This window comes from Pseudomonas sp. AS2.8 (assembly GCF_014190935.1).
Classification (GTDB): domain Bacteria; phylum Pseudomonadota; class Gammaproteobacteria; order Pseudomonadales; family Pseudomonadaceae; genus Chryseomonas.
Genome location: NZ_JACHVV010000002.1, coordinates 1,126,931 through 1,182,216 on the forward strand (window position 1 = coordinate 1,126,931; position 55,286 = coordinate 1,182,216).

The window sequence follows — 55,286 nt, forward strand, 5'->3', positions numbered from 1 at the left end:
GACCGGCGTGCCTAGCGCCTAATGCCTAGTGCCGGGGATCGAGGCGCTGCCCGGAGGCGGCGTCGAACAGGTGCAGGTGCTCCGCTGGCGCGCGCAGCTGCAGGACATGACCCGGCGCCGGCCGCTGCTGATGGGGCAGGCGCACCACCAGCGCCTGCTCGCCCCAGCGCCCATGGGCCAGGTTGTCGGCGCCGAGGATCTCCAGGGTGCGGACCACCAGCGGCAGGCCCTGCTCCGAAATACCGCAGGGTTGCAGGTGCTCGGGCCGGATGCCCAGGCAGACCGGGCGTCCGGCCAGGTGGCGATAGCCCGGCCCCAGCGGCAGGCGCAGACCGCCCGGCACGTCGCAGTGGCTGCCCGCGGCGTCGACCTGGCCATCCAGCAGGTTCATCGCCGGACTGCCGATGAAGCTGGCGACGAAACGCGTCGCCGGACGTTCGTAGACCTCCACCGGGGTGCCGAGCTGCTCGACCACCCCCGCCTGCATCACCACCACACGCTGGGCCAGGGTCATGGCCTCCACCTGGTCATGGGTGACATAGAGGCTGGTGGTCGCGAGTCGCTGGTGCAGCTGCTGCAACTCCAGACGCATCTGCACCCGCAGCTTGGCGTCCAGGTTGGAGAGCGGCTCGTCGAACAGGAACACCGCCGGATCGCGCACCAGGGCGCGCCCCATGGCCACCCGCTGGCGCTGGCCGCCGGACAGCTCTCGCGGCCGCCGTTCGAGCAGGCCCTCCAGTTCCAGGATGCGCACCGCCTCCTTGACCCGGGTGGCGATCTCGGCGCGGCCGAGACCGGCGATCTTGAGGCCCCAGGCCAGACTCTCGGCCACGCTCATGTGCGGATAGAGGGCGTAGTTCTGGAATACCATGGCGATGCCGCGCGCCTTGGGTTCCAGCGCGGTGACGTCCCGGCCGCCGATGTGGATGCTGCCGGCGCTGACCCGCTCCAGCCCCGCCACCAGTCGCAGTAGGGTGGACTTGCCGCAGCCCGAAGGGCCCACCAGCACGATGAATTCGCCATCCGCCACCTGAAGATCGAGGGGCTGGATGACCTGGGTCTTGCCGCCGCTCCAGCTCTTGGAGACGGCCCTGAGTTCGAGGTTTGCCATGGTTACTTTTCGCTATCCACCAGACCGCGCACGAAGGCGCGTTGCATGACCATCACCACCGCCACCGGCGGGATCAGGGTGAGCAGCATGGCCGCCATCACCTGGTTCCATTGCGGCGCCCGCTCGCCGAGCGAGAGCATGCCGCGAATGCCCGCCACGGCCGTGCCGAGGTCGGGGTTGCTGACGATCAGCAGCGGCCAGAGGTACTGGTTCCAGCCGTAGATGAAGGTGATGACGAACAGCGCCGCCAGGTTGGTCCGCGACAGCGGCAGGACGATGTCGCGAAAGAAGCGCAGCGGCGAGGCGCCATCGATGCGCGCCGCTTCCAGCAATTCTTCGGGCAGCGTCAGAAAGAACTGGCGGAACAGGAAGGTGGCGGTGGCCGAGGCCATCAGCGGCAGCGTGAGGCCGGCGTAGCTGTCCAGCATGCCCAGGTGGCCGATGGTGTCCACGGTGGGAAAGATGCGCACCTCCACCGGCAGCATCAGGGTGATGAAGATCAGCCAGAAGGCCAGGGTGCGCAGCGGAAAGCGGAACCAGACGACGGCGAAGGCCGAGAGGATGGACACCGACAGCTTGCCCAGGGTGATGCCCAGCGCCACCAGGAAGCTGTTGAGCAGCAGCCGCCAGAACGGCGCGGTGCTGTTGCCCACGCCCTCGGTCCAGATCAGGCCGAGGTTGTCCCAGAGATGGCGCCCAGGGACCAGGGTCATGGGCGTGGCGAACACCGCCCGGTCGTCGAGGGTGGCGGCCACGAAGGCCACATAGAGCGGAAAGAGGATGACGCCGATGCCCAGCACCAGCATCAGGTGGCACAGCAGGGTCAGCCCGCGGCGATTCTCGATCATTGATAGCGCACCCGGCGTTCGACGTAGCGGAACTGCACCACCGTGAGCACGATGACCAGCAGCATCAGCACCACCGACTGGGCGGCGGAGGCGGCGGAGGCGGCGAGATCGAGTCCGGTGAAGCCCTCGCGGTAGATCTTGTAGATCAGGGTGGTGGTGGCCTGCACCGGCCCGCCGCCGGTGGCCGCGTCGATCACCGGAAAGGTGTCGAAGAAGGCGTAGACCAGGTTGACCACCAGCAGGAAGAAGCTGATCGGCGCGATCAGCGGCAGCGACAGCTGCAGGAAGCGGCGCAGCGGCCCGGCGCCGTCGATGGCGGCGGCCTCCAGCAGCGAGCGCGGGATGGATTGCAGCGCCGCGAAGAAGAACAGGAAATTGTAGCTGATCTGCTTCCACACCGAGGCGAGCACCACCAGGAACATAGCCTGGCCGGCGTTCTGGGCGTGGTTCCAGTGATAGCCGTAGCGTTCCAGCACCAGGGTGAGCAGACCGAGACCGGGGTTGAACAGGAAGATCCACAGCACCGCGGCGATGGCCGGTGCCACCGCATAGGGCAGCAGCAGCAGGGTCTGGTAGATCCGGCTGCCGCGCACCACCAGATCGACCAGGGCCGCCAGCACCAGGGACACCAGCAGGCCGCAGCCGGTCACCAGGGCGCTGAAGGTCAGGGTGGTCCAGAAGGAGGCCAGATACAGCGGGTCCTGGAACAGCTGACGGAAGTTGTCGAGACCGACGAACTGGCTGGACAGGCCGAAGGGATCGACGCTCTGCAGCGAATACCAGAGCGTCTTGCCGGCGGGCCAGAGAAAGAACACGGCGGTGATCGCCAGCTGCGGCGCGAGCAGCGCATAGGGCAGCCAGCCGGAAGGAAAGACCTGACGGGATGTAGACATGGGCACGCATCGTCGCGAAAAGAGGAACGGCGCCTGCAGTCGTCGGCAGGCGCCGCCAGGGCGGACCCCGGGCTTACTGGGTGGATTTTTCGAAGCGACGCAACAGCACGTTGCCGCGCTGCACGGCGGCATCCAGCGCCTGCTGCGGGGCCTGCTTGCCGGTCCAGACGCTTTCCAGCTCTTCATCGATCACCGCACGGATCTGCGGCATGTTGCCCAGGCGCAGGCCCTTGGTGAAGGCCAGCGGCGGCTTGTTCAGCATCTGCCGGGTGGCGATGTCGGCCCCTGGGTTCTTGGTATAGAAGCCCTGCTCGCGGGTCAGGTCGTAGGCCGCCTTGGTGATTGGCAGGTAGCCGGTCAGCTGGTGCCATTCGGCGGCGATCGCCGGCTGCGCCAGGAAGGCGAGGAATTCGGCCACGCCACGCTTCACCGTCGCATCCTGGCCCTTGAACACCCAGAGGCTGGCGCCGCCGATGATGGCGTTCTGGGGGGCGCTCTTGAGATCGCCGTCGTAGGGCATCATGGCCACGCCGAAGTCGAACTTGGCGTAGTGGCGGATGTTGGCCAGCGAGCCGGACGAGGTGGTCAGCATGGCGCAGTCGCCGTTGTAGAACTTCTCCGTGGATTCGTCCTTGCGGCCGACGTAGGTGAAGTCACCGCGCTTGCCCATCTCCTGCAACAGGGCGATGTGCCTGACCTGCGGCGCCTGGTTGAATTCCAGCACGGCATCGCTGCCCAGGTAGCCGTTGTCCTGGCTGGCGAAGGGCAGGCCGTTCCAGGCGCTGAAGTTTTCCAGTTGCACCCAGCTCTGCCAGCCGCTGGTATAGCCGCACTTCAGGCCGGCGGCGCGCAACTTGGCGCTGTCCTCGGCCAGCTCCTTCCAGGTCTTGGGTGGCGCTTCCGGATCGAGGCCGGCCTGCTTGAAGGCCGCCTTGTTGTAGTAGAGCACCGGGGTGGAACTGTTGAACGGCATGGACAGCAGCTGACCGGTCTTGGCGTCGCTGTAGTAGCTGGCGACGGTGGGTACGAAGCCCGCTTCATCCAGCTTCACGCCCGCATCCTTGAACACCTGGTAGACCGGCTCGATGGCCCTGGACGCCATCATGGTCGCGGTGCCCACTTCGTAGACCTGCAGGATGGCCGGCGGCTTGCCGGTCCGGAAGGCCGCGATGCCGGCCGCCAGATTCTGCTCGTAGTTGCCCTTGTACACCGGCTGCACCTGGAATTCCGGATGCGCCTGGTTGAAGCGCTGGGCCAGGGAATCGACCTCCTTGCCAAGCTCCGCATCCATCGAATGCCAGAAGGGAATGGGCGTCGCCGCCCACACCGGGCCGCCACTCACCAGCCCGAGCACCAATCCCAACGTCAAACCGCGAAGCGAAGCCTGCATGTCTGTGCCGCCCTTATCGATAGCCTGAGGAGCGAAGGCGCGAAATCGCGCCTTGCTGTTCGAAAGGCAACATGCCAGGCAGAGATGACAGTCAGGCTACAGCGAAGGCGGCATACAACCCCCCCTGAAAGCTGCTTCGTAGAGCCGTTCAGCGACGAAATTCCTGGCGAGCGCGGCGGCAGTCCGGTAAGGCCAGGTCGCCACAGCTGCCAGGCGCTAGCAGCGACTCGCGGGCGGCGCCGCCAGGGTCAGCCGCCGCACCAGGCTGGGCACCAGGCTCAGCACGCCCAGCAGCGCCATCCCCAGGCCGACCCACAGGGGCGCGCGCAGGCCCTGGCCGGCATCGATGGCCGCGCCACCGGCCCAGGCACCCACCGCCAGGCCCGCGGTGATCACCGAGGTATGCAGGGTGTTGACCAGGGGCCCCGGGGTGGCGGCGGCCATGACCCGGGCGACCATGGCCGGGTTGAGCGCCACCCCGGTCAGGCCGATCAGCGCCAGCGCCAGCAGGCTGGCCGCGGCACTCTCGGCGCAGCTGACGAAGAGGGCGAAGCCCAGCGCCAGCACGACCAGCCCGATACCCTGCACCTTCAGGGTGTAGCGATCGGCCAGGCGACCCACCAGCAGATTGCCCAACACGTTGGCGAGGCCGTAACCCATCAGCAACCAGGGAATGGTGGTGGCCGCGAAACCCGTCACCTGGATCAGGATGGGCGAGAAATAGCTGAAGCCGGCGAAGGTCGCGCCGATGATCAGGCCGCTGGTGAGGTAGGCCGCCCAGAGCCTGGCGCTGACCAGGGTCCGCAGCTCGCCACCCAGTTGCCCGGCCGCGCGCGCCGGCGCCCGGGGCACGCACAGGCCGACCAGCAGGGTGCAGCAGGCCGCCAGCAGGGCGACCGCCCAGAAGCTGGCACGCCAGCCGGCCAGTTGCTCGATCAGCACCGTACCCGGCACCCCGAACACGGGCGCCAGCATGAGTCCGGACAGGATCAGCGAGGCCGCCCGGCCGCGGCGATCCGGCGTGACCAGGTTGGCGCCCAGGGTCAGACAGAGGCCGATGCTGGCGGAGCTGGCGATGCCCATGAGCACCCTCCCCGCCGCCATCACCGGATAGCTGGCCGCCAGCGCGGCGATCACGGCGCCCACCAGATAGAACGCCAGCAGCCACAGCAGCGCCGACTTCTCCGCCAGCCGCAGGGCCAGCAGCAACAGGGTCAGCGGCGGGCCGCCCAGAGCCATGCCCAGGGCATACCAGGAGATCAGATAGCCGATCTGGCCGATGGAGACGCCGAGATCGGCGGCCAGCGCCGGCATCATGCCGGCCACCATGAATTCGGCGGTGGTCAGCGCGAAGATGGTCAGGGCCAGCAGATAGATGAGACGGGGGATGGCGGGTGGGGCAGTCATGACGGCGGAATATTCCAGAACAGCGGACAGGAGCAACGGTAGCGGCCGGACGTGCGTATCGATCCGGCGCGTCTCGAAGGGCGGGACTGAGCTTGATGGGCATCAGGAGTCGAGCGGCAAGCCGGGCACCTTAGTGGCTGCGCGGCCGACCGGTCAAACCTCGCGCCGCCTGGCTAGAGGCGGAAATCCTCGGCGATCAGGCCGGCCAGCGAGGCGCAGGCGGGGCTGCGCTCGCCCGGTGGCGAGGCCAGCCGCAACTCGTGCACCGGCAGTTGCGCAAAGCCCTCTTCCGGCGTCAGTTCGCGCATCGGCGGGGTCATGCGCGTCCGGTCGGTGATGGCCACCGCCTGGCCCAGTTCGACCGCCGCCTCCAGCGCCGAAGAGGCGGCGCTGGTCACCACCGCATGCCAGCGCCGGCCCTGGCGGATGAGCAGGTCGATGCCCAGTTCGCGATAGCTGCAGCCCTCGCCGTGCAGCGCCAGGGGCACGCTGGCGTCCGCGCTCAGTTGCAGCCCGGGACCGGCGACCCACACCGGCTGGGTATGGCCGAACCGCTGGCCGTCCGCCCGGTCGGTGCGGGGCGGCCCCACCAGCAGCGCCAGGTCCAGCAGGCCCTGGCCGAGCCAGCGCCGGAGTTGGCTGCTGTTCCCGGTCATGACCTCCAGGACGATCCCGGGATGCTCGCCCTGCAAGCGCGGCAGCACGGCCTTGAGCAGGCGCGCGGCATAGTCCTCGGCCACGCCCAGGCGCACCTCGCCCACCACCGGCTGGCCGGTGAGACCGGCGAGGATGCGGTCGTGAGCCTGCAGCAGGTCGGCGGTCTCCAACAGCACGCGGCGCCCGAGCGGCGTCAGGGTCACGGCCTGGTTGTCGCGCTCGAACAGCCGGCCACCGGTCTGCTCTTCCAGTCGGCGGATCTGGCTGCTCACCGCCGAGGGACTGCGATTGAGCTGCAGCGAGGCGGCGCGAAACTGCCCCAGCCGCACGATGGTGTGGAAGGTACGCAGGACATCGATATCGAGAGGTGCGGGCATGATGCGTTTTTATCGAACCATAGCTACCGATAATGTCGTTTGAGTGTATTACCACCCTGGGCCAGGCTCAAGGCATTCCGTCATCTGGAGTCTGGCCATGCCTGCCATCCTGTTTTCCCCGCTGCTGCGCCAACTTGCCTTGGTGCTGTGCTGGAGCGCCGGTTTCGTCGGTTATCGCTACGCCGCGGACCAGGCCCCTACCCTGCTGGTGACCTTTTGGCGCCTGCTGCTGGCCGCCCTGCTGCTGCTGCCTTTCGCCTGGGCCGAGGTGCGGCGATTGCCGCTGAAGATCGTCGGCCAGCAGGCGGGCATTGGCGTGCTGGCCTTTGCCGGCGCGGTAGGACCGGCGGCCAAGGCCATCGAACTGGGCGTCTCACCCGGGCTGGCGGCGCTGCTGTCGGATCTGTCGCCGCTGCTGGTGGCGCTGGGCTGCTGCCTGCTGCCGGGCCAGCGCACCAACGGACGCCAGTGGCTCGGCCTGGGCCTGGGCCTGACGGGCGTCCTGCTGGCCACCGGCGCGGGATTGGGCCTGGGCGTGGCTCCCGGCTGGGCCTACGTCCTGCCCCTGGGCAGCGCCCTGGCCCTGGCCCTGGCGACCCTGGTGCAGAGTCGCCTGCCGCCGAGTCGACTGGCGCTGCGGACCCAGCTGTTCATCCAGCTCGCGGCCAGCAGTCTGGTGATGCTGGGGGTAGCCGGGGTGGAAGGTCCTCTGACCCCACCGCTGACCCTCGGCTTCGCCCTGGCGGTGCTCTGGCTGCTGATCCCGACCCTGCTCGGCTTCGGCCTCTACTGGCTGTGCCTGCGTCAGGGCAGTCCCCAGGCGGTAAGTGGCGCGCTCTACCTGAGTCCGCCGGTGGCGCTGCTCTGGGCCTGGGCCTGTTTCGACGAACCCCTGGCGCCGGGCATGCTGCTCGGCCTGCTGTTCGCCCTGGCGGGATTGCTGTGCCTGAATGCGGCGGAGCGGACCCGGCAACCGGAGCCGGCGCTGGGCGGGTGACTCTCTGGGGAGGGTGCGATGCCGACGGCCGTCAGCATCGGCGAAGGCCTCGCGCGTGGCGAGGCCGGCAGGCGGTCAGGCCTTGTCGTCGGCCTGCTCGTCGTGGTCCTTGAGCGCAGGTTTCTTGCCCGGTTGCGGCGCGTGCTCGGCATCGGGTGCGATGTCCTCGCCCTGATGCTTCTTTTCCTGCTGCACTTTCTTGTCGTGGGCGACGTTACGTGGGTCAGTCATGGGACATCCTCGCTCGGTAGATCATCGGGGTACCCGTCGCCGCGTCACGCACGCCGTGTCGCGGCGGGATAAGGCTTCGAGCGAGCCGGCGTGCAGCCGTTCCGGTGCGCCGACGAAACGCTCTGGGGCGCGCCCTCTGCCCCTTCACCCCGAGCGCAATAGCCGGCGGCTCAATACTTCAATCGCCGCTCCTTGGACGGTGGATAGCCAAAGTAGGCCGAGTATCTCTTGCTGAAGTGGGTGACCGAGGTGAAGCCGCAGGCCACCGCCACCTCCAGCACCGACAGGGTGGAATGCTGCAGCAGGCGGCGCCCCTCGGTGATGCGCAACTCGAGGTAATAGCGCATGGGCGCGGTGTCGAGCTGCTCGCGAAACAGCCGCTCGACCTGGCGCCGCGAGCGGCCGGCGTAGTCGCACAGCTGCTCGATGGTCAGGGGCTCCTCGATGTTGGCCTCCATCAGGGTCACCACCTCGCGCAGCGGCGGGGTCATCTGCACCTTGAGCGTCGGATTGACCTGGCGAAAGCGCGATTCCTCGAAAGCCAGGATGTTGACCAGGCCATCGGCCAGGGCGCTGCCGCACTGGGCACCGATCCATTCGAGAAAGAGGTGGAAGGCGCCGCTGGGACTGGCCGCGGTGAGCCGATCGCGATCCAGCACATGACTTTCCGCCGAGGTCTTGCAACCGCGCACCCGTTCGCTGAAGGCGCTGCGCTGCTCGGGATGGATGGCGCAGCGATAGCCGTCCAGCATCCCGGCCTGGCCCAGTTGCCAGGCGCCGTTCCACAGGCCGCAGAGGGTCACCTGCTGCTTGGCCGCGCGCAGCAGTAGCGCCTTGAGCCGCGGATCCAGCTCCAGCGGCGTCCGCAGGCCGCCACAGACCACCAGCAGGTCGAAGCGGGCCTGCTCCGCGGCGCGGTAGTCGCCATCCGGGCGGATGACGATGCCGAGGTCGCTGAGCACCTCGGCGCCGGTCGGGCTGTAGGTCCGGGTGGCGAAGGTCCCGGCGGCCAGCAGATTGGCGGTGACCAGGGTATCCAGCGCCTGGGTGAAGGACGGCAGGGAAAAGTGATCGAGCAGGATGAAGCCGACCAGCCGGGAAAACTCCGGCCGCGGTCGCGTCGACTGCAACTGCAGGTAGTTCTTGCCCTGGATACCGCTGCCAAAGGTTCTTGAATCGATCACGCTGCGTTGCCTTCTCCGACCTTGGGCTCATGCTAGCCGAAGCGCGGCCCGCCAATGATCGGACTGCGACAGTCGCGCACCGACGACCGCCATCCCACCTGGCGCCCTTAGCCTGCTAAGCTTCGCCGCTTTTTTGCCGCTGCCCGCGCAGGTGGCGGCAGGCGGTGCGTACATCGCCCTGCGCCCCATGACCGCGAATGGCCGCCAGAGCCAACGTCCGGCCCCTTCAACTGCCAGCTGGAAACCCCATGTCCACCGCCTCTCCGAGTCTGCAGCGTCGGCTCAAGCCCCGTCACCTCAACATGATCGCCATCGGCGGCTCCATCGGCACCGGGCTGTTCGTCGCCTCCGGCGCCACCGTGGCCACCGCCGGCCCGGGCGGTGCCCTGGCGGCCTATGCGCTGATCGGCCTGATGGTCTATTTCCTCATGACCAGCCTCGGCGAGATGGCCGCCTACCAGCCGGTGTCGGGTTCCTTCTCCATCTATGGCAGTCGCTTCGTCGAAGACGGCTTCGGCTTCGCCCTCGGCTGGAACTACTGGTACAACTGGGCGGTGACCATCGCCGCCGAACTGGTGGCGGCGCAGCTGGTGATGGGCTTCTGGTTTCCCGAGGTGCCGGGGCTGCTCTGGAGCGCGCTGTTCCTTGGCCTGATGTTCCTGCTCAATGCGGTGTCGGTGCGCGGCTTCGGCGAGAGCGAATTCTGGTTCGCGCTGATCAAGGTAACCACCGTGGTGGTCTTCATCGGCCTGGGCCTGGCCGCCATCCTCGGCATCTTCAGCGGCATCGAGCCGCCGGGGCTTTCCGTCTTCACCCAGGGCGAGGCGCCCTTCGTCGGCGGCCTGCAGGCCATGGTCGGGGTGGCCATGATCGCCGGCTTCTCCTTCCAGGGCACCGAGCTGATCGGCATCGCCGCCGGCGAATCGGAAAATCCGCGCAAGAACGTGCCCATCGCCATCCGCCAGGTGTTCTGGCGCATCCTGATGTTCTATGTGCTGGCGATCTTCGTCATCGGCATGCTGATCCCCTACACCGATCCGCGCCTCCTGCAGAACGACGCCACCGACGTCTCCGTCTCGCCGTTCACGCTCCTGTTCGAGCGCGCCGGCCTGGCCTTCGCCGCCAGCCTGATGAACGCGGTGATCCTCTCGGCGGTGCTCTCCGCCGGCACCTCGGGCATGTATGCCTCGACGCGGATGCTGCACAGCCTGGCCGAACAGGGCAAGGCGCCGCGCCTGTTCGCCCGCGTCTCGCGCAATGGCGTGCCGCGCAACGCGCTGCTCGCCACCACCGCCGTGGGCGCCCTGTGCTTCTTCACCTCCCTGGTGGGCGACAAGGCGCTCTATGGCTGGCTGCTCAACACCTCGGGCATGTGCGGCTTCATCGCCTGGCTGGGCATCGCCGTGTCCCACTATCGCTTCCGCCAGGGCTACCTGGCCCAGGGTCGCCGCCTGGAAGACCTGCCCTATCGCGCCAAGCTGTTTCCCTTCGGACCGCTGCTGGCCTTCGCCCTCTGCCTGGTGATCACCCTGGGGCAGAACTATGCCGCCCTGTTCGGTCCCAAGGGCATCGACTGGCTGGGCCTGGCCGCCACCTACATCAGCCTGCCGCTGTTTCTCGCCGTCTGGCTGGGTTATCGCTTCAAGCACGGCAGCCGGCTGGTGAAGCTCAAGGACATGGACGTCAGCCCGAGCGGCGACTGAACGACCAGCCGCAACCCGCCGCGCCGACTGCGCCCGGCGGGTCCCGTGCTAGCATCCCGGACCTTTCCGGTCGACTCGCCAGCGCTGCCATGGGCAACACCCTCGCCTCCCAACTGATTCCCGACATCCTCACCTACATCGCCTCGCACCAGCTGGCGGTGGGCACCCGGCTGCCCGAGCGCACCCTGGCCGAACGGCTGCGGGTGTCGCGCTCGCCGGTGCGCAGCGCCCTGCAGCAGATGGCCGACCAGGGCCTGCTGGCGCGACATCCCGAGGGCGGCTTCGCCGTGGCCGCCGCGGCCCTGGACGCCACGCCCCAGGCGCGCGAAGAGGTGTCCGCCAGCGAACGCCTGTACCTGACCATCGCCCGTGACCGCATCGAAGGCGAGTTGCCGCTCAAGGTCACGGAAAACGAGCTGATCCGCCGCTACCAGGTCACCCGCGGGCAACTGGCCGACATCTTGAGGCGCATCGTCCAGGAAGGCTGGGCCGAGCGCCTGCCGGGCTACGGCTGGAGTTTCGTCGAAGGCCTCACCTCGCCCGACGCCTATGCCCAGAGCTATCGCTTTCGCCTGCTGCTGGAACCGGCCGGCATCCGCGAGGCCGGCTTCACCCTGGATGCCGGCGAATTGCGCCGCTGCCGCGACGAGCAGGCGCTGCTGGCTGCGGGCCGGGTGTTCGAAGCCTCGCCGGCGGAGATCTTCGACGCCAACACCCGCCTGCACGAGACCATCGCCCGCTGCTCGGGCAATGCCTTCATCCTCGATGCGCTGCGCCGGCTCAATCGCCTGCGCCGCTTGATCGAATACCAGAAGTCGGTGGATCGCGAGCAGGCCCAGCGCCGCTGCCAGGAGCACCTGGAGCTGATCGATCTGCTGCTGGAGGATCGCCGTGAAGACGCCGCGGCCTTCATGACCCGGCACCTGGGCAACGCGCTGCAGGAAAAGCAGGCCACGGCCGCGCGCTGAGCCTGCGGCGCCAAGGGCCTGCCTGCGAGGGCGCGGGAGCGTTAGACTTGCCGACTTTCCCAGAGCCTATCCAACGTCTACTGCGCGTCGGCCAAACGGCGTTGAAAATGGCTTCGGAATGCTCATTTACTACCTGTAAACTCCGCTTCCTCAGCCATTTTCGCCTTGTTTGTCTCTAGCTCGTGAGACGTTGAACAGGCTCTCAGCTAACCGAGTCCGCCATGCCGATCCGTCACGCCATCGTCCATCTGATCGACAAGAAGCCCGACGGCCAGCCCGCGACCCTGCACGCGCGGGACGCCACACTTACCGACTCCCAGGCCATCGAGAATCTGCTGGCCGATCTCAACGACAGCTACAACGCCAAGCCGAACAAGGCCTGGGGCCTGTTCCACGAGGAATCCGGCGCCTATCCCTTCAGCGGCTGGCTCCATGCCTACCTGGAAGGCGAACAGGATTTCGTCGCCTTCAGTCGCCAGGCCGTGGAACACCTCAAGGGGCTGATGGAGAGCAGCAACCTCTCCACCGGCGGCCATGTGCTGTTCGCCCAGTACCAGCAGGGCATGACCGACTACCTGAGCATCGCCCTGCTGCACCACAGCGAGGGGGTGACCGTCACCGAGAAGCTGGAGGTGGCCCCGGCCAAGCACCTGGACCTGGGCCAGCTGCACCTGGCGGCGCGGATCAACCTCTCGGAGTGGCGCAACAACAAGCAGTCGCGCCAGTACATCTCCTTTATCCGCGGCAAGGGCGGCAAGAAGGTCTCGGACTACTTCCGCGACTTCATCGGCTGCCAGGAAGGCGTCGATGCCAAGGGCGAGACCCGTACCCTGCTCAAGGCCTTCAGCGACTATGTGGAGAGCGAGGACCTGCCGGAAGAGGCCGCCAAGGAAAAGACCGACACCCTGGTGGACTACGCCAGCAGCCAGGCCAAGCGCGGCGAGCCCATGGCCCTGGACGCCCTCTCCGAGTTGATGGACGACGAGGCACCGCGCGCCTTCTACGACTACATCCGCAACAAGGATTACGGTCTGGCGCCGGAGATCCCGGCGGACAAGCGCACCCTCAACCAATTCCGCCGCTTCACCGGTCGTGCCGAGGGGCTGTCGATCAGCTTCGAGGCGCACCTGCTGGGCTCGCGCATCGAATACGACGAAGGCCAGGATCTGCTGATCATTCGCGAGGTGCCGACCCAGCTGAAAGACCAGCTGAAGCGGCGCAAGGACTAGGACCGCCGGGCCGCTGGACACCCGGGGTTGCAAACGAAGTCACCGATCGGGCGCCCCCGGCTGGACAGCGGCCGGCCAAAGGGGGCACAAGATGTCCCCTCTTTTCCTTATCTGCCGAAAAAGTCGAAACCATGAGCCAGTACCCCTTCGAACGCCGCATCGTCATCACCCTGCAATCGAACAACGAGCTGACACTCGACGCCGCCCTCGACCAGGCCGTGTCGCGCATCAAGCAGGGCGAGATCCACGGTGGTGACGAAGGCCTGGCCACCGCCTACAGCTTCCATGTGGACACCGTCGCCGAAGGCCCCTCCGGTCCGGTGGACCTGGGCGAATACCTGGGTCGTCCGGCGACCAAGGCCGAGCAGAGCGTGGTGGACAGTGGCGTCATCCCGCGCTTCCGCCTGGGGCAGGAGGTGGCCGTGCAACTGGGCAATGGTGCGATCAAGCCCAGCAGCATCCAGGAAGTGCGCCTCTTCCCCCAGGTCGAAGGCCCCTGCTGGCTGTACCTGGTGGAAGAGCGTGTCCACCGCGACTACCTGCCGGCCAAGAAGCTGCGGGCGATCTGAAGACATCTTGGCGTTGGGCTTCGCTGCGCTCAACCCAACCTACCGGCCCGCGTAGGTTGGGTTGAGACGGCTCCAGCGTCGAAGCCCAACAGCCCCACGCACGGCCCGACAATGTTGAGCTTCGCTGCGCTCAACCCAACCTACCGGCCCGCGTAGGTTGGGCTGAGACAGCTCCATCGTCGAAGCCCAACAGCCCCGCGCACGGCCTGACACCGTTGGGCTTCGCTGCGCTCAACCTACCAGCCGCGTAGGTTGGGTTGAGACGGCTCCATCGTCGAAGCCCAACAGCCCCACGCACGGCCCGACACCGTTGGGCTTCGCTGCGCTCAACCCAACCTACCAGCCGCGTAGGTTGGGTTGAGACGGCTCCAGCGTCGAAGCCCAACAGCCCCGCGCACGGCCCGACACTGTTGGGCTTCGCTGCGCTCAACCCAACCTACCGGCCCGCGTAGGTTGGGTTGAGACGGCTCCAGCGTCGAAGCCCAACAGCCCCGCACACTGCCTGACACCGTTGGGCTTCGCTGCGCTCAACCCAACCTACCAACCGGCGTAGGCAGCGATCTGGCGATAGAGCGACAGCGCCGGCGCCGTCGTCGTGCCGGTCATCTGGGTAAGGATGCTGCCATCCAGCGCGGTGCTCGCGCCGGCGTTCTGCCCGTCCGCCGGTTGCGTCGTCCATTGGGGCGTGCCATCCGCCCCGCTGGTGACGGCAAAGGTCGGCGCCGACAGCGCGGCCGTTTCCTGAGCCGCCGCCGTCGCCACCCCGCCAGCGCTCAGGCCATCGATGAGCTGGATGTTCAACTGACCCGATTGCCAGTCTGGCGCGCCCGGATTCAGGGTCCTGAGGATGCCGGCATCTTCGGTGGCGGCAGGCGCCCAGTTCCAGGACGCGGCACCGTGGTCCTGCGAAGAAAGATCGGCATAGGCGAGGTTGGCGCCATCGGTGCCACGCTGCGCCCCTTCGAAATAGGCCAGCTGACGTTCGGCCGGGGTGAAGGTACCGGAGTCGTCACCCGCGATCCGGGTCAGGCTGTCACTGTCCAGATTGGCGAAGGGATCCTGGGTGGAGGCATCGGCGAAGCGGCTGTCGGCCCCGTAATAGCCCACCAGCAGATGATTGGCCGCCTGCTTGGCCAGTTGCACGCGGTCGGCACTGGCGCCCTGGGGCAGTTCACCGAGCACGGCGGCGTCGGTGCCCTGGCTGCGGATCTGCTGCTGGAGGATCTGCATGAAGCCGTCGAGATCGGCATTGCCACTCGACTGCCCCGGCAGCAGACCGGCGATCAACTGGGCGGCAGGAGACAGGTCCACGGCGACGGCGCTGCCACTGGACGCAGCGTCAGCCTGACCGCTGTCGGCCGTGGGTATGGTCTGGTTGCCGGTCGTGCCTGGACTGGCAGGTCGAGTGCCTGCCGTCGTTGTCTGCATCTGGCTGTCGATCGCCATCACGTCTGCACCCTCCGGCCGCCCAAGCGGCTCGCCTCAGCCTCCCTTATGCCAGGGCAGCCTTAGGCTTTGCTTAGCGCCGGAGGAAATCGGCAAAAGAACGCAGGTGTCGCGACCGATCCTAGGCCCGGCGCTCCCAGACCTCGCAGGCATAGGCAGGACGGTCTTCTTCGGCGGCGTGCTCCTGCCGCGAGACGAGCGCCCACTCGGCCTCGTTCCAGGCGGGAAAGAACACATCCCCGGCCGGCGCCAGGGCGACGCGGGTCAGGTAGAGCCGCTGGGCCACCGGCAGGGCCTCGGCGAACAGCTGGGCGCCGCCGATCAGCATGATCTCACTGGCCTCGCGCTCCCGCGCCCAGGCTTCGGCGCGCTCCACGGCAGCGGCCAGCGAAGCCCGTACCTCGGCACCTTCGGCCACCAGATCAGTCTGACGGGAGACCACCAGATTCAGCCGGCCCGGCAGCGGGCGGCCCAGGGAGTCCCAGGTCTTGCGACCCATGACCAGCGGCTTGCCGAGGGTCACGGCCTTGAAATATTTGAGTTCCGCCGGCAGGTGCCAGGGGAGACGATTGTCGATGCCGATGACGCCGTTGTCGGCCACGGCGACGATCAGGCTCAGGGGAAGAGAGGTTTTCATGGTGACAGAGCATAACAGAGGCGTTAACAGCCAGGGCGCCAGGGACTATGCTCGGCGTTTTTGCCGCAAGGGCGCCGACGCGTGACCGCACTCCCCTCTCCCGCCTTCGAGGATCTCTGGCTCACCGAAGCCCTGCGCCTGACCGAAGAAGACAGCGGCCCGCTGGAAGACGCCGAGGCCAATCGCCAGGCGCGTGCGGCCGGTGGCCCCTTCGAATCGCGGCTGGTGACGCGCGCCCGCCTGCTCGGCCAGCGCGACGGTCTGCTGGCGGCACGGCGCCGCTGGCGCCAGGGCGCGCTGCTGGCCGCCTGGCTGTTGGGCGTCGTCGCGCTGTTCTGCGGCGCGGGGCTGGCCGCCGGAGCCCTGGGGGACGGCAGTCGCCCGGTCAATGTGTTCTGGGCGCTGGGCAGTCTGCTCGGTCTCAACCTGCTCAGCCTGCTGGTCTGGACCCTTGGCCTGCTGGGCGGCGGCCGCCAGTTGGCCTCGCCACTGGCGCGCCTCTGGCTGTGGCTCTCCGGTCGCCTGGCGCGCGATGCCCGGGCCCTGCACCTGGGTCCGGCGCTGGTCGGGCTGCTCGGCCGCGCCCGCCTGCTGCCCTGGGCGCTGGGGGGGCTGGTGCACGGTCTCTGGCTGCTGATCCTCGGCAGCGCCCTGGCGACCCTGCTGGCGCTGCTTTCCGGGCGCAGCTACCTGTTCGTCTGGGAGACCACCCTGCTCGGCAGCGACACCTTCGTGCTGCTCACCCAGGTGCTTGGCGCCCTACCCCAGCTGCTGGGCTTTCCGCTGCCCGATCCGGCCAGTATCGCCGCCAGTGGCGATGCCGCCAGCCCGCTGGCCACGGCACGTCAGGCCTGGGCCGGCTGGCTGCTGGGCGTGGTGCTGGTCTATGGCCTGCTGCCCCGGCTGCTGCTGACCCTGCTCTGCCTGTGGCGCTGGCGACGCGGTCGCCAACGGCTGCGGCTGGACGTCGAGCGCCCCGGCTATCTGCAACTGCGCGAACGCCTGCTGCCCACCAGCGAACGCCTGGGCGTGAACGACGCCGCCCCCGCGCACCTGCCCCAGCAGGACGCCGGCGGCCTGGCGCGCACCGGTGACGAGGCGCTGCTGGTGGGCATCGAACTCACCGACCATACCTGGCCGCCGCCGCTGCCCGAGGGTGTGCGTGACGCCGGCATCCTGGACGATGGCCAGGGCCGGCGCCATCTGCTCGAACAGCTGACCCGCTATCCGGCGCGCCGCCTGCTGATCGCCTGCGATCCGCGCCGTTCGCCGGATCGCGGTACCCTGACCTTGCTGGCAGAATTGTCGCGCTGTGCCACGGCGACCCGCGTCTGGCTATTGCCCGCACCCCTGGGCAGTAAGCTCGATCCGGTCCGCCTGGACAACTGGCGGCAGGCGCTGGACGCCCTGCGTCTGGCACACTGCGCCGGCGATCTCGAAGAATTGGCCTGGCTGGAGACGAATCCATGAGCGGCCCCCTGCGCCTGGCGCTGGTCGGTCACACCAATGTCGGCAAGACGTCACTGCTGCGCACCCTGACCCGCGACGTCGACTTCGGCGAGGTCTCCCATCGTCCCAGCACCACCCGCCATGTCGAGGGAGCCCGGCTGTCGGTGGACGGCGAGGCGCTGCTGGAGCTCTACGACACCCCCGGGCTGGAAGACGCCATCGCCCTGCGCGACTACCTGGAGCAACTGGAGCGCCCCGGCGAGCGCCTGGATGCCGCCACCCTGCTCGACCGCTTTCTCGACAGCGTGGAAGCCCGCCAGCGTTTCGAGCAGGAAGCCAAGGTGATCCGCCAACTGCGCGCCTCCGATGCCGGGCTCTATGTGATCGACGCCCGCGAGCCGGTGCTGGCCAAGTACCGCGACGAGCTGGCGGTGCTGGCCGGTTGCGGGCGGCCGCTGGTGCCGGTGCTCAATTTCGTCGCCGCCGACGGTCACCGTGCCGACGACTGGCGCGCCACCCTGGCCCGTCTTGGCCTGCACGCCCTGGTGCGCTTCGACAGCGTCGCCCCGCCGGCGGATGGCGAGGCGCGTCTCTATGAAAGCCTGGCGACCCTGCTGGAAAGCGGCCGTCCGGCGCTGCAACGGCTGATCGCCGACCATGCCGAGCAGGCGCGCCGGCGCCATCAGCAAGGCGTGCGGCTGATCGCCGAATTGCTGGTGGACGCCGCCGCCGCCCGACGCAGCGTGGCGCCAGGCGAAGCCGAGGTCAGCACCGCGACCGCCGAGTTGCGCGACGCCCTGCGCACTCGCGAACAGCGCTGCGTGGAAGAACTCTTGCGACTGTTCGGCTTTCGCCCGGGCGATGCCCATGCCAGCGATCTGCCGCTGCTGGATGGTCGCTGGGGCGATGATCTGTTCAATCCGGAAACCCTGCGCCTGCTGGGCATCCGCCTGGGCGGCGGGGTGGCGGCCGGGGCCGCGGCCGGGGTCGGCCTCGACCTGCTCGCCGGCGGCCTGACCCTGGGCGCCGCCACGGTGCTGGGCGCCCTGGCGGGTGGCCTGGCGCAGACCGGTGGCCACTATGGCCGGCGGCTGTTCGGCAAGCTGCGCGGCGGACGGGAACTGTCCATCGACGATGCCGTGCTGCGGCTGCTGGCCTTGCGGCAGCGGCAACTGCTGGCGGCCCTGGAGACCCGCGGCCATGCCGCCCAGGGCGCCATCGAGGTGGCCGCCCCCGACGAGCAGCGCTGGCGCGAGGGCAAGCTGCCCGCCGCCGTGCAGGTGGCCCGGGCCCACCCGGAATGGTCGGCGCTCAATCCACGCCCGCGCCTGCAGGCCGAGGATCGCCAGAGCCGGATCGACGAGATCGCCGCCGCCCTGGACGCCGAGGCCTAGAACCTGTTCAAAGTCAGCTGCGCGTCGGCCAAACTGCGTTGAAAATGGCTTCGGAATGCTCATTTACCACTCGTAAACTCCGCTTCCTCAGCCATTTTCGCCTTGTTTGTCTCTAGCTCGCGAGACTTTGAAAAGGTTCTAGCGGCGCTCCACCTCGGCGAGAAAGATCGCCACCGTGGCCATGCAGGCTTCGCGTTCTTCCACGTGGGGCATGTGGCTGGAATTCTCGAAGATGCGCCAGCGTGCGTCCGGGATGAGCCGATCGAAGGGCTCTACGCAGGTCGGCGTGGCCTCGTCGTGACGCCCGGAGATCAGCAGCGTCGGCACCTGGATCCGCGCCAGCCGCTCGATCACGCTCCAGTCCCGCAGACTGCCGATGACATGGAATTCGGTGGGGCCGTTCATGGCGTGATAGACGGTGGGATCGGCGTCGATGGCGGCGAAGGTCCGCGCCACCTCCGCTGGCAGCGGCTGCACCCGGCAGACATGACGGGCATAGAAGACCTCGCTGGCGGCGCGGTACTCGGGCGAGTCGGTGGTGCCGGCCGCCTCGTGACGCTCCAGGGTGGCCTGCACCTCGGGCGGCAATGCGGCCCGCAGCCCGGCCGCGGCCTCGCGCCAGAGCGCCATGGACGCCGGCGAATTGGCAATGACCATTCCCCGCAGTCCTGCTGGCTGACGCACCCCGTGCTCGGCAGCCAGCATCCCGCCCCAGGATTGGCCGAGCAGCACGTACTGGCCGATACCCAGATGGCGCAGCAGGTTGTCTAGCTCGTCGAGAAACAACGCCACCGTCCAGAAACCCGGATCGATATCGCGCAGGTGGGTGGAACGGCCATTGCCCAGCTGGTCGTAATGCACCACCGGCCAGCCGTGCTCGGCCAAATCCTTGAAGCTGTCGACATAGTCATGGGTGCAACCGGGACCGCCATGGGCCACCACCAGCGGCAATCGCCCACTGGCCAGCTCACCGGTGACCCGGTACCAGGTCTGGTGGCCGTGGAAATCGGCGTAGCCTTCTTGAACCTGCATGGATGCCTTCCTCGTCTCGATGGGAACGGGGTCAGGCTAGCGGGCGGGTGGGAGGGGGATAACTGGGAAAAGTTGTAGGTTTGGGGGTAGCCGGTTCGCAGCACCAGCGGAGCTCCCACGCAGGATGCATCCCTGTAAGCCGGATGCCCCCTCCACGCTAGACAGCCCCCTCTCCCGCTCGCGGGGGAGGGTTGGGGGGTAGAGTGCTCATTTAGGTCAGGCGTCGAGCTGATTTGCTGAGTGTTCGGATAGCTTTCGTTCCGCCCCCGCCGGGCGGGTTACTTTTTGCAGTCGCCAAAAAAGTAACCAAAAACGCTCGCCCCGACTGGCCGGTCCTGCGCCTTGCGCAGGATACCCTCACGTCAGCGCCGCTCCAGCGGGCGGGGCCGAAGGGCCGTCCTGGCCCTCGGCCCCTTTCGCAGCATCCATGCCGCTCACCCACTTCCTCGACGCTGCCGTTCGGCCGGCTAAACGGGGCACTGGGGTGCCGGCTGAGAGTTTGCCGTCATAAACAGTCCTGCCCTCTCAACTTGCTGACCTAATGAGTTAGAGGCGCAAAGAAACAGGAGAAAAGAAGAACTGACGAGCCTTTTAAAAGGACACTTTCAGCCGGCACCCAAGTGCCCTGCTCAGGAGGCCGAACGTAGCCGTCATGGAGGTGGGTGAGCGGCAGGGATGCCGCGAAAGGCGTCGAGGGCCAGGACGGCCCTTCGACGACGGCCCGCCGGAAGGGCGGCGGAGTGAGGGGACCCGGAGCGCAGCGCAGGGCCGGATGATCAGGGCAAGCATTTTTGGTTACTTTTTTACGGGGCGCGCAGCCGCGACTGAAAAAAGTGACCCGCCCGGCGGGGCGGAACGAGAGCTATCCAAACACGCCGTAAATCAGCTTGGCGACCCGAGCTAACCTAAGTGCTCTCCCCCACCCCAACCCTCCCCCGCAAGCGGGAGAGGGCGCTGTCCAGCGTAAAGGGTAGCTTCCGAGCACAGGACAGGGTCTCGCGTAGGGTGGATGACGGCGCAGCCTCATCCACCTCAACACCCAAGCCAGGTCAGTGCGACTTGAGCCCCGCCGCCGTCAGCACCAGGCGCAGCACCCAGGCCACCACGCCCAGCGCCACCAGGCTGCAGGCCCAGATGCCGGCCATCCAGGCCAGCCGCTGCCAGAGCGGCTTGTTGTCGGCGGGGTTGGGTTCGCGCGAGCGGCCGACCATCAGTGGTAGCCCTCCCCCGCGCGTACCTTGCCGCGGAACACGTAGTAGCCCCAGAAGGTGTACATCAGGGTGATGGGGATGATGAACAGGGTGCCGATGAGCAGGAACAGCTGGCTCTGCGGCGGCGACGAGGCCTCCCAGATGGAAACGCCCGGCGGGATGATGTTCGGCCAGAGGCTGATGCCCAGACCACTGTAGCCGAGGAAGATCAGCGCCAGCGTCAGCAGGAAGGGCGCATGGTGCGAATCCTCGCGCAGGATGGCGCGCAACAGGGCCAGGGTCACCACGCCGACCAGGATCGGCACCGGCAGGAACCACACCAGGTTGGGCATGCTGAACCAGCGGGCGGAGATGGCCGCCTGGCTCAGCGGGGTCCAGATGCTCACCACCGCGGTGAAGGCCAGCAGCAGGAACAGCAGCGGCTTGGTCAGGCGGCGCATGGTGGCCTGCAGCGGGCCCTCGGTCTTCATGATCAGCCAGGTGCTGCCCAGCAGCGCATAGGCAGCGATGACGCCCAGGCCGCAGAACATCGAGAAGGGCGTCAGCCAGTCCAGCGGACCGCCGACGTACTGGCGATTCTCCACCGGGAAGCCTTCGATGAAGGCGCCCAGGGCCACGCCCTGGCAGAAGCTGGCCAGCAGCGAGCCGAAGATGAAGGACTTGTCCCACAGGGCTTCCTTGCCTTCCTGGACCTTGAAGCGGAATTCGAAGGCCACGCCACGGAAGATCAGGCCGATCAGCATGAAGATCAGCGGCAGGTAGAGCGCCGGCAGGATCACCGCGTAGGCCAGCGGGAAGGCGCCATAGAGCCCTGCCCCGCCGAGCACCAGCCAGGTCTCGTTACCGTCCCAGATGGGCGCCACGGTGTTCATCATGACGTCGCGATCCTCCTTGCCCTTGACGAAGGGGAAGAGGATGCCGATGCCCAGGTCGAAGCCGTCCATGACCACGTACATCATGAGGCCGAAGATGATGATGATCGCCCAGATCAGCGGGAGGTCGATGCCAGGGATGCCGTTCATGTGCGGTCTCCGGTCAGCTGGTCGGTGGGATTGTCTTCTTCCAGGCCGCCATCGGCGCCGGACAGCGGACGCTTGGGATGGCGATCGGTGCCCGGGCCGCCGGAGGTGGGCAGGTCGCCTTCACCGGTGTGCGGACCCTTGCCGATCATGCGCAGCGCATAGAGGGTGCCGATGCCGAACACGGCGAAGTAGACCACCACGAAGGCCACCAGGGTGATGCTCAGCTGGGTGACGCTGTGGTTGGACACCCCGTCCTTGGTGCGCAGGAGGCCGTAGACGATCCACGGCTGGCGGCCCACCTCGGTGGTGAACCAGCCGGCCAGCAGGGCGATGAGACCGACCGGCCCCATGCAGGTGACCAGGCGCAGGAAGCCGCGGGTCTCGAACAGTTTGCCGCGCCAGCGCAGCCAGGCGCTCCACAGGCCGGCGGCGATCATCAGCATGCCCAGGGCGACCATGATGCGGAACGACCAGAACACCACATAGGCCGGCGGCCGGTCTTCCTTGGGGAAGTCCTTGAGCGCCGGGATCGGCTCGGTGAGGCTGTGCTTGAGGATCAGGCTGCCGAGTACCGGGATTTCCAGCTTGAAGCGGGTTTCCTCGCGTTCCATGTCCGGCCAGCCGAACAGGATCAGCGGGGTCGCCTCGCCCGGGGGGTTCTCCCAGTGGCCTTCCATCGCGGCGATCTTGGCCGGCTGGTGCTCCAGGGTGTTGAGGCCGTGGGCGTCGCCGACGAAGGCCTGGATGGGGGCTACCAGCAGCGCCATCCACATGGCCATGGAAAACATCTTGCGCACGGCCGGGTTGTCGTTGCCGCGCAACAGGTGCCAGGCCGCCGAGGCGCCGACCAGGAAGGCCACCGACAGGTAGGCGGCGATGGTCATGTGCGCCCAGCGGAAGGGAAAGGACGGGTTGAAGATCACCGCCAGCCAGTCCACCGGGACGAGGCGACCGTCGACGATCTCGAAGCCGCTCGGGGTGTGCATCCAGCTGTTGGAGGCCAGGATCCAGAAGGTCGACATCAGGGTGCCGATGGCCACCATCACCGTCGAGAAGAAGTGCAGGCCGCGGCCCACGCGATTCCAGCCGAACAGCATGACGCCGAGGAAGCCGGCCTCGATGAAGAAAGCGGTGAGCACCTCGTAGGTCAGCAGCGGGCCGGTCACGGCGCCGGCATAGTCGGCGAAGCCGCTCCAGTTGGTGCCGAACTCATAGGCCATCACCAGACCGGACACCACGCCCATGCCGAAGAAGATCGCGAAGATTTTCAGCCAGAAGTGATACAGATCCTTGTAGACGTGGTTGTCGGTCTTCAGCCACAGCCCTTCGAGCACGGCGAGAAAGCTCGCGGTACCGATGGACAGCGCCGGGAAGACGATGTGGAAGGACACGGTGAAGGCGAACTGGATCCGGGCGAGATCCAGGGCTTCGAGGCCGAACATAGCTATTCCTCTCAGGCACGCCGGCCGTCGAGAGCAGCCGGTCGAGTTGACGCTGACCGAGGTTCGAACCTCCGGCGTCGCCTGGGGTTCTAGCGGGACGCTAAATAAGGCGCCACCGCGGCTAGCCCATAGGGCCAGGTCGGAAGCTGACGTGGATCAACGTCAGGCCTTAGAATAGTCCTCCTCGATACATTTGCTTACGTGGTTCGATGTCGCATCGGGCAGGCTGTCGCACCCCCGCAGTTGTATGACGATTAGCCTCAGGGTGGCTTAAGATGCCGCCTCCGCCCTCGCGAGCCCCCGTCATGTCCGGCGATACCCTACAGCTGCGTCACCACCGTCCCTTCGTCGCCTTCTGGTTCGCCCGCATCTGCACCGCCGGCAGTTTCCAGATGCTCACCGTGGCCATCGGCTGGCACCTCTATTCCCTCACCGGCAACGTGCTCGACCTCGGCCTGGTGGGGCTGGTGGAATTCCTGCCGCGGGTGCTGTTCATGCTGCACACCGGGCATGTCGCCGACCGCTACGACCGCCGCCGGGTCGCCGCCCTCTGCCAGGCCGGCCAGGGACTGATCGCCCTGGTGCTGCTGGTGGGCAGCCTCAACCAGGCGGTGACCCGCGAACTGATCTTTATCCTGGCCTTCTGCCTGGGCACCGCTCGCGCCTTCGAACAGCCCACCACCCAGGCGCTGCTGCCCAACATCGTGCCGCCGGCGATCTTTCCCCGCGCCATCGCCGCCGCGGCCTCGGCCATGCAGGGCGCCACCATCATCGCTCCGGCGCTGGGCGGACTGCTCTATGCCCTGGGCGCCGCCTGGGTCTATGGCCCGGCGCTGGTGCTCTATGGCATCGCCATCCTGCTGGTCTCCAGCCTGCCGGCGCGGCAGACGCCCAGCCAGAAGGAAAAGCCGACCCTGGACAACCTGCTGGCCGGCATCCGCTTCATCAAGAGTCGCCCGGACGTGCTCGGCGCCATCTCCCTGGACCTCTTCGCCGTGCTCCTGGGCGGTGCCACCGCCCTGCTCCCGGTGTTCGCCGCCGACATTCTGCTCACCGGACCCTGGGGCCTGGGCCTGTTGCGCTCGGCACCGGCGGTGGGCGCCTTGGGCATGTCCTTCCTGCTCGCCTACGTCAGCCTCAATCGCCATGTGGGCCGCATCATGTTCGGTTCGGTGGCGCTGTTTGGCGTCGCCACCATCGCCTTCGGGCTGTCCACCTCGCTGTGGTTCTCGCTGGCCACCCTGGTGGTGCTGGGCGCCGCCGACATGGTCAGCGTGGTGATCCGCAGCTCCTTCGTCCAGCTGGAAACCCCGGACGCCATGCGCGGCCGGGTCAGCGCGGTCAACGGCCTGTTCATCGGCGCCTCCAACCAGCTCGGCGAATTCGAGTCGGGGATCACCGCGCACTTCTTCGGCACCGTGCCGGCGGTGGTGCTGGGCGGCGTCGGCACCCTGGTGATCACCGGGGTCTGGATGAAACTGTTCCCGGGTCTGGCCAAGCGCGACCGGCTGACGGAGCCGCGCAGCGACGGCTGAATCCCGGCCAGTCGCTCTGGCACGGCCATTCATCCCGAGGCTATGACCGCTCGCCTTGGAAAAGGGTTATCGCGCAAACCTTTACCACAAAATGTGATCCATATCACATTCCGATAGAATCCTGAGGTTTCCATGCGCACCCCTCTTTCCATGGCCGCCCGCCTGGGCCTGGGCTTCGGCCTGATCCTGGTGCTGATGCTGCTGATCACCCTCGTTGGCGTGCAGCGCGTCGGCGTCATCGATGACACCCTGACCGCCGTCAGCCAGGGCGCCAGCGTCAAGCAGCGCTATGCCATCAACTTCCGCGGCAGCGTGCACGACCGCGCCATCGCCATTCGCGATACGGTGCTGATCCACGACGCCGCGCCCCTGGCCAGTCGCCTGGCCGACATCGACCGGCTCAAGGCCTTCTATCGCCAGTCCGCCGAACCCATGGATCAGCTGTTCGCGAGCCAGGGCGCCACGTCCGAGGAACAGCGCCTGCTGGCGGCCATCAAGGACATCGAAGGCACCGCCATGCCCTTGACCGATCGCCTGCTGCAACTGCGCCAGGCCGGTGATCTGGAAGGCGCCCGGGTGTTCCTGTTGGAGCGTGTCTCGCCGGCCTATGTCGAGTGGCTCAAGCGCATCAATGCGCTCATTGATCACGAGGAAGCCATCGCCAGCGGGCACCTGGCCGAGGTCCGCGGCATCGCCGGTGGCTTCCGCTGGCTGATGCTGGTGACCTGCGCCCTCGCCCTGCTGTTGAGCGTGACCGTCTCCATCCTGATCATTCGCCAGATGGGCGCGACCCTGGGCGGCGAACCCCATGTCGTGGCCGCCGCCATCCGCCGGCTGGCCGAAGGCCGGCTGGACGAGCGCCCCGCCACCCGCCATCCAGACAGCGTGATGGGCACCCTGGGCAGCGCCACTGCACACCTGGGCGAGACCATCGTCCAGGTACGCCATACCGCCAGCTCGGTCGCCGCCGCTGCCGCCCAGTTGCAGAGCACCGCCCTGACCAACCAGCGCCACACCGACGTGCAGTCCAACCAGGCCCAGCACATGGCCGCCGCGGTCACCGAGCTGGCCGCCACCATCGGCGAGGTCGCCGGCTACGCGGCCCAGGCCGCCCAGGCCACCGGCAACGCCAGCGTCCAGGTGGACACCGGCAACCGGCTGGTCGCCAGCTCCGGCCAGGCCATCGGCCAGCTGGTGCAGGCCCTGGAGCAGGCCAGCGCCACGGTGCAGCAGGTATCCAGCGACAGCGCCAGCATCGAGAACATCGTCGCCGTCATCAACGGCATCGCCGAACAGACCAATTTGCTGGCGCTGAATGCCGCCATCGAGGCCGCCCGGGCCGGAGAGCAGGGCCGCGGCTTCGCCGTGGTGGCCGACGAGGTCCGCAACCTGGCCACCCGCACCCAGGCCTCGACCCGCGAGATCCGCGGCATGATCGCCACCCTGCAGGAGGGCGCCGGACGCGCCGCGGCGCAGATGGAAGAGAGCCGCGGCCAGGCCCACGAGACCGCCGAGCTGACCCAGCGCGCCGTCGCGGCCCTGGTGGCCATCCAGGCGGACGTCGGCTCGGTGAATGCCATGAATGCGCAGATCGCCACCGCCGCGGCGCAACAGACCGCCGTGGCCGAAGAGGTCAACGAAAACATCAATCGCATCCACTCGGCCACCCTGGAAACCGCCAGTGGTTCGCAGCAGATCGCTGGCGCCAGTCGTCAGCTGGCCGAGCTGGCCGAAGACCTGGAGCGACGCATGAGTCTGTTCCGCACCACCAGTGCCTGAACATCCGGCAACGCTCGCGGGCTGAACCTAGACGCGAGCGGGGCGGTCAGCAGTCAGACACCTTTCCCGCGCAGGAGTCTGGACATGCAGCTTTCCCTCAACGGCCAGGTCGCCCTGGTCACCGGTGGCAGTTCCGGGATCGGCGCCGCTGTCGCCGAAGCCCTGGGCAAGGCCGGCGCCGCCGTCGCCATCAACTACCATTCCCACGCCGAACCCGCCGAAGAACTGGCCAAGCGCATCCAGGATGCCGGTGGCCGCGCCATCGCCGTGGGCGGTGACGTCGGCGACGAGGACGCGGTCAAGGCGATGTTCGAGCGCACCCTGGAAGCCTTCGGCCGCCTGGACATCCTGGTCGCCAACTCCGGTCTGCAAAAGGACGCTGCGGTGGCCGACATGTCGCTCAAGGACTGGAACACGGTGATCAACACCAACCTCACCGGCCAGTTTCTCTGCGCCCAGGCGGCGATCCGCCAGTTCCGCCAGCAGGGCCGCGACGAGAACATCTCCCGGGCCCTGGGCAAGATCATCCACATGAGCTCGGTGCACGAGGTCATTCCCTGGGCCGGGCACGTCAACTACGCCGCCTCCAAGGGCGGGGTCAATCTGCTGATGCGCAGCCTGGCCCAGGAAGTCGCCGCCGAAGGCATCCGCGTCAACAGCATCGCCCCGGGTGCCATCGCCACCGCCATCAACGAAGAGGTGACCGGTGACGAGGCCAAGGCCCGCGAACTGCTCAGGCTGATCCCCTACAAGCGCGTCGGCCATGTCGACGACGTGGGCAACGCGGCGGTCTTTCTCGCCAGCGACCTGGCCGACTACATCGTCGGCACCACCCTGTTCGTCGACGGCGGCATGTGCCTCTATCCGGGATTCGAAGACAATGGCTGATTCCACCTCCGTGCAGGGCCGCCGCAGTATCGGCGCCCACGGTGTCATCGGCGACCTGCGCACCTGCGCTCTGGTCGCCACCGACGGCACCATCGACCACTTCTGCTGGCCGAATCTGGACAGCCCCTCGGTATTCGCCGCTCTGCTCGACTCGGAAAAGGCCGGCTACTTCAGCCTAGCGCCGGTCTGGGACGATGCCCGCGAGCAACAGCTCTATCTGCCGGACACCAACATCCTGCAGACCCGCTGGCTGTCGGCGGAAGGGGTCGCCGAGATCACCGACCTGATGCCGGTCTGCAGCAGCGAGGACACCCAGCCGCGCATCGTCCGCCGCGTGCAGGTGGTCGCCGGGCGCTGCCGTTTCCGCCTGGCCTGCGCTCCGGCCCACGACTATGCCCGTGCCGAGACCCGCGCCCGCCTGGTGGACGGCGGTGCCCTGTTCGAGGCCGCTGGCCAACCGACCCTGCGCCTGGCGTCCAGCGTCACCCTGCGGGTGGACGGCAATGCGGCCCTGGCCGAGTTCGAGCTGGAACAGGGTGAACAACTGGACTTCGTCTTTGGCTGCGCGCAGGACGACAAGGTCGTCGCCGGCCAGAGCGATCTCTGCTTCGAGGACACCCTGACCTACTGGACCTCCTGGGCCGCCAAGAGCCACTACCAGGGCCGCTGGCGCGAGATGGTCACCCGCTCGGCCCTGGCGCTGAAGCTGCTGACCTCCTGCAAGCACGGCTCCATCGCCGCCGCCGCCACCTTCAGCCTGCCCGAGGCCCTGGGTGGCGAGCGCAACTGGGACTATCGCGCCTCCTGGATCCGCGACGCCTCCTTCACCGTCTACGCCTTCATGCGCCTGGGCTACACCCAGGAAGCCAAGGATTTCACCCACTGGGTCGGCCAGTGCGTGGAAAACAGCCACAACGCCCCGGAAAAGCTGCAGATCATGTATCGCCTGGACGGCGGCCTGGACCTGCCCGAGGAAACCCTCGACCACCTGGCCGGCTATGCCGACTCGAGTCCGGTGCGCATCGGCAACGAGGCCTACAAGCAGGTCCAGCTGGACATCTATGGCGAGCTGATGGACGCCATCTACCTGTCCAACAAGTATGGCGAAGCCATCTCCCACCATGGCTGGAAGGACGTGGTGCGGATGATCGACCACGTCTGCGAGCACTGGAATCAGCCCGATGCCGGGATCTGGGAGATGCGCGGCGATCCCGAGCATTTCCTCCATTCGCGGCTGATGTGCTGGGTGGCCATCGACCGCGCCATGCGGCTGTCGGTCAAGCGCTCGCTGCCGATGCCCTACGAACAGTGGTACGCCGCTCGCGCCGCCATCCAGGAAGACATCTGGGACAACTTCTGGAACGCCGAACTGGGTCATTTCACCTCGACCCGCCACGGCAAGAGCCTGGACGCCGCCCTGCTGCTGATGCCACTGGTGCGCTTCGTCAGCGCCACCGACCCCATGTGGCTGTCCACCCTGGACGCCATCAAGACCAACCTGGCCTACGACGGCATGATCCGCCGCTACAACCCGGTCGACACCCCGGCGGACAATCTCAAGGGTGAAGAAGGCGCCTTTGTCGCCTGCTCCTTCTGGTACGTCGAATGCCTGGCCCGCGCCGGTCGCGTCGACGAAGCCCACCTGGAGTTCGAAAAGCTGCTGGGTTACGCCAACCCCCTGGGCCTCTATGCCGAGGAACTGGACAAGCGCGGCTACCCCCTCGGCAACCTGCCCCAGGCCCTGTCGCACCTGGCGCTGATCAGCACCGCCTTCTTCCTCGATCGCAAGCTGAGCGGCAAGGATCCGCAATGGCAGCCGTAGGGCAAGTCGATGCGCCATGGCGGTTCGCCGATGCGAACGCTCCTACGAGTATCGCTGATCGTGATGTTGCGAGAGCTAATGGAGCTGAAAGCCGGCTCGGACCGCCCCCTCTCCCTTTGGGAGAGGGTTGGGGTGAGGGCGTAGCACGGTAAAGCCACCCGTGGAAAAGGCTGCGCCGTTTTCCACGCTACGGGGAGACCGGTAACGGAGTGCGTCACCGAGCGTGACGGCTGATCGCGATCGACCTTGAGCTAACTGAGCTGCATGCTCGCTCGGACAGCCCCCTCTCCCTCGGGAGAGGTTTGGGGTGGGGGCACAGCGCGCTACGAAGCTACTTTCCCAATAACAGACGCAGTTATTCCAGAAGTTCGGGTAGAGCGGTAACGACGGTTTCCCAGACCACATCGAGATTGATGTCGAAATAGCCGTGGGCGATACGATTGCGCATGCCTCTCATGCTGCGCCACGGGATGTGTGGATGCGCCTGGGTAAAGGCTTCGTCCACAGCCATGAGCTTGGTCGCCGCTTCGCCGATGATGATCAGGCTCATGACCACCGCTTGCTGTGTCCGGCGGTCTTCGAGGAAGTCTTCCCGAGTGAGACCCTCGATAAAGCCTAGCGCCTCGCTGGCCGCCTGTTGCATATGAGCCAGATAGTCCGCCGTGCGATTCATATCGGTCGTGCCGCCAGCAGAACCTGCCCGCGAAAGGATCCAGGTAAATCGGCGGGGGTCACCAGATCCACCGGAACGCCCAGTAATTCCTCGAGCTCATCCTGCAGGCCTCCCAGGTCGAACAGGGTCGCTCCTGGCAGGGCGTCCACCAACAGATCCAAATCGCTGCCGTCTTGATCGGTACCTTCGAGAACCGAACCGAACACCCGAGGATTGGCCACTCGAAAACGTAACGCAACGTCCCGTATGACAGCGCGTTTCAGGTCCAGGACGAGAGAAGGTCGCATGGCATGACTCCAGCCAGATCAGCCCTGGAATAGTCGGTCATAGGTCGGGCTTTACAACCGATCGAGATACCCTCAAGCCACCCGACTCTGCCCCAGCACCTCATTGACGCAATTGGCCATGTCGTCGATATGCCAGGGCTTGGGCATGAAGCGGGTGCGGCCGGCGCCGCGGGGGACGGTCAGGCGGTCGCCGGAGGTGAGGATCACTGGGATGTGCGGCCAGCGCTGGGAGACCAGCTGGGCAAGGGCCTCGCCGTCCAGGCGCCCCGGCATGCGCACGTCGGTGAAGAGCACGTCGATGCGGGCACCGGTCTGCTCCAGGTAGCTCAGGGCTGCATCGGCGGTGGGCACGGCCACCACCTGCAGGTCCACCAGGGACTCCAGGGCCTCGGTGGCCAGCTCGCGCAGCAACGGCTCATCCTCTACCAGAAGCAGTAGCGGACGATAGGAGCCGAGAGGAGAAGATGCCTGAGTCATAACCAACAGACTTTGCCAAGGGGTCGCGGTTCTGACCGTTCGGCCTGGTCTCGACCAAAGTCGACCACCGGCATAAGCAAGACCTCTAGACGGCAACTTTCAACGCAGCGCCGACTCGAAGCGTTCACCTCAGGGGTCGCCTGTGGTATTCTTTTTTAATCGAACGATCAATTAAAAAAGAATTCGTCCCTTTGGCAGTCTGCAAGGAGTCCCCATGAGTGCGACGCCCTCATCCGGCACCGTAAAGCTGAATCCCCCCGCCTTCTATTGCGCGGCCGCAGTGATCCTGCTGTTTTCCCTGGTGGTCATCGGCCGTCCCGAGCAGGCCGGCGCCTGGCTGCTGCAGGCCCAGACCTGGGCCGCCAATACGGTCGGCTGGTACTACCTGCTGGCCATGTCGCTCTATCTGGTGTTCGTGGTGGTCACCGCGCTGTCCGGCTACGGCAAGATCAAGCTCGGTGCCGACCACGACCAACCCGAGTTCAGCTACCTGTCCTGGGCCGGCATGCTGTTCGCCGCCGGCATCAGCATCACCCTGTTCTTCTTCTGCGTGTCCGAGCCCCTGACCCACTTCGCCCAGCCACCGGCCGGCGAAGGCGGCAATCCGGCAGCCGCGCGCCAGGCCATGCAGATCCTCTTCCTGCACTGGGGCCTGCACGGCTGGGGCGTGTTCGCCCTGGTGGCCATGGCACTGGCCTACTTCGCCTATCGCCACAACCTGCCGCTGGCGCTGCGTTCGGCGCTCTATCCGCTGATCGGCAAGCGCATCAACGGCCCCATCGGCCACGCCGTGGACGCCTTCGGCATCATCGCCACCATCTTCGGCCTCGGCGCCGACCTGGGCTTCGGGGTGCTGCACCTCAATGCCGGTCTCGACTACCTGTTCGGCATCAGCCACAGCCACTGGGTGCAACTGATCCTCATCGTGCTGATGATGGGCGCGGCCATCGCCGTGGCGGTGTCCGGCGTCGACAAGGGCGTGCGCATCATGTCCGACATCAACATGGTGCTGGCCGTCGCCCTGCTGCTGTTCGTGCTGTTCGCCGGTCCGACCCAGCACCTGCTCAACACCCTGATCCAGAACATCGGCGATTATCTCGCCGCATTGCCGGGCAAGAGCTTCGACCTCTATGCCTATGACGAGCCGTCCGACTGGCTCGGCGGCTGGACGGTGTTCTACTGGGCCTGGTGGATCGCCTGGGCGCCCTTCGTCGGGCTGTTCATCGCCCGCATCTCGCGCGGTCGCACCATCCGCGAATTCGTCTTCGGCGTGCTGTTCATCCCGCTGGGCTTCACCCTGGCCTGGCTGTCGATCTTCGGCAACAGCGCCCTGGAACTGGTCCTCGGCCAGGGCATGACCGGTCTGGCGCAGACCGCCCTCACCGATCCGGCCATGGTCTTCTACCAGGTCCTGGAGACCTATCCTGCCAGCCGCGCGGTGATCAGCGTCGCCGTGCTGGTGAGCTTCGTCTTCTTCGTCACCTCGGCCGATTCCGGCACCGTGGTGCTCTCGACCCTGTCGTCCACCGGCGGCGAGGCCGATGAAGACGGTCCCAAGTGGTTGCGGGTGTTCTGGGGCGCGGCCGTGGCCCTGGTCACGGGCGGCCTGCTGTTCGCCGGCAGCATGGATGCGCTGAAATCAGCGGTGGTGCTGACCTCGCTCCCCTTCTCGGTGGTGGTGCTGCTGATGATGTGGGGCCTGCACAAGGCGCTGCACCTGGAAACCCAGCGCCAGCGTGCGCGGCTGCACTCGCTCGCGCCGGTGGCGACCAATGGCAAGGCCCGGCATGGCGGCTGGCGCCAGCGGCTGTCACAGGCGGTGTACTTCCCCTCGCGGGACGAGGTCTATCGCTTCATGGACAGCACCGTGCGCCCGGCTATGGAAGAGATGGTCGAGGTGTCGCGGGAGAAGGGCCTGGTGGTGGAGACCCAGTTCGACGCCACCAACGCCAACCTGCAACTCATCATCGGCCATGGCGAGGAGCACCCCTTCATCTACCAGGTGATCATGCAGGGCTACTTCACGCCCTCCTTCGCCCGCGCCGGCATCGGCGGCCTGCACCTGAAGAACCGCCGCTACTACCGTGCCGAGGTGCACCTCACCGAAGGTAGCCAGGACTACGACCTGGTGGGCTACAACCGTGAGCAGATCCTCAACGACATGCTCGACCAGTACGAACGCCATCTGCAGTTCCTGCACCTGGTGCGCTAGCCAACGGTTTTTTCAGCGACTGAAAGGCCATTGAAAGCGGCAAAGGTCGTATAATCGTCTCCAGGGTCGGCCCCGTGCCGGCCCCGGGGTCGGTACGCCGCGCCGGTCCCCCGCCGTCCGGAGACCGCCTTGCCCACCCCGCCTGTCCCCTCGCCCTATCCTCCACTGCTGCAATGGCTGGCCCTGATCCTCTGCTCCGCCCTGGTCGGTGGCGGACTCAGCTGGCTGCAGGTACCCGCGGCGCTCTTTCTCGGCCCCATGCTGGTGGCCATCGCCTTTGGCGTCTGCGGCGCCACCATTCGCCTGCCGCGGCAGCTGTTCCAGACTGGCCAGGGCGTGGTGGGCTGCCTGATCGCCCATGCCATGACCGCTGCGGTGCTGCTCACGGTCGCCGAACACTGGCCGGTGATGCTGCTGGCCACTGCCCTGACCGTACTGCTCAGCCTGCTCACCGGCGCCCTGCTGGTGCGCTTCGGTGGTCTGCCCGGTAGTACCGCCGCCTGGGGCACCACGCCTGGCGCCGCGGCCGCCATGGTGGCCATGGCCGAGGAATACGGCGCCGATCCACGCATCGTCGCCACCATGCAATACGTGCGGGTGGTCTGCGTGGTGCTGATCAGTGCCCTGGTCGGCCGGTTGCTGGGTGCCGAAGGCAGCGGCACCGGGCATCAGGCGACGGTGGTCAGCCTGGACGGCCATTTCGCCTTCAACCTGGCGCTGACCCTGGTGGTGGCCCTTGCCGGCAGCTGGCTGGGCGGCCGGCTGTTTCCTGCCGGTGCGCTGCTGCTGCCGATCGCCCTGGGCACCCTGCTGCAACTCAATGGCTGGCTGGACATCACCCTGCCCCATCTGCTGCTCGCGGCGGCCTATGGCGCCATGGGCTGCTATGTAGGCCTGAGATTCGACCGGGCCACGGTCGCCTATGTCTGGCGCGCCCTGCCAAAGATGATCTTCGCCTCGCTGCTGCTGATCGCCCTGTGCGCCCTCTCGGCACTGCTGATGGCGAGGCTGATGCACGTGGACTTTCTGACCGCCTACCTGGCGACCAGTCCGGGCGGACTGGATTCCATGGCCATCATCGCGGTGGATGCCCATGCCGATGTCGGCCTGGTGCTGGCCATGCAGGCGTTGCGCCTGATCGGGGTGGTGCTGACCGGGCCGTTGCTGGCCCGGCAACTGGTCAAGCTGGCCCGCACCTAGCCCGAGGTGAAGGCCGGGCCATCAGGCCGAGCGGCGGCGCTCGACCTGGGCGGTAATGTTGTAGCCCTCAGCGGCGTGGCCGCGCACCACTACCCGGGCATCCGGATAGAACCCCTTCAGGCGCTGTTCGAAAAGAAAGTAGATCTCCGCGCCGACCCGGATCTCCGCGGGATCGGTCAGGGTCAGGGAAAAGTTGCGCACGGGATCGGCGGCATGCTGCGACTCGTTTTCCTCGATGCGCTGCATGGCGTCTTCGACGATCTGTTCGGCGATCTGCGACATCTTTGACCTCCCGGTCGGGCAGTTGGCAGGGTGCCATCCCAAGGACGGCTGTATCGCTAGTGACCACGGCTGCGCCTCGGGGATTCGTGCGCTCTGCAAGATTCCGACGAAACTGTAGACTTATCTGACTTTTATCTCCGTGTAGTGGCCTGAATCGCCCGGCTCGCGGTCTCCTGCACACCGAGGACGAGGAAGCTACCCCGCCATGGTCGACGCCGACGATACCCCCCTTCCACCGCGGAACCCGGCCACCCAGCGCCGGGCGCTGTGGCTGCTGGTCTGTGCCGTCGCGGTGATCCTGGCGCTGGAGTCCTGGCAGGTGTGGCGCAACTACCAGAACGCCTTCGCCAGCGCGCGCAGCGACGTCGGCAACATCGCCCTGGCGGCGGCGCAGCATGCCGACGACGCCATCAAGGAAGCGGATTCGCTGCTGGTCAGCATCCGCGACCGCCTGGAGGATCAACCCCTCGATCAGCTGGACCGCCCCCGCGTGCATCGCCTGCTGGCGCGCCAGGCCGCCCTCCTGCCGCAACTGCACGGGCTGTTCGTCTACGATCGCGACGGCGAATGGCGGGTGACCGACAAGAGCAGCGAGCCGCCCCGGGCCAACAATGCCGATCGCGAGTATTTCCAGTTCCACCGCCAGCACGCCGCCGACGTGCTGCACGTCGGCACGGTGATCGAGAGTCGCAGCACCCACGAGTTGATCATCCCGGTATCACGCCGCCTGGAAGACCGCGACGGCCGCTTCGCCGGTGTCCTGCTCGCCACCATCCGCCTGCAGTACTTCGTCGACTACTACGAGCGCTTCAAGCTGGACGCTCGCGGCGCCATCACCCTGGCGCAGGACGACGGCACCCTGATGGTCCGCCGCCCCTATTTGCCCGAGCACGTCGGCACCCCGCTGGCCTCTGGCGACCTGTTTCGCCAGTACGTGAGCCAGGCGCCCAACGGTACCGCCCTGGTGCGCGCCATGCTCGATGGTCGCGAGCGGCTCTATGCCTTCCAGCACCTGGAGGGCTATCCGCTGGTGGCCCTGGCCGGTATTTCCAGGAGCGACATCCTCGCCAGCTGGCGCCAGGACATGCTGAGATCGGTGACCGTGGTCGGCCTCATCATCGTCGGCATGCTGGTCTTCGGCTTCAGCCTGCTGCGCGAGATCCGCGCCGGCGAACGCAGCGCCCTGGCCCTGCGCCAGGCCCATGACGAGTTGCACCTGCTGACGCTCAGGGACAGCCTGACCGGGCTGGGCAATCGTCGCCAGTTCGACAACCTGCTGCCGGTGGAGCTGGCCCGGGCGCAACGCAACGCCCAGTCGCTCAGCCTGCTGATGATCGACATCGATCACTTCAAGGCCTACAACGACCACTATGGCCATCCCGCGGGCGATCGCTGCCTGCAGGCGGTGGCCGGCGTGGTGGCCTCGGCGGCGCGGCGCCCGGGCGACCTGGCGGCGCGTTACGGCGGTGAGGAGATGGTCCTGCTGCTGCCCAACTGCGACGAAAGCGGCGCCCAGCGCGTGGCCGCCACCGTCCAGGAACGCCTGCAGGCACTGGAGGTGGCCCACGCCACCAGTCCCTTCGGTCGCATCACCGTCAGTCTCGGCATCGCCGTCCAGCCGCCCGGCCAGACCCCGCCGCCCCAGCCCGCCGACCTGCTGGCCAGCGCCGATGCCGCGCTCTACCGCGCCAAGCACCTGGGCCGCAATCGCACCCATCCGCCGCTGGAAGGTCAGGCGCCCTAGGCGTGGCCCGGGCGCCGTGCGGACGGGACTAGCCGCAGATCATGCCGCCGCGGTAATGCACCCGGTCCTTGCCGGCGCGCTTGGCCTGATAGAGCTCGCCATCGGCCTGCTTGAGCAGATCAGAGGGCTGATAGCCCGGCGCGAGGCGCGCCACCCCGGCACTGAAGGAAAAACAGCTGCCGGTGCAGGTGTTGCTGCGGCTGTCGTCCAGCAACGCCTGCAGTCGCTGCGCCAGCTGGCGTTCATCCTCGGCCTGCAATAGCACGCCGAATTCCTCGCCGCCCAGGCGCCCGAAGCGTCCCCCCGGGAAGTGTCTGACCAGGATGCCGGCCATCTCCTTGAGCACCTGGTCACCGACGTCATGGCCGAATCTGTCGTTGATCCGCTTGAAGTCGTCGATGTCGAGCATGACGAAATACCAGGACGGCGAACCCTCGCGGCAGACCTGTTCCATGTCCAGCATCAGCGCGCGTCGGTTGCTGATCCCGGTGAGGGCGTCGGTTTCCGCCTGCAGCCGATAGCTTTCCTTGAGTTCCAGGGTGCTGGCGACGATGCGTACGAAGGTGGCATTGAGCAGCAGCCCCAGCGCCAGGCTGGCCCCCAGCATGACCACGAACAGCGGCAGGGCCGCCGCGGTGATGGTGTCCAGTTCGCCATAGAACAGCAGCAGCCAGACCGCCACGGCGGCGATGCCGTAGTCGAGCACATGGGAAAACAGAATGGTCGAGCCGAGGATGATGACGATGGCCATGGGAATCATCCAGGCATGGCCGGCCTCGCCCATGCTGAGGATCTGGAAGCGAAAGGCCAGGGCCTCGAACAGCACGAACACCAGGGCGAACAGGCGCCAGACGGCGAAACGCCGGGCAGTGGTCATGGTCAGGCAGGAGCCGATCATGCCGGCGAAGGCCAGCCAGCCCCACGCCGGTACCCCGGCGGTCAGGAAGGGATTGATCAGCACGCTGATCAACCAGCCGAGGATGCCGGTGCTCTGAGCTAGCACATTGGGCAACTGCAGCATCTGGCGAATGTGAGTCTGATAAGTCATTGCACAACTCGAACGCCAAATTTAGTGGCCAACTGATATCACTGGATGCTATCCCATTCGTGGCCCGTCGTCGGCGGAAAGCGGACTCAAGCAAGACAATAGACGTCTGGTCATCGCTTCGCCTGTGACCAGACCGCATAGGACCACCGCCGCGCGCGGACCGAGCAAACGGACGGCGGCGAAATGACGCCACCGGTCAGCTCGTCCTGCAAACCGCAGCGCCCGGCCCGCTAAGCTCTTCGCTGTGGATTCTCGGCTAGGCTTGGCAGTGCCCAGGCCGTCGTTCATCCTTTCAACGACTTATCAGCTCCCACCCTCGGTATAGAACAAACCAGGCGCCATCATGGAAATCGATGCTCTGTTCGATCACCTGCATACCCTTCCCAGCATTCCCAAGGTGGCTCAGGAGCTGATCCAGCAGTTCGACGATCCCGACAGCAGCATCGAAGACGTCGCCCGCAACCTGGCGCTGGATCCGGTGCTCTCGGCCAAGGTCCTGCGCCTGGCCAACTCGGTGCGCTTTCGCGGCGTGCGACCGTCCACCAGCATCGAAGGCGCCGCCATCCGCCTGGGCTTCGACGCCCTGCGCACTCTGGTGCTGGCCTCGGCGGTGACCGCGGCCTTCCGCCACAACCCCAGCTTCGATCCACGGGATTTCTGGCAGCACAGCTTCGATGTGGCCAGCATCTGCCGCGTACTCGCCCGCCAGGCCGGCGCCGATCCCGAGACCGCCTTCACCTGCGGCATGCTGCACAGCATCGGCGAGTTGCTGATCAGGACCGCGGCGCCCGACATCGCCGAGCGCATCGACGCCGAGCAGCGCGCCCCGGTGGCCGCCGACCAGGCCATCGGCTTCGGCTATCCGGAGGTGGGCGCCGAGCTGGCCCGCCGCTGGCAGCTGCCGGTGGTGATCCAACATGCCATCGCCTACCAGTTGCATCCCCAGGATGCGCCCGAGGATTCCGCGCCGGCGCGCATGGTCGCCCAGGCGCGCCTGATTTCCTTCGTCCTGCGGCGTCACGGCGGCATCAACGACCAGGCCAAGGCGGCCCTGGCCAATCCGCTGCTGGAAGGCGTGGATCTGGAGCTGCTGCTGGGCGAGTTGCCCGAGGTGATAGAGGCGGACAAGGCCTTCGGTACCCTGATCAACTGACCGGCCGTCCCCTGCCCGGGCAGCGCCACCGCCTGGATCACAAATCTGCCAGCCGGTTGTGGCAAAAGTCGAACGGGTACCTCAAGAATCGGTCGAAGCGTTATAGCTGACAGGAGTGATTGCGATGGCCGAGCCGCTGAAGTTCACGGATGCGAACACCATTATCAAGGGCGCTTTTCAACCGATGCTGTGCGCCATGACCGCCCAGGATCAGGCGACCTTCAACGTCGAGGTCTATGCGCCCAACGGCACGGCGCTCCTGCAACGCCGCATCGCTCGGGTCGATCTGCTGGACAATTCCCTGCTGGAAGCCTTCATCTGCGACAGCCGCGCCCGCATCGAGCGGGCCACCCACGAGCGCCTCGACTGGCAGGTCCGCTACACCCGCGCCTGCTGAGGCCGCTTCTGCGCTCAGTCGCTGCGATCGAACAAAGGCGCCCCGAGAGGCGCCTTTTGCTTGGCCATCAATCGTTGAGCACGCGCTTCTGCTGGCTGCTCTGGGCCTTGGTGGCCGGGGTCCTGTCGGCCTTCTTCTGGGTGGACGGCGTGGCGGTGGAGGTATCGTCCGCGCTGTCTCTGTTGCTGGTGTTGGAGCTGCCCGGCGCGCCGATGCCGTTGCCGGTCACCCCGGCGTCGTTGTTGTTGCTGGCGGCCAGGCTGGGACCGGCCACCAGGGCCAGGGCAGCGCTCAGGGCAAGGATCAGCGGGGTCTTGCGCATCTTGGTGTCCTCCGGCCGCGAAAGGAAGGGTGTCGCGGGCTGCACCCTGCCTGATTAGGCCAAAGCCCGGGCCAAGCGTTCCCAGCTTCCTATAGACTAACGGCCATCCCGCCGCACCCCGACAGGTGCGGCCGTCGCGTTCAGGAGTTGCCGTGAAGCACCGTTACCTCATCGTCGATCGCACCGCGCTCGATACCCCCGCGCTGTTCGACTATCTGGCCGAGGCGCCGCAGCACCGCGTCATCGTTTCCGGCAGCACGGCCGAGCAACTGTTCGCGGCGGAGCTCTGGCCGCGCCTGCGCGAACGCCTGGCGCCCCACGCCGAGCGCTTCTTCTTCGCCGACTCCAGCGGTCCGTTGCTGCAGGCCGAGCTGGAGGGCCGCAAGCCCGGTCTGCTGGACCGCGAACTGACCCTGGCCTTCAAGCAGGCGGTGACCGCCGATGCCGAGGACGACCGCGTCCTGACCCGCATTCGCCGCGAGTTGCTCGATACCGATGACGACTACCAGGCCAATCGCCGCATCTTCCTCAACAGCCTGCTCGGCCAGATGCGCCGGGCCCTGCCAGCGGGCGCGGTGACCGTCGGCAACTGGCAGGACGCCGTCCGCCAGGCCATCGCCGCCGCCCAGCAGGGCCTGGCAAAGGGCTTCGCTCCGGGCCTGGCCGATGCGCCCTTCAAGGTCTTTCTCAAGGCCTATCCGCTGGCGGCGCGCTATGTCGCCCAGCTCGCCGTACTGCTGATCACCGCGGGGCGCCAGGACAACGACGTCCTCATCGATCGCTTCGTCGCCCAGGATCCGGCTTTGGTCGCCACCCTGTTCGACGGTCTGCTGACCGAAGACGATGACCAGCGTCAGGCCTACACCGCCCTCAAGCGCACCCTGGATGCCCTGGGGACCGGCGGCCAGGCGCTGCACTGAGGCGCTAGAGGCGCTCCAGCAGCGCCGGCAGGATCACCCCGGCTGCGCCCAGCAGCTGCCAGTCCTTGTTGAAATCCGCCGCCGGTTGCGGATCGATGCGCACCACCGTGGCGCCCTGCTGGCGCGCCACCCCTGGCAGACTCGCCGCCGGCTGCACCAGGCCGGAGGTGCCGACCACCAGGCAGAGGTCACAGCGCTCGGCCAGGGCCCAGGCGCTGGCCAGGGCCTCTGCCGGTAACGCCTCGCCGAACCAGACCACGCCAGGCCGGGCCAGACCGCCACAGGCGGGACAGCGCGGCGGCGTCACGAGTTGTTCTGCCTCTTCCGGCACCGTCGGCGCCGTCAGCGGTCGCGCGCAATCAAAGCAGCGCGGCGCATGCAGGCTGCCGTGCAGGTGGATGACCGCGCGACTGCCCGCGCGCTCGTGCAGGTCGTCGACGTTCTGGGTAACCAGGCGCAACTGCCCGTGCCGACGCCCCCACTCCGCCAGGGCACGATGGGCGGCATTGGGCTGGGCCGCCAGCACCTGGGCACGACGCCCTTCGTACCAGCTCCAGACCCGCGCCGGGTCCTCGCTGAAGGCTTCCGCCGTGGCCAGTTGCGCCGGGTCGAAGCGCGCCCAGAGGCCGGTCAGGGCTTCGCGAAAGGTGGCGATGCCGCTTTCCGCCGACACGCCGGCACCGGTCAGGACCAGCACCTCGTCGGCCTGGCGCAGGCGTTCGAGCAGCTCCGGCGGCAACGCGGCGAGACCGTCTCGGCAATCGATGGGATTGGGCATGGATGCGTTGACTCCTGACATCTGCGGCAAAACAACAGGGTCTTGCGGACCGCGAAAAAGACCGAAAGTGTGACGCTACTCGACGGATGGTGAGTCCACTCATCGTTTTCCGGGGAACTGAGGTTCACCCTTTTCGCCACAGGCCGATAATCCGGGAGTCCGCGTCCGATGTCGCTCCTACCCTAACGGTATGTGAATGAAGAAGTCCGTCGTTTCCAAATATCCGCGCCTGCTCATCGCCGGTGCCCTGGCCCTCGTCACCGCCCTCAGCCTGGCCAGCTGGCTGTGGCTCACGCCCAGCACGCCGGCGCCTACCGCCACCGCCATGCTCGCCAGCGTGCAGCAGGCTCCCGAACACTGGACCCAGCAGCCGCGTGATCTCTCCGTGCTGCTGGGCGATCTGCGCGCCAAGGCCATCACCGGCGCCGTGATCGGTGATCACACCCTCTACCTAGACACCAACCGCGGCGAGCACTATGCCGTAGCCGACAACGGCGGGCGCATCGCCGATCGCCTGCTGGCCGACTACGCCACCCAGGCCGAGCCGCTGTTCCCGGTGGCCACCTGGAGCGAATCCGGGCAGCGCCATCCCTGGCTCGACGCCCTGCTGATCAACCTGCCGGGCTACCTGCTCCTGCTGTTGCTGGCCATCCCGCTGGCCCTGAGATTCGCCAGCCCCTTCAAGCTGCATCGCAAGGGCACCGGCATCTCCTTCAAGGACGTGGTCGGCGCCGCCGAAGCCAAGCGGGCGCTGGAAGACGTCACCACCTGCCTGCGCAATCCCAAGGCCTTCGCCGCCCTGGGTGCCCGTCCGCCCAAGGGCGTGCTGCTGACCGGCGAGCCCGGCACCGGCAAGACCCAGCTGGCCAAGGCCCTGGCCACCGAGTGCAACGCCCACTTCATCCAGGTGACCGGCAGCGATTTCTCCTCGATGTTCTTCGGCGTCGGCATCCAGAAGGTCAAGTCGCTGTTCCGCACCGCGCGCAAGAAGGCGCCCTGCATCATCTTCATCGACGAGATCGACGGTATCGGCCGCCGCGCCGAGCAGTCGCGCTCCAGCGATGCCGAGGCCAACCGCATCATCAATCAGTTCCTCACCGAGCTGGACGGCTTCGACGGCACCAGCGGCGTGCTGGTCCTGGGCGCCACCAACTTCGCCGATTCCCTGGATCCGGCGCTGCGCCGCGAAGGTCGCTTCGACCGCACCATCGCCGTGCCGCTGCCGAGCCTGGAAGACCGCCGCGCGCTGTTCGAACTCTATGCCGGCAAGCTGCCCTGCGAAGGCGAGCTGGACCTGGCCGCCCTCTCCCGCGGCACCGTGGGCCTGACTCCGGCGGCCATCGCCTACATCAGCAACCATGCCGCCCTGCTGGCCGCGCGCGAGAACGCCAGCGCTGTGACCATGGCGCACTTCGTCGAGGCCATCGAGACCTGCCGCATCGGCGAGCAACCGGTCGGCGTCACCCCGCTGGGTTCGGCCGAGCGCACCCGCATCGCCGTGCACGAAGCCGGTCATGCCCTGGTTGCCGCGGTGCTCAATGTCGGTCGGGTGGAAAAGGTCACCCTGCTGCCGCGGGGCCAGGCCCTCGGCGTGACCCTGATCACCCCCACCGAGGACAAGCGCCTGCACCTGAAGTCGGAACTCGAAGGCCGCATCCAGATGCTGCTGGCCGGTCGTTGCGCCGAGCAGCTGTACTTCAACGAGGTCTCCTCGGGTGCCGCCCAGGATCTGCAGGAAGCCTCCAAGCTGGCGCTGTCCATGGTCGCCTCCCTGGGCATGGGCCCGAGCGGCTCGCTGCTGAGCCTGCAGGCCCTGCGCGATGCCGGTATCGAGTTCGACGCCGCGCCCAGCATCGCCTCTGCCGATCAGCTGCTGCACAGCCTGGATCACCGCTGCCTGGCGCTGATCACCGAACTCAAGCCGGCGCTGGACGACATCACCAACCAGCTGCTGCGCGACGAGACCATCCCCGGCAGCGCGGTGGCCGAGGCCATTGCCCGCGCCAGCGGCCTGGAAGCCTGCGGCGCCCTCAATCGCGCCCTGGCCTTCGTACCGGAGCGGTCGGCTGATTCGCGCACGGCTGACAGCGAACCCAGCATCGCGGCGGCCTTCAAGAGCGAGTGATGCCAGCGATGCCCTGAAACGAAAAAGCCCCGGTCCGCCGGGGCTTTTTCATGTCAGCACCTGGATAGGCGCTCAGAGGATATTGGCGTAGTCCGCCTCGATCCGATCCAGACTCAGGTGGTTAAGGAAGTTGGAGAAGCACATCCAGGCCGCCAGGGCGTTGAGGTCCTGGAATTGTGCCGGCAGGTACTTGGGCGGAACCACCACGCCTTCGTCCACCAGCTGGCGCAGGATGCGCATGTCTTCCAGGGTGGTCTTGCCGCAGAACAGCAGCGGGATCTGCTCCAGCTTGCCCTTGCGCACCGCCAGCTGAATGTAGTTGTAGATCAGGATGAAGCCCTTGAGATAGGACAGGTCCTTGGTGAAGGGCAGCCCGGTGGGCGTCGAGCCGCGGAACACCCGGCTGGCGTTCTGGTAGCCCGACTCCAGGTCGTAGCCCTGCTCCTGGAAGAAGCGGAACACCTCGAGGAAATCAGCGCCGTCCTCGGCCAGGTGGATGGCGCGGGTGCGATTGGTCAGCTTGCGCAGCCGGGTCGGATAGGAGGCGAAGGCGATCACCTCCATGAGGATCGCCAGACCTTCCTGGGTCACGGTGGACGACGGAGGGCCCTTGGCCAGGAAGGTGCAGATCGGCTGGTTCTGGCCATTGAGCGTGGTGCCGACGTGCACCAGGCCTTCGTGGACCTCCAGGGCGCGGACGTCGCGCTCGTTGAACAGGGCGTCGGCGCGCACCTTGATGTAGTCGGCGCCGGCCGCGGCATCGGCGACGATGCCATCGGACTCGAATACCCGGATGGTGCCTTCCGTCTCGCCGAATACCCGATTGAGCCGCGCCTGCAGGATGGGCACGGCGTCCTTGGCGGTCAGGGTCTTGGGTTCGTCTTCCAGGGCGCCGCGATGGGCGATGTTGTCCAGGTAGCTGGACATCATCATGCCCAGGTCGGCCAGGGTCGGATCACCGGCATGGAAGGCATCCGAGGCCGCGCCATAGAGTTCCTGGGAGATCAGGCCGAAGTCCGGGGTGCCGCGCGCCTGCAGCATGCGGATCACCATGCGGTATTCGCGGCACATGCGCCTCATGATCTGGCCGACCGGATTGAACTGGCCGAGCTGGCGGGTGACCTCGCGCTCGATGCTCTGGAATTCACCCTTGAGCGCATCGCCGTCGAAGCCCAGCGGGCGCCCCTCGTAGAAGGCGCGATCCACCGTCGGCAGGCGCTTGCCCTTGCCCTCCAGGAAGCCCTGGCGCACGCCGTCGTCCCACTTCACCGCATCGAGGATGCGGATCGGCGCCTGGGCCGCGACGATGCGATCGGACAGCTGGCGGATGGTCTGGTGATAGGGATCGAGAAAGGGCTGGCGGGCATTCATGACGGCAACCGGGCGGCGGGCAAGGCTTCAAGGATGGCCGCTGCCGCGTCTTTTGCCTAGGTTGCGCGACATCAGACCTGCCGAGTCGCCCTATTTGGCGAACAGCTGGCTCATGTCCTTGAAGGCCTTGAACTCCAGGGCATTGCCGCAGGGATCGAAGAGAAACATGGTGGCCTGCTCGCCGACCTGGCCCTGGAAGCGGATATAGGGCTCGATCACGAACCGCGTTTCCCGGGCGCGCAGACGCTCGGCCAGGGCTTCCCACTCCTCCCAGCCCAGCACGATGCCGAAGTGCGGCACCGGCACGTTGTGCCCGTCCACGGCGTTGGTATGGGCCTCGTCCTGGGACGCGGTCTTGGGGTGTTCGTGGATCACCAGCTGATGGCCATAGAAGTCGAAGTCGACCCAGTGGTCGCTGGAGCGGCCTTCGGCGAGGCCGAAGACGTCACCGTAGAAGTGCCGGGCGGCAGCCAGGTCGTAGACGGGGATGGCGAGGTGAAAGGGCGACAAGGCCATAGCGAGACATCCTGTTGGGGGTGGGATGCCGCCATTCTCACCCCAGGTTTTCCTGCGCATAAAGCGCATTTTCCTGCCCGCGAGCGACAAAAATTTTGTGGCTCGCTACAGTGGCTGCCCCTGACTTCAGGCCACCCACCATGCTTCGCGAACTCAAGACCCTGCTTGCCGTGGCCCGCCATGGCAGTTTTGCCGCGGCCGGGCTGCACGTGGGCCTCACGCCCTCGGCGGTGAGCGCCCAGATCCGTACGCTGGAACGGCACCTGGGCGTGAACCTGTTCGACCGCAATGGCCGCAGCGCCCTGCTCAACGCCGCCGGTCGCCGCGCCCTGCCCTTGGCCGAGGAGATCCTCGCGACCTATGCGCGCATGGCCGGCGCCGGTGACGAGATCCAGGGCGAGTTGCGCATCGGCGCCATCGCCAGCGTCCAGACCGGCCTGCTGCCCGGTACCCTGGTGCGACTGCGCCAGCAGGCACCCCGCCTGGAACCGCGCCTGGTGCCCGGCGTCTCGCTGGCCCTGCTCAGCCAGGTGGATGCCGGCGATCTGGATCTGGCCATCCTGATCCGTCCGCCCTTCGAGCTGCCCAAGGAATTGCACGCCACCACCCTGCTGCAGGAACCCTTCGTGCTGATCGCGCCGCCGGACCTGCCCGGCGACGATCCGCGCCGGCTGCTGGAAACCCAGCCCTTCATCCGCTACGACCGCCACTCCTTTGGCGGGCGGCGGGTCAGTGCCTTTCTGCGCGAGCAGCGCATGGCGGTACGCCAGGTGCTCGAACTCGACGAACTCGATGCCATCGTCAAGATGGTCGAGCACGGCCTGGGCGTGGCCCTGGTGCCCTGCGCCGGCCTCTGGCTGGAGCATCCACGAGTGCGCCGGCTGTCCCTCGGCGCCCTCACCTTCCACCGCGAATTGCAGGTCATCAGCCGCCACGCGGGACGCGATCTGCCCGCCGTGGCGCTATTCCGCCGCTGCCTGACCGAAGCCGTGTCAGAACAGCTGCACCAGCAGCCAGTACAGTGAAGCGGACAGCGCCATGGCCACCGGCAGGGTGAGCACCCAGGCCAGCAGGAGGTTGCGCACCGTGCCCCACTGCAGCCCGGAGCCGTTGGCGGCCATGGTGCCGGCCACCCCGGACGAGAGCACATGGGTGGTGGAAACCGGCAGGCCGAAGGCGTCCGCCGCGCCGATGGTGCCCATGGCCACCAGCTCCGCCGAGGCGCCCTGGGCATAGGTCAGGTGGGTCTTGCCGATGCGCTCGCCGACGGTGACGACGATGCGCCGCCAGCCGACCAGGGTACCCAGACCGAGGGCGATGGCCACCGCCACCTTGACCCACAGCGGGATGAAACGGGTGGCCTGGTCGATCTGCCGCTTGAACTCCCGCAGATCCTCCTGCGCCTTGGGCGCCAGCCCCGGCAGGTGCTCCTTTTCCAGCAGGCGGATGGATTCCGAAGCCAGGTACATGGCGTTGCGCACGTTGGGCATGCTCTGCGCCGGCACGTTGTTGAGGGCGCCATACTGGCGCACCTCGCGGGCGATGTCGTCGGTGATGGCCGCCAGCGCAGGCAGCACCTCGGGATTGCTCTGCCGCTTGCGCACGAATTCCAGCAGCACCCCATGGGGATCGGCCGGTGCGGCCTGGGGCGCCGCCTGGCGCAGGCCGCTGGCGGTGACCTCGGCGACGGCGGCGAAGGCCGGAGTGGCAGTGGCCGGCACGGCTCGGTTGAGCGCATAGGCGGTCGGCAGGGCGCCGACCAGGATCAGCATGATCAATCCCATGCCCTTCTGGCCATCGTTGGAGCCATGGGCGAAGGACACCCCGGTGCAGGTCAGGATCAGCAGGCCACGGATCCACGGCGGCGGCGGCTCGGCGCTTTTCGGCTCCTGGTAGAGCGTCTGGTCGCGCACGATCCGCTTGAGCAGCACCAGCAGCAGCGCCGCGCAGACGAAGCCGATCAGCGGCGAGAACAGCAGCGCATAGCCGACCTTGGCCACCTGGCCCCAGTCCACGCCACTGCTGCCATCCAGGCCGCCCAGCCAGGCATGCATCAGGCCGACGCCGATGATGGAGCCGATCAGGGTATGGGAGGACGATGCCGGCAAGCCCAGCCACCAGGTGCCGAGATTCCAGATGATGGCGGCGATCAGCAGGGCGAAGATCATGGCGAAGCCCTTGCCTGCGCCCATCTCCACCACCAGGTCCACCGGCAGCAGGGCGATGACGCTGAAGGCCACCGCACCACTGGAGAACAGCACCCCGAGGAAGTTGCAGAAGCCGGACCAGAGCACCGCCGCATTGGGTGGCAGCGAGTGGGTGTAGATGACCGTGGCCACGGCGTTGGCGGTGTCGTGGAAGCCGTTGACGAATTCGAAGCCGAGGGCGATCACCAGCGCCAGCGCCAGGCCGGCGAAGGGCAGCCAGGTGGTGGGCGGGGACTGGGCATCGCTGACGTCGTTGTGGATGCCGCCGAGGGTCACCGCCAGACCGGTCAGCAGCAGCACGATGAACAGCACGATCCGCAGCCTACCGGGCTTGCGCGAACTGTGCAGGGGATGGGACAGCGGTGACAGGGAGGCAACTGGACTGGACGAAGGCATGGGGCGAACTCCGACACGGGATCCACTCAGCCTGCGCCGCCTGCATGACGGTTTTACGTCAGCCAGGTGGCCAGACGACGGATGACCGCCGCGGACCCTTTTTCCTCGGCCTCCCTGGCCTGCTAGGCTGGGGCTTTGTCCGAGGATCGCGTCGATGCCCCCGCGCTGGCTGCTCTGCCCTGCCCTGCTGCTGTCCCTCGCCGCTGGCGCCCTGGCCGCCGCGGAGCGTCCACCGCGCAGTTGCGCCCAGGAACTCGGGCAGCGGCCGGCCCAGGCCCTGGCCACCACCTGCCGAGCGCTCTCCCCCGCCACCCATCCGCCCTGCAACGCCGCCAACAGCTGCGCCCTGATGCAGGACGAGATCGCTCGCAGCTGTGCGCTGTTCGGCGATGGCGAAGCGGCCAAGGAGCCGGGTTGCGGTCCGCGGCCCAGTAGCGCCGAGGCGGCGGCGGCCGTGGTCCAGCGTTACTACCGGGCACTGGATGCGCGGGACTACGGCACCGCCTGGCAGCTGTGGGGCCTGGACGGCCAGCCCGGCAACAATTACGAGAAATTCCGCCAGGGCTATGCCAGGACCCGCAGCGTCCAGGTGACGCTCGGCCAATCGGGCCCGATCGAAGGGGCGGCCGGTTCGAGCCATGTCAGCATCCCGGTGACGGTCAAGGCGCGCCTGGTCGACGGCACCCGCCAGACCTTCAGCGGCCGCTACCAGCTACGCCGGGTCAACGACGTCGACGGCGCCTCGGCCGAGCAGCGCCGCTGGCACCTCGAAGGTGCGCAGCTGAAGGCCGAGCGCTAGGCCGGCCCGATCTGCCGCAGCTGGGACAACCGGCTGCGCGTCCGCGACATGTCGGCGATGTCGCTGTCGGCCAGGGTCTCGTCGAGGGGCGCGGTGCTGACCAGGAACAGCGCCAGGCGACGGTCGTAGAGCACATCCACCAGATTGATGAACCGCTGCCGAGCAGCGGGACTGGCGTCGCGCAGCGGCGGCACGGCGTCGAGCAGCCAGCGCTGCCAAGTTTCGCTCAGGGTCAGGTAGTCGAGGACCGCGGTGGGGCCTTCGCAGAGATCGGCGAAGCTGAAGTGCAGCAGCCCATCCGCAGCGCTGATAGCAGGCAGACTGCGATGCCCTACCGGCACCTCCACGCGGGTCTGCACCTGTGGCGGCAGTTCCAGCGCCTGGCGCTGCGCCGAACTACCCGGCCAGAGATAGGCACCGACGCCGAAGGGATCGGGCTCGGCGGGACTGGCGCCACGATAGTCCTGGGGACCGGCCACCGAGAGGATGTCCATGCGCGTCTCGATCAGCCGGATCGCCGGCAGGAAACGCTCGTGGTACAGCGGATTGGGCAGCAATCCCTCGGGCGGATAGTTGGAGGTGGTGATCAGCACCACGCCGCGGTTGAACAGGGCCTTGAACAGCCGGGTGATGAGCATGGCGTCGCCGATGTCATGCACGTGGAATTCATCGAAGCAGAGCAGTCGACAGTCTTCGAGCAAGGCGTCCAGGCTGGCGGCCAGGGCATCGCCGCCGGGCGGCTGGCGAAACATCCGCTCGTGCAGTTCGCGAAAGAAGGCATGGAAGTGCACCCGGCGCTTCTCCGCGAATGGCAGGGCGGCGAAGAAGCCATCCAGCAGAAAGCTCTTGCCACGCCCTACCGGGCCCCAGAGATAGAGACTGCGCGGCGCCTGGCGACGGAACAGCCGCGGGCGCAGCAGCTCGTCGGCGAGCTGGGCGAAACGGTCGATGACGGCCCGTTGCGCCTCATCCAGGGTATAGCCACGGCGCTGGGCGAGCTCGGCGAAATGCCCCAGCACCTGCTGGGCGGGCGAAGGAGACGTCATGCAGGCGGCCAGCCGAGAAAGATAGGGCGCTATTGAAGCTACAGCCGTCGCTGCCGGTCAAGACCGGCAGCGACGTTGCACTCAGGCCGCGGCGATGAACAGGCAGAGGCAGCAGAACATGCCGCCGGCCCAGGCCAGCGAGCGGCGGGTGGCGTGATCGCGGATGTACAGCCAGGTGTAGGCGATGCGGCTGAGCAGGAAGAGGAAGGCCCAGAAGTTGATGGTGCCCTGGTCGGCGCCACCGGTGACATGGGCGACGATCACCGCCGCGGCGAACAGCGGATTGATCTCGAAGGCATTCTGCTGGGCGGCGTTGGCGCGGGCCCGGGCACCTTCCAGCTTGCCGAGAAAGCTGCGCGGATCCCGGTTGTCCTCGGGCGTGAAGCCACTGCCCTTGAACTTGGCGTAGTAGGCCGCGCCATAGGGCACGAGGTAGACGAGGAAGATGCACCAGTAGGCGAAGGTCATGTCGGCGTCCCTGGAAGGGTGGGGGTTCGCCTATCTGACCCGCCTCGCCGGGAAAAATCCACTCCCCCTCAGGCGGCCGTGGACCTATGGGTCCAGCGCGCCATCAGCGCGGTCGCCACCGCGCAGAGCGCCAGCACCGCGCACATGGGCACCACGGTGCCGTTGTGCAGGGCACCCACGCTGCTGGAGGCCAGCGCCGCCAGGATGAATTGCAGGCTGCCCATCAGCGCCGAGGCACTGCCGGCATTGGCGCCCTGCCCGGCCAGGGCGCAGGCCGAGGCATTGGGCACGATGCCGCCGAGCAGGGCGATGGCGCAGAACAGCGGGATCATCAGTACTGGCAGCGCCTTGGGCTGGAAGGCGCCCACCAGCAGCAGGACCAGTCCCGCCGCGGCATAGGCCACCACCGCGCGCCTGAGCCAGAAGGCCGGGCCCTGGCGGACCACCAGGCGGGCATTGAGCTGCCCGAGCAGGATGAAGCCGGCGGCGTTGAGGCCGAATACCCAGCCGTAGTGTTCGGGTGCGACGCCATAGAGTTCGATCAGCACGAAGGGCGAACCGGAGATGTAGGCGAACATCCCGGCCATGGCGATGCCACCGGTGAGGGTGTGGCCGATGAAGCTGCTATCGCGCAGTAGCCGCAGGTAGTTGCGCAAGGCTCCCCGCAGCGGCGGCCGCGGATGGTGCGCCGGCAGGGATTCGGGCAGCCAGAGCGCCACCGCGGTGCCGCAGGCGGCGGCGAACAGCGCCAGGCTGACGAAGATCGCCTGCCAGCCAAAGGTGCTGAGCAGCAGACTGCCGGCGAAGGGCGCGATGATGGGGGCGATCCCGGTTACCAGCATGATCTGCGAAAAGGCCCGCGCCGCGGCCATCGGCTCGCAGAGATCCCGCACCACGGCCCGCGCGATCACCATGCCGGCGCAGCCGCCCAGAGCCTGGACGAAGCGCGCGGCGATCAACCAGGGCAGACTGGGCGCCAGGGCGCAGCCCAGCGACGCCAGGCAGAACAGGCCGATGCCGATCAGCAGCGGCAGGCGGCGGCCGAAGCGGTCCGCCAAGGGGCCGTAGAACAGCTGGCCGCTGGCGAGACCGGCGAAATACACCGCCAGACTCAGCTGCACGTGTTCGATATCGGTGGCGAAGGACCTGGCCAGCGACGGGAAGCTGGGCAGGTACATGTCGATGGCGAAGGGAGCGAAGGCCGAGAGGGCCCCGAGAATCAACAATAAGCGAAAGGTCATGAAGCCTGGTCCGATGGAAGCGGAAGTGTCACGCAGTTACATACAATCATGTTTGTAAAAGCGGCGAGGCGCGCTAGACTGCGTGGCAGACCCACTGCCAGTCAGATCGCCCATGCGTCGTACGAAAGAAGAAGCCGAACAGACCCGCCAAGCCATTCTCGATGCGGCGGAAGCCCTGTTCCTGACCAATGGCGTGGCGCGTACCAGCTTGGAAATGATCGCCCGCGAATGCGGCGTTACCCGGGGTGCAGTGTACTGGCATTTCCAGAACAAGGCCCACCTGTTCCACGAGATGCTTAGCCAGATAAGGATCCCGGCCGACGAACTGACCGAGCGCCTGCGCGTCGACGGCGAGGAAGACAGCCTGCAGCGGCTGTTCAAGCTGTGCATCGAGGGCATGACGAAATTCACCCAACCCGGCCGTGAGCAGCGGGTGATGACCATCATGCTGCACCGCTGCGAATTCACCGAAGAACTACGCGAGGCCGAAGAGCGCGATCTGCAGTTCCTGCGGCAATTCATCCGCATCACCGACGCCCTGTTCACCGCCCAGGCCGCGCGCCTGCAGCCGGGCGTGACGCCGCAGCTGGCCAGTCGGATGCTGCACAGCCTGTTTCTCGGCACCCTCTCCGATCTGCTGCGCGACGAACAGACCTTCGCCCCGCTGCTGGCCGCAGATCAGGTGTTCACCACCTTCTTCCGCGCCATCGTGCGCGACTGGACTCAGTCGGCGACGGTATAGCCCGCCTGCTCGATAGCCTGGCGGAAGGGCGCATCCACCTCGGCGCTGTCGATGCGCACCTCGCCCGCCTGCAGGTCCACCTCTACCCGGGCGCGATTGTCCACCTTGAGCACCGCGGATTCGATGGCGCTCACGCAGTGGGCGCAACTCATTCCGATCACCTTGATGACGTGCATGGTCTGCTCCTGTCTGTCTTGACCTCTTTCTCCTGACGCCAGCGCCAGGCCCGGGTTCCAGTGTTGACCTTGACCCGAGGTCAAGGTCAACACTGTTGTCAGGAGGTGCCCATGCACGAATTCGAACTCTCCATCAGCGGCATGACCTGCGCGGCTTGCGCCGGTCGAGTCGAGCGCGCCCTGCAGAAGGTCCCGGCGGTCAGCGCGGCCGGCGTCAACCTGGCCAGCGAAAAGGCCCGCGTCAGCGCGCCGATCGACGCGGCGCCGGCGCTGGCCGAAGCCATCAATGCCGCCGGCTACCGGGTGGCCGAGGCCGAGCATGATCTGGCGCTGTCCGGCATGAGCTGCGCCAACTGCGCCGGGCGGATCGAAAAGGTCCTGCGTGCCGTGCCCGGGGTGCTGGCCGCCGAGGTCAACCTGGCCAGCGAAAGAGCCCGGGTGAAGACCCTGGCCGCGGTCGAGACGCCAGCGCTGATCGCCGCGGTGGAAGCCGCCGGCTACGGCGCCCAGGATCGCCGCACCGAAGACGAGCGTTCAGCGCCGGCCCGCCAGGGTATGCCCTGGGAACGTCTGGAGCTGGCCCTGGCGCTGCTGCTGGCCGCGCCGCTGATCCTGCCCATGCTGCTGGCGCCCTTCGGCTGGCACCTGATGCCGCCCGCCTGGCTGCAATTCCTGCTGGCGACGCCGGTGCAGTTCCTGGTCGGCGCGCGCTTCTATCGCGGTGCCTGGCATGCCTTGCGCGCCCGCAGCGGCAACATGGATGTGCTGGTCGCCCTGGGTACCAGCGCCGCCTTTGGCCTGAGTCTCTATCTCTGGCTGGTCAAGGGCAGCCCGCACCTCTATTTCGAGACAGCGGCCATGGTCATCGCCCTGGTGCGCCTGGGCAAGTACCTGGAGACCCGCGCCAAGCGCCGTACCGGCGCGGCCCTGCGCGCCCTGGAGGCCCTGCGCCCGGAAAGTGCCCGGCGTCTTAATGCGGCCGGCCAGGAAGAAGAGGTCGCCCTGAATCGCCTGCGCCTGGGCGATCGCCTGCAGCTGCGTCCGGGCGAACGCATCCCGGCCGACGGCCGCATCCTGCAGGGTGAAAGCCAGGTCGACGAAGCCCTGCTCACCGGCGAAAGCCGTCCGGTCGCCAAGGGTCCGGGCGACGAGGTGGTGGGGGGCGCCATCAACGGCGAGGGCAATCTGCAGATCGAGGTCACCGCCCTGGGTGGCGAGACGGTGCTGGCCGGCATTATCCGCCTGGTGGAAGACGCCCAGGCCACCAAGGCGCCCATCCAGCAGCTGGTGGATCGCATCAGCCGGGTGTTCGTCCCGGTGGTGGTGACCCTGGCCCTGGTCACCCTGCTCGGCTGGCTGCTGAGCAGCCACGCCCTGGAGCCCAGTCTGCTCGCCGCCGTGGCGGTACTGGTCATCGCCTGCCCCTGCGCCCTCGGCCTGGCCACCCCCGCCGCCCTCATGGCCGGCACCGGGGTGGCGGCGCGCCACGGCATCCTGATCAAGGACGCCGAGACCCTGGAGCGCGCCCAGGGCATCACCACCGTGGTCTTCGACAAGACTGGCACCCTGACCGCCGGCCAGTTGCGCCTGCGCCAGCTGGCCGCGGCACCCGGCATCGAGGAAGCCGAATTGCTGAGCCTGGCCGGCAGTCTGCAGCGCGGCAGCGAGCATCCCCTGGCCGCGGCGGTGCTGCTGGCCTGTCGCGATCGCGGCCTGGACACGCCGCCCGCCCGGGACGTCCGCGCCCTGCCCGGCCGTGGCCTCCAGGGCAGCTGGCAGGCGCGCTCCCTGCTGCTGGGCAATGCGCGACTCCTGGCCGAACAACAGCTGGACGGCGGCCCCCTGGCCGACGCCGCTCGCGCCTGGGAAGACCAGGGGCTGACCCTGTCCTGGCTGCTGGAAAGCGGTGGCCAGCCGCGGGTGCTGGGACTGCTGGCCTTTGGCGACGCGCTGCGCCCGGGCGCCGCCGCGGCCATCGCCCAGCTGCGCCGCGACGGCATCGACAGCTGGCTGCTGACCGGTGACAACCGCGGCAGCGCCCACCAGGTGGCCGCGGCCCTGGGTATCGCCCAGTGGGAGGCCGAGGTGCTGCCCGCCGACAAGGCCGCCCTGGTGGCCCACTTGCAGGCAACCCGGGGCGGCGTCGCCATGGTCGGCGACGGCCTCAACGACGCCCCGGCGCTGGCCGCCGCCGAACTGGGCATCGCCATGGGCTCGGGCACCGCTGCCGCGCGCCACGCGGCCGGCATCACCCTCTTGCAGGAGGACCCGCGCCAGGTGGTGGCGGCGCTGGACATCGCCCGGCGCACCCAGCGCAAGATCCGCCAGAATCTGTTCTGGGCCTTCGTCTACAATGTCATCGGCCTGCCGCTGGCCGCCCTGGGTCTGCTCGATCCGGTCCATGCCGGCGCCGCCATGGCCTTTTCCAGTGTCAGTGTCCTGGCCAATGCCCTGCTGCTCGGCCGCTGGCGCCCGTCCGGAGATCTTCCGTCATGAACATCGGTCAGGCCGCCAAGGCCAGCGGCCTCACCGCCAAGATGCTGCGCTACTACGAGCGCATCGGCCTGCTGGCGCCCGCCGGACGGACCGACAGCGGCTATCGTCAGTATGGCGCGGACGACCTGCGGGTGCTGGCCTTCGTCCGCCGCTCGCGGGAACTCGGTTTCAGCCTGGAAGAGATTCGCCAGCTGCTCAGCCTCTGGCAGGACCGGCAGCGCGCCAGTGCCGACGTCAAGGCGCTGGCGAAGCGGCACATCGCCGAGCTGGATCTGAAGATCGCCGAACTGACCCGCCTGCGCAGCACCCTGGGCGAGCTGGTGTCCTGCTGCCATGGCGACGCCAGCCCCGAATGCCCGATCCTCGATACCCTCGGCGGCTGACGCAACCGCGGCCGCCCGGCGGGGTCCATCGCTTATCCCCCGTTGCCGAGTTAACCCCATGCAGACCCTGCACCGCTACCAGATCCGCTATCGCCTCAATGGTGAGCCCCTCACCCACGAGCTGGAGAGCTTCGAGCCGGTCACCGAAGAGGAAGCCGTGCTGCAGTTGCTGATCAAGCACGTCGAGGAACCCCAGGTGGTGGTCGATGCGCCCTGGGAGCGCCATGCCCAGCCGAGCATCGCCCGGCGCGCCCAGGAAGCCGGGCTGAGTGATGTCGAGGTCAGCCAGCGGGACTGACGGCCGGCCCAGGCGGGTGGCTTTGCGCTATAATTCCGCGCTTTTGCCCCCTTCGCCGGAGACCTTCATGACCCTGCCTCGCCTGCGCCTCAAAGCCAATGCCGACCGCCGTCTGCGCGCCGGGCACCTCTGGGTGTACAGCAACGAGGTGGACGTCGTCGCCACCCCGCTCACCGCCTTCGAACCGGGCGACCAGGCCATTCTGGAAACCACCAGCGGCAAGCCGCTGGGCCTGGTGGCGTTGTCGCCCAACAACCTGATCTGCGCCCGCCTGTTCTCCCGCGACACCGGCTACCTGCTGGACAAAT

At 67.4% G+C, this 55,286-nt stretch carries 53 protein-coding genes (1 of these 53 cut by a window edge); 25 read left to right on the plus strand and 28 right to left on the minus strand.

Annotated features, from left to right (window positions below; genetic code table 11):
* Positions 1–25: 25 nt before the first annotated feature.
* The 6 genes from FHR73_RS12105 to FHR73_RS12130 all read right to left on the minus strand — a co-directional run bounded on the left by FHR73_RS12105 (position 26) and on the right by FHR73_RS12130 (position 6,683).
* Complete coding sequence (locus tag FHR73_RS12105) at positions 26–1,111, minus strand: sn-glycerol-3-phosphate import ATP-binding protein UgpC (RefSeq protein WP_183631392.1); 1,086 nt, start codon at positions 1,109–1,111, stop codon at positions 26–28.
* Between the two features lie 2 nt (positions 1,112–1,113).
* The gene (gene ugpE / locus FHR73_RS12110; protein ID WP_183631394.1) at positions 1,114–1,959 is read right to left on the minus strand and encodes a sn-glycerol-3-phosphate ABC transporter permease UgpE; all 846 of its coding nucleotides are present in this window, start codon (positions 1,957–1,959) and stop codon (positions 1,114–1,116) included.
* Positions 1,956–2,852: a sn-glycerol-3-phosphate ABC transporter permease UgpA gene (gene ugpA, locus FHR73_RS12115; RefSeq protein WP_183631395.1), complete on the minus strand. Its 897-nt coding sequence runs from the start codon at positions 2,850–2,852 to the stop codon at positions 1,956–1,958. Before ugpA ends, ugpE begins: the two co-directional genes overlap by 4 nt.
* 73 nt (positions 2,853–2,925) lie before the next feature.
* A complete protein-coding gene (gene ugpB / locus FHR73_RS12120) occupies positions 2,926–4,242 on the minus strand; it encodes a sn-glycerol-3-phosphate ABC transporter substrate-binding protein UgpB (RefSeq protein WP_183631398.1) in 1,317 nt (438 codons plus the stop codon).
* Between the two features lie 216 nt (positions 4,243–4,458).
* Positions 4,459–5,649: an MFS transporter gene (locus FHR73_RS12125; protein WP_183631400.1), complete on the minus strand. Its 1,191-nt coding sequence runs from the start codon at positions 5,647–5,649 to the stop codon at positions 4,459–4,461.
* A gap of 173 nt (positions 5,650–5,822) precedes the next feature.
* The gene (locus tag FHR73_RS12130; protein ID WP_183631402.1) at positions 5,823–6,683 is read right to left on the minus strand and encodes a LysR family transcriptional regulator; all 861 of its coding nucleotides are present in this window, start codon (positions 6,681–6,683) and stop codon (positions 5,823–5,825) included.
* A 97-nt stretch (positions 6,684–6,780) separates the two neighbouring features.
* Between FHR73_RS12130 and FHR73_RS12135 the strand changes: the two genes are divergently transcribed.
* On the plus strand, positions 6,781–7,680 hold the full coding sequence (locus FHR73_RS12135; RefSeq protein WP_183631404.1) for a DMT family transporter: 900 nt from the start codon (positions 6,781–6,783) through the stop codon (positions 7,678–7,680).
* 75 nt (positions 7,681–7,755) lie between these two features.
* Here FHR73_RS12135 and FHR73_RS12140 read toward each other — a convergent pair whose 3' ends face one another.
* Positions 7,756–7,911: a hypothetical protein gene (locus tag FHR73_RS12140; RefSeq protein WP_007162553.1), complete on the minus strand. Its 156-nt coding sequence runs from the start codon at positions 7,909–7,911 to the stop codon at positions 7,756–7,758.
* 170 nt (positions 7,912–8,081) lie between these two features.
* Positions 8,082–9,095: a GlxA family transcriptional regulator gene (locus tag FHR73_RS12145; RefSeq protein WP_183631406.1), complete on the minus strand. Its 1,014-nt coding sequence runs from the start codon at positions 9,093–9,095 to the stop codon at positions 8,082–8,084.
* 248 nt (positions 9,096–9,343) lie between these two features.
* Between FHR73_RS12145 and FHR73_RS12150 the strand changes: the two genes are divergently transcribed.
* The 4 genes from FHR73_RS12150 (at position 9,344) to FHR73_RS12165 (ending at position 13,564) form a co-directional block, all read left to right on the plus strand.
* On the plus strand, positions 9,344–10,798 hold the full coding sequence (locus tag FHR73_RS12150) for an amino acid permease (RefSeq protein ID WP_183631408.1): 1,455 nt from the start codon (positions 9,344–9,346) through the stop codon (positions 10,796–10,798).
* Positions 10,799–10,887: 89 nt separating this feature from the next.
* Positions 10,888–11,766: a GntR family transcriptional regulator gene (locus tag FHR73_RS12155; protein ID WP_183631410.1), complete on the plus strand. Its 879-nt coding sequence runs from the start codon at positions 10,888–10,890 to the stop codon at positions 11,764–11,766.
* 221 nt (positions 11,767–11,987) lie between these two features.
* Entirely contained in the window at positions 11,988–12,995 is a 1,008-nt protein-coding gene (yejK, locus tag FHR73_RS12160; RefSeq protein WP_183631412.1) for a nucleoid-associated protein YejK, read from the plus strand.
* A gap of 131 nt (positions 12,996–13,126) precedes the next feature.
* Positions 13,127–13,564 (plus strand): hypothetical protein, encoded by a 438-nt coding sequence (locus FHR73_RS12165; protein ID WP_183631414.1) that lies wholly within the window; start codon positions 13,127–13,129, stop codon positions 13,562–13,564.
* Between the two features lie 537 nt (positions 13,565–14,101).
* On the opposite strand, the gene FHR73_RS12170 is transcribed toward FHR73_RS12165, so the two are convergent.
* Entirely contained in the window at positions 14,102–14,875 is a 774-nt protein-coding gene (locus tag FHR73_RS12170) for a hypothetical protein (protein WP_311629781.1), read from the minus strand.
* Between the two features lie 256 nt (positions 14,876–15,131).
* Positions 15,132–15,647 carry a dihydrofolate reductase gene (locus tag FHR73_RS12175; protein WP_183631416.1) on the minus strand — a complete coding sequence of 172 codons (516 nt, stop codon included), beginning with the start codon at positions 15,645–15,647 and terminating at the stop codon, positions 15,132–15,134.
* An 81-nt stretch (positions 15,648–15,728) separates the two neighbouring features.
* Between FHR73_RS12175 and FHR73_RS12180 the strand changes: the two genes are divergently transcribed.
* Together FHR73_RS12180 and FHR73_RS12185 are read left to right on the plus strand one after the other, a co-directional pair.
* A complete protein-coding gene (locus tag FHR73_RS12180; RefSeq protein WP_183631418.1) occupies positions 15,729–17,117 on the plus strand; it encodes a DUF2868 domain-containing protein in 1,389 nt (462 codons plus the stop codon).
* Positions 17,114–18,490, plus strand: a complete 1,377-nt coding sequence (locus tag FHR73_RS12185) for a GTPase/DUF3482 domain-containing protein (RefSeq protein ID WP_183631420.1) — start codon at positions 17,114–17,116, stop codon at positions 18,488–18,490. Before FHR73_RS12180 ends, FHR73_RS12185 begins: the two co-directional genes overlap by 4 nt.
* Positions 18,491–18,628: 138 nt before the next feature.
* Here the strand turns inward: FHR73_RS12185 and FHR73_RS12190 are convergent, their stop codons facing one another.
* The 4 genes from FHR73_RS12190 to FHR73_RS12205 form a co-directional block, all read right to left on the minus strand.
* On the minus strand, positions 18,629–19,522 hold the full coding sequence (locus FHR73_RS12190) for a proline iminopeptidase-family hydrolase (protein WP_183631422.1): 894 nt from the start codon (positions 19,520–19,522) through the stop codon (positions 18,629–18,631).
* Positions 19,523–20,571: 1,049 nt separating this feature from the next.
* Positions 20,572–20,733, minus strand: coding sequence for a DUF2474 domain-containing protein (locus FHR73_RS12195; protein ID WP_017640936.1), 162 nt, complete (start codon positions 20,731–20,733; stop codon positions 20,572–20,574).
* Complete coding sequence (cydB, locus tag FHR73_RS12200) at positions 20,733–21,755, minus strand: cytochrome d ubiquinol oxidase subunit II (protein ID WP_133862893.1); 1,023 nt, start codon at positions 21,753–21,755, stop codon at positions 20,733–20,735. Before cydB ends, FHR73_RS12195 begins: the two co-directional genes overlap by 1 nt.
* On the minus strand, positions 21,752–23,197 hold the full coding sequence (locus FHR73_RS12205; RefSeq protein ID WP_183631424.1) for a cytochrome ubiquinol oxidase subunit I: 1,446 nt from the start codon (positions 23,195–23,197) through the stop codon (positions 21,752–21,754). Before FHR73_RS12205 ends, cydB begins: the two co-directional genes overlap by 4 nt.
* 305 nt (positions 23,198–23,502) lie before the next feature.
* Between FHR73_RS12205 and FHR73_RS12210 the strand changes: the two genes are divergently transcribed.
* From FHR73_RS12210 to FHR73_RS12225, 4 genes are all read left to right on the plus strand, one after another.
* Positions 23,503–24,732: an MFS transporter gene (locus FHR73_RS12210; RefSeq protein ID WP_183631426.1), complete on the plus strand. Its 1,230-nt coding sequence runs from the start codon at positions 23,503–23,505 to the stop codon at positions 24,730–24,732.
* A gap of 132 nt (positions 24,733–24,864) precedes the next feature.
* Positions 24,865–26,511, plus strand: a complete 1,647-nt coding sequence (locus FHR73_RS12215; RefSeq protein WP_260175678.1) for a methyl-accepting chemotaxis protein — start codon at positions 24,865–24,867, stop codon at positions 26,509–26,511.
* 84 nt (positions 26,512–26,595) lie between these two features.
* A complete protein-coding gene (locus FHR73_RS12220; protein ID WP_183631428.1) occupies positions 26,596–27,399 on the plus strand; it encodes an SDR family oxidoreductase in 804 nt (267 codons plus the stop codon).
* Positions 27,392–29,221, plus strand: a complete 1,830-nt coding sequence (locus FHR73_RS12225; RefSeq protein WP_183631430.1) for a glycoside hydrolase family 15 protein — start codon at positions 27,392–27,394, stop codon at positions 29,219–29,221. The genes FHR73_RS12220 and FHR73_RS12225 overlap by 8 nt, the downstream gene beginning before the upstream one ends.
* Before the next feature lie 355 nt (positions 29,222–29,576).
* On the opposite strand, the gene FHR73_RS12230 is transcribed toward FHR73_RS12225, so the two are convergent.
* The 3 genes from FHR73_RS12230 to FHR73_RS12240 all read right to left on the minus strand — a co-directional run bounded on the left by FHR73_RS12230 (position 29,577) and on the right by FHR73_RS12240 (position 30,658).
* A complete protein-coding gene (locus FHR73_RS12230) occupies positions 29,577–29,894 on the minus strand; it encodes a DUF86 domain-containing protein (RefSeq protein ID WP_183631432.1) in 318 nt (105 codons plus the stop codon).
* On the minus strand, positions 29,891–30,181 hold the full coding sequence (locus FHR73_RS12235; RefSeq protein ID WP_183631434.1) for a nucleotidyltransferase family protein: 291 nt from the start codon (positions 30,179–30,181) through the stop codon (positions 29,891–29,893). The genes FHR73_RS12230 and FHR73_RS12235 overlap by 4 nt, the downstream gene beginning before the upstream one ends.
* 72 nt (positions 30,182–30,253) lie before the next feature.
* Entirely contained in the window at positions 30,254–30,658 is a 405-nt protein-coding gene (locus FHR73_RS12240; RefSeq protein ID WP_260175679.1) for a response regulator, read from the minus strand.
* Positions 30,659–30,905: 247 nt separating this feature from the next.
* On the opposite strand from FHR73_RS12240, the gene betT reads away from it, so the two are divergent.
* Together betT and FHR73_RS12250 are read left to right on the plus strand one after the other, a co-directional pair.
* Positions 30,906–32,870, plus strand: a complete 1,965-nt coding sequence (gene betT / locus FHR73_RS12245; RefSeq protein WP_183631585.1) for a choline BCCT transporter BetT — start codon at positions 30,906–30,908, stop codon at positions 32,868–32,870.
* Positions 32,871–32,999: 129 nt separating this feature from the next.
* Complete coding sequence (locus FHR73_RS12250) at positions 33,000–34,070, plus strand: AbrB family transcriptional regulator (protein WP_183631436.1); 1,071 nt, start codon at positions 33,000–33,002, stop codon at positions 34,068–34,070.
* Positions 34,071–34,091: 21 nt separating this feature from the next.
* On the opposite strand, the gene FHR73_RS12255 is transcribed toward FHR73_RS12250, so the two are convergent.
* On the minus strand, positions 34,092–34,352 hold the full coding sequence (locus FHR73_RS12255) for a hypothetical protein (protein WP_007162574.1): 261 nt from the start codon (positions 34,350–34,352) through the stop codon (positions 34,092–34,094).
* Positions 34,353–34,557: 205 nt separating this feature from the next.
* Between FHR73_RS12255 and FHR73_RS12260 the strand changes: the two genes are divergently transcribed.
* Positions 34,558–36,096: a sensor domain-containing diguanylate cyclase gene (locus FHR73_RS12260; protein WP_183631438.1), complete on the plus strand. Its 1,539-nt coding sequence runs from the start codon at positions 34,558–34,560 to the stop codon at positions 36,094–36,096.
* A 28-nt stretch (positions 36,097–36,124) separates the two neighbouring features.
* On the opposite strand, the gene FHR73_RS12265 is transcribed toward FHR73_RS12260, so the two are convergent.
* Positions 36,125–37,144 (minus strand): GGDEF domain-containing protein, encoded by a 1,020-nt coding sequence (locus tag FHR73_RS12265; protein WP_183631440.1) that lies wholly within the window; start codon positions 37,142–37,144, stop codon positions 36,125–36,127.
* 340 nt (positions 37,145–37,484) lie between these two features.
* On the opposite strand from FHR73_RS12265, the gene FHR73_RS12270 reads away from it, so the two are divergent.
* Both FHR73_RS12270 and FHR73_RS12275 read left to right on the plus strand, forming a co-directional pair.
* Positions 37,485–38,297, plus strand: coding sequence for an HDOD domain-containing protein (locus FHR73_RS12270; protein WP_311629831.1), 813 nt, complete (start codon positions 37,485–37,487; stop codon positions 38,295–38,297).
* A gap of 124 nt (positions 38,298–38,421) precedes the next feature.
* Positions 38,422–38,694 carry a hypothetical protein gene (locus tag FHR73_RS12275; protein WP_133862881.1) on the plus strand — a complete coding sequence of 91 codons (273 nt, stop codon included), beginning with the start codon at positions 38,422–38,424 and terminating at the stop codon, positions 38,692–38,694.
* A 67-nt stretch (positions 38,695–38,761) separates the two neighbouring features.
* Here FHR73_RS12275 and FHR73_RS12280 read toward each other — a convergent pair whose 3' ends face one another.
* A complete protein-coding gene (locus tag FHR73_RS12280) occupies positions 38,762–39,016 on the minus strand; it encodes a hypothetical protein (protein ID WP_183631444.1) in 255 nt (84 codons plus the stop codon).
* A gap of 152 nt (positions 39,017–39,168) precedes the next feature.
* Here FHR73_RS12280 and FHR73_RS12285 point away from each other — a divergent pair, with 152 nt between their 5' ends.
* Complete coding sequence (locus tag FHR73_RS12285) at positions 39,169–39,936, plus strand: hypothetical protein (protein ID WP_183631446.1); 768 nt, start codon at positions 39,169–39,171, stop codon at positions 39,934–39,936.
* A 4-nt stretch (positions 39,937–39,940) separates the two neighbouring features.
* Here FHR73_RS12285 and FHR73_RS12290 read toward each other — a convergent pair whose 3' ends face one another.
* The gene (locus FHR73_RS12290; protein ID WP_183631448.1) at positions 39,941–40,714 is read right to left on the minus strand and encodes an NAD-dependent deacylase; all 774 of its coding nucleotides are present in this window, start codon (positions 40,712–40,714) and stop codon (positions 39,941–39,943) included.
* 196 nt (positions 40,715–40,910) lie between these two features.
* Between FHR73_RS12290 and FHR73_RS12295 the strand changes: the two genes are divergently transcribed.
* A complete protein-coding gene (locus FHR73_RS12295; protein WP_183631450.1) occupies positions 40,911–42,839 on the plus strand; it encodes an AAA family ATPase in 1,929 nt (642 codons plus the stop codon).
* Positions 42,840–42,911: 72 nt separating this feature from the next.
* Here the strand turns inward: FHR73_RS12295 and FHR73_RS12300 are convergent, their stop codons facing one another.
* Entirely contained in the window at positions 42,912–44,210 is a 1,299-nt protein-coding gene (locus FHR73_RS12300; RefSeq protein WP_183631452.1) for a flavohemoglobin expression-modulating QEGLA motif protein, read from the minus strand.
* Between the two features lie 90 nt (positions 44,211–44,300).
* Positions 44,301–44,726, minus strand: coding sequence for a VOC family protein (locus tag FHR73_RS12305; protein ID WP_183631454.1), 426 nt, complete (start codon positions 44,724–44,726; stop codon positions 44,301–44,303).
* Between the two features lie 140 nt (positions 44,727–44,866).
* Between FHR73_RS12305 and FHR73_RS12310 the strand changes: the two genes are divergently transcribed.
* The gene (locus FHR73_RS12310) at positions 44,867–45,751 is read left to right on the plus strand and encodes a LysR family transcriptional regulator (RefSeq protein WP_183631457.1); all 885 of its coding nucleotides are present in this window, start codon (positions 44,867–44,869) and stop codon (positions 45,749–45,751) included.
* On the opposite strand, the gene FHR73_RS12315 is transcribed toward FHR73_RS12310, so the two are convergent.
* Positions 45,719–47,329 (minus strand): inorganic phosphate transporter, encoded by a 1,611-nt coding sequence (locus FHR73_RS12315; protein WP_183631459.1) that lies wholly within the window; start codon positions 47,327–47,329, stop codon positions 45,719–45,721. The genes FHR73_RS12310 and FHR73_RS12315 overlap by 33 nt on opposite strands.
* A 154-nt stretch (positions 47,330–47,483) precedes the next feature.
* Here FHR73_RS12315 and FHR73_RS12320 point away from each other — a divergent pair, with 154 nt between their 5' ends.
* Positions 47,484–48,128 (plus strand): hypothetical protein, encoded by a 645-nt coding sequence (locus tag FHR73_RS12320; protein WP_183631460.1) that lies wholly within the window; start codon positions 47,484–47,486, stop codon positions 48,126–48,128.
* Here the strand turns inward: FHR73_RS12320 and zapE are convergent.
* From zapE to FHR73_RS12335, 3 genes are all read right to left on the minus strand, one after another.
* The gene (gene zapE / locus FHR73_RS12325) at positions 48,125–49,174 is read right to left on the minus strand and encodes a cell division protein ZapE (RefSeq protein WP_183631469.1); all 1,050 of its coding nucleotides are present in this window, start codon (positions 49,172–49,174) and stop codon (positions 48,125–48,127) included. The two genes, FHR73_RS12320 and zapE, sit on opposite strands and share 4 nt — an antisense overlap.
* 81 nt (positions 49,175–49,255) lie before the next feature.
* Positions 49,256–49,642, minus strand: a complete 387-nt coding sequence (locus tag FHR73_RS12330) for an MAPEG family protein (RefSeq protein ID WP_183631471.1) — start codon at positions 49,640–49,642, stop codon at positions 49,256–49,258.
* Between the two features lie 68 nt (positions 49,643–49,710).
* Positions 49,711–50,883 carry a multidrug effflux MFS transporter gene (locus FHR73_RS12335; protein ID WP_183631473.1) on the minus strand — a complete coding sequence of 391 codons (1,173 nt, stop codon included), beginning with the start codon at positions 50,881–50,883 and terminating at the stop codon, positions 49,711–49,713.
* A 112-nt stretch (positions 50,884–50,995) separates the two neighbouring features.
* On the opposite strand from FHR73_RS12335, the gene FHR73_RS12340 reads away from it, so the two are divergent.
* The gene (locus tag FHR73_RS12340; protein ID WP_183631475.1) at positions 50,996–51,625 is read left to right on the plus strand and encodes a TetR family transcriptional regulator; all 630 of its coding nucleotides are present in this window, start codon (positions 50,996–50,998) and stop codon (positions 51,623–51,625) included.
* Here the strand turns inward: FHR73_RS12340 and FHR73_RS12345 are convergent.
* Complete coding sequence (locus FHR73_RS12345) at positions 51,607–51,801, minus strand: cation transporter (protein WP_183631477.1); 195 nt, start codon at positions 51,799–51,801, stop codon at positions 51,607–51,609. The genes FHR73_RS12340 and FHR73_RS12345 overlap by 19 nt on opposite strands.
* 111 nt (positions 51,802–51,912) lie before the next feature.
* On the opposite strand from FHR73_RS12345, the gene FHR73_RS12350 reads away from it, so the two are divergent.
* From FHR73_RS12350 to FHR73_RS12365, 4 genes are all read left to right on the plus strand, one after another.
* On the plus strand, positions 51,913–54,297 hold the full coding sequence (locus tag FHR73_RS12350) for a heavy metal translocating P-type ATPase (RefSeq protein ID WP_183631479.1): 2,385 nt from the start codon (positions 51,913–51,915) through the stop codon (positions 54,295–54,297).
* Positions 54,294–54,680 carry a Cu(I)-responsive transcriptional regulator gene (cueR, locus tag FHR73_RS12355; protein WP_183631481.1) on the plus strand — a complete coding sequence of 129 codons (387 nt, stop codon included), beginning with the start codon at positions 54,294–54,296 and terminating at the stop codon, positions 54,678–54,680. Before FHR73_RS12350 ends, cueR begins: the two co-directional genes overlap by 4 nt.
* Positions 54,681–54,738: 58 nt before the next feature.
* Positions 54,739–54,978 (plus strand): hypothetical protein, encoded by a 240-nt coding sequence (locus FHR73_RS12360; RefSeq protein WP_183631483.1) that lies wholly within the window; start codon positions 54,739–54,741, stop codon positions 54,976–54,978.
* 67 nt (positions 54,979–55,045) lie between these two features.
* Positions 55,046–55,286, plus strand: the beginning of a protein-coding gene (locus tag FHR73_RS12365; protein WP_183631485.1) for a class I SAM-dependent rRNA methyltransferase. The gene runs 953 nt beyond the window's last position; only the first 241 of its 1,194 coding nucleotides appear in the window; the start codon lies at positions 55,046–55,048; its stop codon lies beyond the right edge, outside the window.

Bases quoted from the DNA above. Each gene is read 5' to 3' on its own strand.
- FHR73_RS12105 (WP_183631392.1), bottom strand. From the start codon at position 1,111: ATGGCAAACCTCGAACTCAGGGCCGTCTCCAAGAGCTGGAGCGGCGGC.
- ugpE (WP_183631394.1), bottom strand. From the start codon at position 1,959: ATGATCGAGAATCGCCGCGGGCTGACCCTGCTGTGCCACCTGATGCTG.
- ugpA (WP_183631395.1), bottom strand. From the start codon at position 2,852: ATGTCTACATCCCGTCAGGTCTTTCCTTCCGGCTGGCTGCCCTATGCG.
- ugpB (WP_183631398.1), bottom strand. From the start codon at position 4,242: ATGCAGGCTTCGCTTCGCGGTTTGACGTTGGGATTGGTGCTCGGGCTG.
- FHR73_RS12125 (WP_183631400.1), bottom strand. From the start codon at position 5,649: ATGACTGCCCCACCCGCCATCCCCCGTCTCATCTATCTGCTGGCCCTG.
- FHR73_RS12130 (WP_183631402.1), bottom strand. From the start codon at position 6,683: ATGCCCGCACCTCTCGATATCGATGTCCTGCGTACCTTCCACACCATC.
- FHR73_RS12135 (WP_183631404.1), top strand. From the start codon at position 6,781: ATGCCTGCCATCCTGTTTTCCCCGCTGCTGCGCCAACTTGCCTTGGTG.
- FHR73_RS12140 (WP_007162553.1), bottom strand. From the start codon at position 7,911: ATGACTGACCCACGTAACGTCGCCCACGACAAGAAAGTGCAGCAGGAA.
- FHR73_RS12150 (WP_183631408.1), top strand. From the start codon at position 9,344: ATGTCCACCGCCTCTCCGAGTCTGCAGCGTCGGCTCAAGCCCCGTCAC.
- FHR73_RS12155 (WP_183631410.1), top strand. From the start codon at position 10,888: ATGGGCAACACCCTCGCCTCCCAACTGATTCCCGACATCCTCACCTAC.
- yejK (WP_183631412.1), top strand. From the start codon at position 11,988: ATGCCGATCCGTCACGCCATCGTCCATCTGATCGACAAGAAGCCCGAC.
- FHR73_RS12165 (WP_183631414.1), top strand. From the start codon at position 13,127: ATGAGCCAGTACCCCTTCGAACGCCGCATCGTCATCACCCTGCAATCG.
- FHR73_RS12175 (WP_183631416.1), bottom strand. From the start codon at position 15,647: ATGAAAACCTCTCTTCCCCTGAGCCTGATCGTCGCCGTGGCCGACAAC.
- FHR73_RS12185 (WP_183631420.1), top strand. From the start codon at position 17,114: ATGAGCGGCCCCCTGCGCCTGGCGCTGGTCGGTCACACCAATGTCGGC.
- FHR73_RS12190 (WP_183631422.1), bottom strand. From the start codon at position 19,522: ATGCAGGTTCAAGAAGGCTACGCCGATTTCCACGGCCACCAGACCTGG.
- FHR73_RS12195 (WP_017640936.1), bottom strand. From the start codon at position 20,733: ATGGTCGGCCGCTCGCGCGAACCCAACCCCGCCGACAACAAGCCGCTC.
- cydB (WP_133862893.1), bottom strand. From the start codon at position 21,755: ATGAACGGCATCCCTGGCATCGACCTCCCGCTGATCTGGGCGATCATC.
- FHR73_RS12205 (WP_183631424.1), bottom strand. From the start codon at position 23,197: ATGTTCGGCCTCGAAGCCCTGGATCTCGCCCGGATCCAGTTCGCCTTC.
- FHR73_RS12210 (WP_183631426.1), top strand. From the start codon at position 23,503: ATGTCCGGCGATACCCTACAGCTGCGTCACCACCGTCCCTTCGTCGCC.
- FHR73_RS12215 (WP_260175678.1), top strand. From the start codon at position 24,865: ATGCGCACCCCTCTTTCCATGGCCGCCCGCCTGGGCCTGGGCTTCGGC.
- FHR73_RS12220 (WP_183631428.1), top strand. From the start codon at position 26,596: ATGCAGCTTTCCCTCAACGGCCAGGTCGCCCTGGTCACCGGTGGCAGT.
- FHR73_RS12225 (WP_183631430.1), top strand. From the start codon at position 27,392: ATGGCTGATTCCACCTCCGTGCAGGGCCGCCGCAGTATCGGCGCCCAC.
- FHR73_RS12230 (WP_183631432.1), bottom strand. From the start codon at position 29,894: ATGAATCGCACGGCGGACTATCTGGCTCATATGCAACAGGCGGCCAGC.
- FHR73_RS12235 (WP_183631434.1), bottom strand. From the start codon at position 30,181: ATGCGACCTTCTCTCGTCCTGGACCTGAAACGCGCTGTCATACGGGAC.
- FHR73_RS12240 (WP_260175679.1), bottom strand. From the start codon at position 30,658: ATGACTCAGGCATCTTCTCCTCTCGGCTCCTATCGTCCGCTACTGCTT.
- FHR73_RS12255 (WP_007162574.1), bottom strand. From the start codon at position 34,352: ATGTCGCAGATCGCCGAACAGATCGTCGAAGACGCCATGCAGCGCATC.
- FHR73_RS12260 (WP_183631438.1), top strand. From the start codon at position 34,558: ATGGTCGACGCCGACGATACCCCCCTTCCACCGCGGAACCCGGCCACC.
- FHR73_RS12265 (WP_183631440.1), bottom strand. From the start codon at position 37,144: ATGACTTATCAGACTCACATTCGCCAGATGCTGCAGTTGCCCAATGTG.
- FHR73_RS12275 (WP_133862881.1), top strand. From the start codon at position 38,422: ATGGCCGAGCCGCTGAAGTTCACGGATGCGAACACCATTATCAAGGGC.
- FHR73_RS12280 (WP_183631444.1), bottom strand. From the start codon at position 39,016: ATGCGCAAGACCCCGCTGATCCTTGCCCTGAGCGCTGCCCTGGCCCTG.
- FHR73_RS12290 (WP_183631448.1), bottom strand. From the start codon at position 40,714: ATGCCCAATCCCATCGATTGCCGAGACGGTCTCGCCGCGTTGCCGCCG.
- FHR73_RS12295 (WP_183631450.1), top strand. From the start codon at position 40,911: ATGAAGAAGTCCGTCGTTTCCAAATATCCGCGCCTGCTCATCGCCGGT.
- FHR73_RS12300 (WP_183631452.1), bottom strand. From the start codon at position 44,210: ATGAATGCCCGCCAGCCCTTTCTCGATCCCTATCACCAGACCATCCGC.
- FHR73_RS12305 (WP_183631454.1), bottom strand. From the start codon at position 44,726: ATGGCCTTGTCGCCCTTTCACCTCGCCATCCCCGTCTACGACCTGGCT.
- FHR73_RS12310 (WP_183631457.1), top strand. From the start codon at position 44,867: ATGCTTCGCGAACTCAAGACCCTGCTTGCCGTGGCCCGCCATGGCAGT.
- FHR73_RS12315 (WP_183631459.1), bottom strand. From the start codon at position 47,329: ATGCCTTCGTCCAGTCCAGTTGCCTCCCTGTCACCGCTGTCCCATCCC.
- FHR73_RS12320 (WP_183631460.1), top strand. From the start codon at position 47,484: ATGCCCCCGCGCTGGCTGCTCTGCCCTGCCCTGCTGCTGTCCCTCGCC.
- zapE (WP_183631469.1), bottom strand. From the start codon at position 49,174: ATGACGTCTCCTTCGCCCGCCCAGCAGGTGCTGGGGCATTTCGCCGAG.
- FHR73_RS12330 (WP_183631471.1), bottom strand. From the start codon at position 49,642: ATGACCTTCGCCTACTGGTGCATCTTCCTCGTCTACCTCGTGCCCTAT.
- FHR73_RS12335 (WP_183631473.1), bottom strand. From the start codon at position 50,883: ATGACCTTTCGCTTATTGTTGATTCTCGGGGCCCTCTCGGCCTTCGCT.
- FHR73_RS12340 (WP_183631475.1), top strand. From the start codon at position 50,996: ATGCGTCGTACGAAAGAAGAAGCCGAACAGACCCGCCAAGCCATTCTC.
- FHR73_RS12345 (WP_183631477.1), bottom strand. From the start codon at position 51,801: ATGCACGTCATCAAGGTGATCGGAATGAGTTGCGCCCACTGCGTGAGC.
- FHR73_RS12350 (WP_183631479.1), top strand. From the start codon at position 51,913: ATGCACGAATTCGAACTCTCCATCAGCGGCATGACCTGCGCGGCTTGC.
- cueR (WP_183631481.1), top strand. From the start codon at position 54,294: ATGAACATCGGTCAGGCCGCCAAGGCCAGCGGCCTCACCGCCAAGATG.
- FHR73_RS12360 (WP_183631483.1), top strand. From the start codon at position 54,739: ATGCAGACCCTGCACCGCTACCAGATCCGCTATCGCCTCAATGGTGAG.